Genomic DNA, 57671 nt, shown 5'->3' on the forward strand with positions numbered 1-57671 from the left:
GCACTCGTATCTGCGCATGCTCTACAAGTATCCGCAGACCGCATTTCCTTATGCGCAACTTGTCAGCGAAAACCATCAGCGCGGCGCGTCGCAGCCCGAGTACGAGCTGATGGACACCGGTGTGTTCGACAACGATCGCTACTTCGATGTGTCCGTCGAGTACGCGCAGGCGGCGCCTGAAGACATCCTGATGCGCATCACTGCCGTCAATCGCGGTGCTGATGCCGCGCCGCTGCACATCCTGCCGCAGTTGTGGTTCAGGAATACCTGGAGCTGGCAGGAGCACAGCGTGCGGCCGCGCATTTGGCACGCCGATGAAAACGAGCTATTTGCCGAGCACGCCGAGCTGGGTACTTGCCGGCTCTATGTCGATGGCGAGCCGGAGCTGCTCTTTACCGACAACGACACCAACTTCCGCAAGCTCGATGGCCTTGACGTGTCTGGCTACTTCAAGGACGGCTTTCACGAGCGTGTGATCGGGGGTGCAAAAGATGCCGTGAATCCGGCCCGTACCGGCACAAAGTTTGCAGCCTGGCACCGTTTTACCGTGCCGGCGCAGGGCAGCGTCGAGGTGCGGCTGCGCCTGTGCCGGCAGCCGGTCTCGCTGCCTTTCCGGGATTTCTCCGCCATCCTTGCCGAGCGCAAGGCGGAAGCCGACAGCTTCTATGCACGCATACAGCTCGGCCTGGAGGACGATGATGCGCGCGCCATCCAGCGTCAGGCCTTTGCCGGTCTGATCTGGTCCAAGCAGTTCTACTACTACGATGTGCCGCAATGGCTGAAGGGTGATCCGGCACAACCGCCGCCGCCTTCGAGTCGCCGGCATGGACGCAACTGGGAATGGCAGCACCTCAACAATGCCGACATCATCTCGATGCCGGACAAGTGGGAATATCCCTGGTACGCGGCCTGGGATCTGGCCTTCCACATGCTGCCCTTTGCGCTGATCGATCCGGGCTTTGCCAAGCGCCAGCTCGTGTTGCTGACCCGTGAGTGGTACATGCACCCGAACGGGCAGATACCGGCCTATGAGTGGGCCTTTGGCGATGTCAATCCGCCCGTGCATGCCTGGGCGGCATGGCGGGTGTTCCAGATCGACCGGGTGCAGCGCGGCGGCAGGGGCGACCTGCCATTTCTCGAGCGCGTATTCCACAAGCTGCTGCTCAATTTCACCTGGTGGGTGAACCGCAAGGACACCGATGGCCGTAACGTCTTCCAGGGCGGCTTCCTCGGTCTCGACAACATCGGCGTATTCGACCGCAGCTCGGAACTGCCGACTGGCGGCTTCATCGACCAGTCCGATGGTACGAGCTGGATGGCAATGTACTCGCTGAACATGATGCGCATCGCGCTTGAGCTTGCCCGGCATAACAACGTCTACGAGGATATCGCGACGAAATTCTTCGAGCATTTTCTGAGTATCGCCGAAGCCATGACCAGCATGGGCGAAGGTGAGCTCGGGCTGTGGGATGACGAAGACAAGTTCTTCTATGACGTCCTGCATATGCCTGACGGCAGGATGGAACGCCTCAAGGTCCGCTCGATGGTCGGCCTGATCCCGCTGTTTGCCGTGGAGACCATCGATGCGGACATGCTGGAGAAGCTGCCCGGCTTTGCCCGGCGGCTGGAGTGGTTCCTGAACTACCGTCCTGATCTCGCCGCGCTGGTCTCGCACTGGGATGTGGGCGGCAAGGGCGAGAGACGTCTGCTGTCACTGTTGCGCGGCCAGCGCATGAAACAGCTGCTCCGGCGCATGCTCGATGAGACCGAGTTTCTGTCGGAGTTCGGTGTACGGGCGCTGTCGCGCTTCCACGCGGAACATCCCTACGAGTTCGACGTGAACGGCGACAGACTTGTGGTTGCCTATCAGCCGGCGGAGTCGGATACGGGCTTTTTTGGCGGCAACTCGAACTGGCGCGGGCCGATCTGGTTTCCGGTGAACTTTCTCATCATCGAGTCGCTGCAGAAGTTTCACTATTACTACGGTGACGACTTCAAGGTGGAGTGTCCGACCGGATCGGGCAACTACATGACGATCAAGGAGGTATCAGAGGAACTGACGCGCCGGCTGGCGCGGATTTTTCTCAAGGGTCCGGACGGCAAGCGCCCGGTATATGGCCATGACGCGCGCATGCAGACCGATGCGCATTTTCGCGACCATCTGCAGTTTTACGAATACTTCCACGGCGATACCGGCCGCGGTGTGGGTGCCTCGCACCAGACCGGCTGGACGGCGCTGATTGCCAAGCTCCTGCAGCCCCGTCGCCCGACCGGCTGAATCGCGGCTGAAGCCGCTCCTACGACGCGCCCGGCAGGAGCGGCTTTAGCCGCGAGTCCGCCGCGATCCTAGCCGACGTGGGTCTGCATCTCCTTGAGCAGATCGGCGAGGTCGATGGCAAGTTCCTCATCCTCTTCGTCCAGGCAGATCGCACCGCTTTCGTCGGTCTCGATCAGGGTGATGCCGGGGTTGGCCCGCTCGAGTTCATCCAGCAGGGCCTGCTTTTTCTCATACTCACGCAGCAGTTTGCAGCTCAGCTCAACCAGTTGCTTGTGCTCGAGTGCCTGACGGATGGTGATGCGCAGCTCGGCCGGATTGCACGGCTTGAGCAGGAAACGGTAGACCTCTCCCTCGTTGATCGCGCGGACTGCGGCTTCAAGATCCGCCTGCCCGGACAGGATCATGCGGATCGTATTCGGATACTTCTTGCGTACCTCGGTCAGGAACTGCGATCCGGACATGCCGGGCATGCGTTCATCGGAGACGATGACGTCCACCGGTTCGCGCGCCAGAATGTCAAACGCACCGCCAACGGTTGCTGCCGTGTGGATTTTCCACGGATCACCGTGCAGGGCACGTTTCAGTCCTGCCGTGACGTTTGGCTCATCGTCGAGCAACAGTACGGCGGGTAATCTGGCCGGGCTGTTCATGATCTTCTCTGGTGATGCATTCATTGTGTTCGTTCCTACAGGCAGACGACTACACGCAGCGGTTCAATGATGCCGACGCCCGCCGCGACACTGTGCAGCCGTTCCAGCATGGTGCGGGTCACTTCCTGGCCATTGGGTACCAGACGGATTCCCTTGCTGCTCATCACGTCCTGGTCCAGGACCATTCCCGGCTCCAGCTGGCGCAGTTCGAGCACGCGGGTTACCGCTTTTGCCCGCTCCAGGGGTATGTTTCGCAGGGCTTCCAGTACGCTTTTTGGCAGCTCGTATTCCGGCGCCCGCAGTGCCCCGACGGCTTCCTGCGGTTTGCTGCCGCTGGAGAGCATCTGATCAAGTTCACTGGCGGTACGCAGCAGCAATTTGCTGAGCGAGGTCGCATCCCAGGCGGACAGCTCTGCCGGCATCTTGTCCAGTGCCTGGTGCGCGTCCTGAGCGGCGACGATTTCGGCAACGGCTTCGAGTCTGGGTACGCCGGCCAGCAGCTTGCCGGCAAGTGCAGGATGCGTGGCGTACATCGTCTGTTCATCGGGCGAGAGGGTTTGGCCGGCATAGACCTTGGCCAGCGTGTCGGCCGGCAGCGCGACACAGCCGAGCTGGGACAGCATGCTGGCGAGTTTGAGCTCCCAGGGCATGGGCAGGCCAAGCGCATGGACCAGCGCCTCCGCGTAGCGCTGGATCCGCGCTGCCCGGCTGTAGGCACCGGGGTTTGTCATGCCGAGTATTTCCGTAAGCACGCCTACCGCGCCGCTCAAGGTTTTTTCCAGCAGCTCTTTTTCGGCATGGACCAGTGCGTACTGTCGCAGCGCAGAGTCAACCGCATCGACCAGATGCTCGCCCGAGCAGGGCTTGGTCAGGAAACGGAAGATGTGTCCTTCGTTGACTGCCGCGATGGTCGATTCCATATCTGCCTGGCCGGACAGGATCATCCGTACGGAATCGGGGCTGACAGCCCGCACCCTGGTCAGGAATTGCGAGCCGTTCATCTGTGGCATGCGCATGTCGGAAACGACAACCGCATAGGGGCCGTTGGCGGCGAGCATCTTCAGCCCCTCTTCAGCGCTGGTGGCGGTGTCGATCGCCACGTGCTTGCGCAGCTGACGTCTGAAGCCCTCGAGGACGTTGGGCTCATCGTCGACAAACAGGACCCTGGCTGTCATTCGGCAGCTCCATGGAGATGTGCTGACCATGCCGATTGCCATACCGGCCACCTTTCGCGCATGCCGAACTCCGTGAGGCAACGGGTATCAAGTCCGAGTTCCTTGCAATCGGCGTCCGTTTGCTCCGGAAAATGTACCAGGCGGTCGGCAGCATGCACGATGGCCGGCAGTCCGATTCCCCCGGTTACTGCATCGCCGGCGCGTTCATGGAACGCCACCGACTCAACCACTGCATCGGTGAGTCCCCACAAGCCGAGCAGGTAGGCGCCGATATCCGCGTGCGTGGTCTGCAGGACTTCCCGTTCGGCGTGGATGGCACTATTGTCGCGTGCCGTAGCCAGTACTTCGCCAAACTGCTCGGGCATGGACTGGGCAAGAACCAGCTTGCCGACGTCGTGCAGCATTCCGGCCAGAAAGGCATCGTCGAGTTCCGCCTTGTCGCAGCCCTGCTGGCCGGCGATGATTCGCGCGGCACTGGCCGTCGCCAGACTGTGTTGCCAGAGTTTCTCGATACTGAAGCCAGGTACGTTGATCGGCGGCGATTCCTTGAAGATCCCCTGGGCCAGCACCAGCGTGATCAGCGTGTCCAGGCCCAGGAAAGCCACGGCACGCTCTACCGTGTTGACCGGCTTCGACAGGCCGAAGAAAGCCGAACTCACCAGTTTGAGCAGCGTGGCGGTCATGGCCACGTCTTTGCCGATGACCTTGCCTACATCAGCCAGTGAGGCATTGGGTTTCTGCAGGCTCGCCATGACTTCCCGGTAGACCACCGGCAAGCTGGGCAGGCTGCCGATTTCGCCGACTATTTTCTGCAGATGCTCATCCTGCAGCAATGTGCGCAATGCAAAGGCGCGCTTGATGGTGCGCTTGAGCAGCTCCGGGTCACAGGGTTTGTTGAGGTACTGGTGGGCGTTGCCTACCGTTTTCATGATCGAAGCGGTATCAGAATGCCCGGAGAGAATCAGTCGCACACTGTCCGGCGAGATCTCCTTTACGCGGGCCAGCAGGTCGGCACCATCCATGCCGGGCATGCGCATGTCGGAGACCACGACGTCGAAGGGCTTTTGCGCACTGCGCCACTCAGCCATGACGTCGAGTGCGGCTTCGCCGCTTTCGGCAAATTCCATATCCCATTCGTTGCGCATGCTGCGCAACATGCGACGCATGCCCTCGCGAATATTGGGCTCATCGTCGACAAAAAGTATACGAGTCATGCGTTGCTTCTCCATGGCTGGTCTGCTCATGCGGCCTCGCTGTCGCTGTCGGAGGACGCATCGGCATCCGGCACGGCGAGAGGCAGGCGGATGATGAAGGTGGTGCCTTGGCCGGGTGCGGACTCGACGCTGATGGTGCCACCGTGCTTGTCGACGATGACGTTGTGGGTGATGGCGAGTCCCTGTCCGGTGCCCTTGCCGACCCCCTTGGTGGTGAAGAAGGGATCGAAGATACGGGCGGCCACCTCGGGGGTCATGCCGCAGCCGGTATCGCTGATGGAGATCTCGGCACAGTTGCCGTCCTTGCGGGTGCGGAGGGTGATGGTGCCGCGGCCATTGGCGCCGTCGCCGACCACATCGCCGATGGCGTGTGCGGCATTGACGATCATGTTGAGGATGACCTGGTTGAAGTCACCGGGCATGACCGGGACCTGGGGCAGCTCGGGGTCGAAGTCGGTGACGAGTTCAGCGACATACTTCCACTCGTTGGAGGCAACGGTGGCGGTGCTGGCCATGGCACGGTTGACATCGAGCGGGGTGCGCTCGGTGGCCGGATGGGAGAAGTCCTTCATGGCGCGGACGATGTTGGCAACGCGCGTGACGCCATCGAGCGACTGGCTGATGGCGGTGGGGATCTCGGTGAGCAGGTAGTCGGTGTCGGCCGACTCAAGTGCCTTGCTGAGCTCGGCTGAAGGGATTGCGCCTTCAACGGCGCTCTCGGTGAGCGCCTTGAGTGTCTTGAGCAAGATGCCGACGTCGCCGAACGACTCCTTGAGGAAGCGGATGTTGTCGCCGACGTACTGTGTCGGGGTATTGATCTCGTGGGCGATGCCGGCCGCGAGCTGGCCGACCGCTTCAAGCTTCTGGCCGCGCAGCAGCTGCTGCTCCATCTCCAGCTTCGCGGAGATGTCGCGCTTGACCACGACAAATGCGCTGAGTTTTCCGTCACTGTTCCGGATTGGCGAGACGCTCACGTCTTCAACGAATACCGTGCCCTCATTGTCGCGGCTTGTCAGTACGCCATGCCACTTCAGGCCACCACGTGCCGCAGCCTCCATGGCGTCTATCTGGCCGTCGCTTGCGTCGAATTCACGGAGTGTTTCCGGACGTTTGCCTTTCACTGCAGCCAGTGTGCAGTTGTGGGTACGTTCGTAGGTCGGATTGATATAGATGATCTCTCCGGTCGGCGTCAGGATCTCCATGCATTCCTGAGCTGATTCGACGGCTGCTGCGAGATGCAGCAGGCGTTCTTCAGCCTTCTTGCGCGCGCTGATGTCACGTATGACGGCGCCGAACAGCTGTTCGCCATCTACCGTGAAGGTATCGAGCATCAATTCAACCGGGAAGATTTCCCCGGATTTCCGGCGGGCTCGTACCTCGCGTACCTGCCCCAGCATGTCAGTGTCCTCACCGGTCTGGTACCGCAGATAGTCCTTGACGTGTTTGGCCTGGGAACGCGTCGGCAGCAGCGCACTGACCGAGGTGCCAAGAACCTCGCTGGCCATATAGCCGAAGATCCTTTCCGCAGCCGGGTTGAATCCCACGATGCGTCGCTGGCTGTCGGCGACGATGTGTGCGTCCTGCATGGTTTCAATGATCGCGCGGTGCCGTGCTTCGCTGCTGGCCAGATTCTGGACCAGACCGGAAAATGCGCGAGCCAGTTCACCGATTTCATCCGTATTTTCGACGGGCAGCGTATCCAGTTGCTGTCCATGCTGGTATGCCCTGACCGCAGTGTTCATGCGCAAGAGCGGGCGCACCACCTTTCCGGTGGCGAGAAAGACGATCGGCAGGGTCAGCAGTCCGGCCGCCACAAAAGTGCCGAGTATCTCCAGCCAGCTGGGCTGGATGGCTGCGGCAATCACGGCCTCGGGCGTCGCCAGTGTGATGTGCAGGAACCGTTCGGGCTTCGCGGGTTCCAGTGCTACGTCTGCATTGGCCAGTACCTGCAGTGCGCCATGGTGGTCTGGCGTGAGGATGGTGCTTGCCTTGCTGGCCGAAAGCTCTGGCAGGACAAGCTCCGGAAACCGCTGTCCCATGCTCGCGAGACTTTCCTGGTCGCCGGGGTTGAGCAGGATGGTGCCGTCTCTGCTACTGACATACGGCCTGATTGCCTGTCCGGTCTCGTTGTCCATCGACTGACCGAGGGGGGCGAGGTCCATGTCTACAAAGGCAAGTCCGAACCGTGTCCCGTCACCGGCATAAAGCGGCGTCACGGCGCGGATGAGGGTGCGTCGCGTGGGCCCGGGTGTTGCCGCCTTCTGTTCATTCCAACCATCAGAGAGCCAGGTCTGGTCTTCCGCAAGCATGGTCCCGGCCCTGAACGATGGCGTTGCGCGCAGATCGTGCAGCGCCGTGTCCGGAACGGCGGCGGGATACTCGCCATCGCTGTGTACGCGCATGACCTCACGGCCATCGTTGCCGATGATTCCGATCTGGTGGTAAGTCGTCCTGGCACGCATCAGGGCAACAAGAACCTGTGTCGCGCGGTTGTAGCAGCGGCGCAGATCAACATCTATGGCGGCCGTACACTCGGTACTGGTGAATTCGGTGATGGCCGGCAAGGTGGCTATGAGCAAGGTATCGCGACGCAGGGTATCCAGGTTCCGGGCGAACATCTTTTCTGCCGACTGTGCCTCGCGGCTCAGCAAGGTGCGCTGGGTAGCCAGCAGTCCGAGCTTTGCGCCGTGGTAAACCAGAAGGCCTCCCACCGCGACTGCGTTGAAAGTCAGTACGCTGGCTATGGCCATGGTCTTGAAACGTATGCCAAAGCCCCGCTTGTGCGTTTTCGCGGGCATGTTGATATTTGCGAGGGAGGTGCTCATGCGGCCTCGCTGTCGCTGTCGGAGGACGCATCGGCATCCGGCACGGCGAGAGGCAGGCGGATGATGAAGGTGGTGCCTTGGCCGGGTGCGGACTCGACGCTGATGGTGCCACCGTGCTTGTCGACGATGACGTTGTGGGTGATGGCGAGTCCCTGTCCGGTGCCCTTGCCGACCCCCTTGGTGGTGAAGAAGGGATCGAAGATACGGGCGGCCACCTCGGGGGTCATGCCGCAGCCGGTATCGCTGATGGAGATCTCGGCACAGTTGCCGTCCTTGCGGGTGCGGAGGGTGATGGTGCCGCGGCCATTGGCGCCGTCGCCGACCACATCGCCGATGGCGTGTGCGGCATTGACGATCATGTTGAGGATGACCTGGTTGAAGTCACCGGGCATGACCGGGACCTGGGGCAGCTCGGGGTCGAAGTCGGTGACGAGTTCAGCGACATACTTCCACTCGTTGGAGGCAACGGTGGCGGTGCTGGCCATGGCACGGTTGACATCGAGCGGGGTGCGCTCGGTGGCCGGATGGGAGAAGTCCTTCATGGCGCGGACGATGTTGGCAACGCGCGTGACGCCATCGAGCGACTGGCTGATGGCGGTGGGGATCTCGGTGAGCAGGTAGTCGGTGTCGGCCGACTCAAGTGCCTTGCTGAGCTCGGCTGAAGGGATTGCGCCTTCAACGGCGCTCTCGGTGAGCGCCTTGAGTGTCTTGAGCAAGATGCCGACGTCGCCGAACGACTCCTTGAGGAAGCGGATGTTGTCGCCGACGTACTGTGTCGGGGTATTGATCTCGTGGGCGATGCCGGCCGCGAGCTGGCCGACCGCTTCAAGCTTCTGGCCGCGCAGCAGCTGCTGCTCCATCTCCAGCTTCGCGGAGATGTCGCGCCAGGTGGTGACGTAGTGTGTAAGTTCGCCATCCGGCTTGACCAAGGGGGTTACGAGAAAATCGTCGTGCAGTCGACGTCCGTCGGGCAGCTCACTGATCACGGCCCCGGCCCAGCTTCGTTGGCCTTCCATAAACGAAGCGGAAATCTGTGCCAGTTGGGCGTCACCGCTGATGGTTTTCTGAAAGTATGCGATCGTCTTGCCGATCATTGTGCTGCGCGGCTGTGACAGACGTTTTTCCATTGCCGAGTTGACATACTCGATGAGCCCATTCCTGGCAGTGATGCACACAGCGTCACTGGCATTTTCCACCGCCGCACTGAGCAGCTTCAGCTCCGCCTCTGCAGCCCGTGTTGAAGTCAGGTCATGAACGATGGCGCTGAAGTAAATGCCGCGGCTTGTGCTCACGCCGCTGATCACGACTTCCACCGGAAATGTCCTGCCGTCTTTGTGCAGGCCGGCATCGTCATATTGCCGTGTCACGCCCACCATCCCGCCAGGCTGGTTGATGACAGCGTGCATGGTTTCGATATTGACTGCCGCATGGTGCTTGGGTGCGATCAGCAAGGTGACCGGTTGGCCATAGGCCTCAGCCTGCGTATAGCCGAACAGGCGTTCGGCGGCTGGATTTATGCTAAGGATCAATCCATCGCTGTCAGCAGTGATGTGGGAATCCAGCATGCTGTTGATGATCGCCCGGCTGCGTTCCTCGCTTTCTTCCGTGGCGAGGATTGCGCTGGACAGTCGCGCGTCCACCATGCTGCCGATCCACAGTATGCCCACGATCACGGATACCAGCATCACGATCACCGGCAGGCTGTCGGGGTGCATCAGTGCGGTATAGGTGCCCAGCGACTGCCGCGTGAAGAAATGGGTTTGTCCCATCGCCGAAAAATGATTGCCGACGGTGCTGAAAGTGATCAGGGCCGAGCCGAGCAGCTTGCGCAGCAGTGAATTGGTGCGCGTACCGGCCAGGCCGAAATAGGCGTAAAGACCGACCATCGTGCCCGCATAGCCGATTGCCAGCGGGACAAGCAGCGTACCGATGTCAATCACCAGGGTGGCGTTGAGACCGAGCGACAGCAATACGGCATAGTGCATGCCACTCAGCCCGCAGGAACACAGCAGGGCGGCGAGATGCAGGCGCCACCCGTTGACCGACTGAACGCCAACGAGATCGATCATGAACATGAAAGCGAGGATGCCGGGCAGCGGTGCCGCCAGGACCCGGACGATATCGAGCCGGACCGGAATCGGCATGGTCATGCCGAAGAAGGAACTATAGAGCATGGCGCACACGCCGATGGCCATGGATGCCGCGCCGGCGAGTATCCAGGAATTGCGTGCCTCGGCAGTGCGTGAAGCCGCGACCCGCTCCATGGTCGGTAACAGCGACAGCGCGGCCAGCAGGCCGATGCTGGTGGCCAGCCAGCCGATGGAACCCTCGTAGATCGGGACGGCTTCAATCCCCGGTGCGGTACCAAAGCTGATGATCTCGCTGAAACTCATTGTCTGGCGCATCCCCGCTTGCACTGGCCCATGCCGGCGTCAAGGCAGCGCCAGCCAAAACTCACCGGGATCTCTCCTGGATCGCTTCAAGTATCGGCAACGGCCGGGATTAAGTTATGCGCCAGTTCACAGATCGGTGGACGGGTATCACGCCGGGAATGGCGGATGAGGCACAGGGCCGGAATCAGTCCCGTGATGGACCCGCAGACGAGCCCGGGTGGTGCTATGCGTCAGACGACGTAGTCGTCGAAGTCCTCGATGGCCGCGCGCAGCATGCGGCTTTCACGCGCCTGTTCGATCTTGCGCGCAGCCTCCAGGTGGAAGCCCAGCCGGACGGCAGCGCCGGTGGGACCGCCGTTGAACTCGCCGCCGGCGTCGTCGGCGTCGGTCGCTTCTTCCGGGCTCTCCCAGCTCAATTCGGGTGATTCTGCTTCGCGCTTGCTCATCTTGCAGGGTCCTGTCTCAGGGCTGCGGCCCGGTTCGGGGCGAACAATATTTCAAATCGTATTGAAGTCAAGAGGGGGCGTCATGACGCCCCCCGTTCCGAGTGACGCGCCGGCTTGTTCAGCGCTTGAGGCGCATGGCCACCGGGATGAAGATCGCCAGGGCCAGCAGGCAGCAGGCGATCGCCAGGGTATTGGCTGGCCCGTAACCGGCTCCCGGGGTCAGCATCGACCCGGCGATGACCGGGCCGAGGAAGAAACCGCCGATCTGGGCGGTGGGAATCAGCAGGCTGACGCGACCGGTTGTGTCGCTGAGCGCGATGGTGCCCATGATGTAGGGTCCGTTGAGGTTCCAGAAAATCTGGAATACGGCGGCAGTAAGCATGAACTGCAGGAAGCTCATTTCGCCCTGCAACAGGGCGATCATGACCACCTGTACCAGCAGCGCAACGGTGACCGGAATGATTCGCCCGATACGGTCCGCGAGCCACGAGGCGGTGAGTGCCCCGACGGTGGCCACACCGGTGGAAATTCCCAGCGCGATGCCAACCCGCGGTGCTTCGATACCGGCCGAGGTGCCGATCAGTTTGACAAAGGCCCAGATCGCGCCGAGGCCGGTACACCAGATCAGCATCACGGCCAGCGCAATGAATGCCGGCAGGGCAGAAGCATTTGCGTCGCTGCCGCCGGCATGATGGCCGGTTGCCCCGGTGGGTTGCGGTATCCAGCCAACGGTGAACAGGGCAAGGAAGGCGAGTCCGGCCAGCGGCAACAGCACGCCGCCGACGCCGGCATCTCTCGGCATCGGCAGCAGCAGGAAGCACAGCACGCCCAGCACGACCTGGGCCGCAATCAGGAAGGCAAAGTTGCGATCCTTCTGTGTGGTGCTGCTGACGATGGCGATGGCGAGTGCAAAGGCCGTGCCTTCGCCGAAAAAGCCGACTGCAAATCGCAGCGCCGCCAGCGCAGCTGTCGAGTCCAGATAGCTCGAGACCACGTTGCCGGCAATCACCACGAGGATCGCGACGATGGCCGCGGTACGCCACTTGACGCGCGGCATCCAGAAGGCCGCGGCCACCGGTCCCAGCGCGGTACCCAGGGCTTCGGCGGCAAAGATCTGCCCGGCCACACCCGGCTCGATGCCGAGTCCGGCGACGAGGGCCTCGGTGATGATCGGTCCGGCCATGATGGCCAATACACCGATGCAGCCCAGCAGCAGGGCCGCAACAAGAGCGGTTGGTTTATCGGCTGGCATGTCTCTGTTCTCCCCCAACGCACGGCGGGCGCCGCGCGGCGGCTACTGTAACCCGGCAGACCTGTTCCGGCGACCGCTACGGCTGTGCCAGACGCATCGCCGTCCGTTCCGGCGCCTTGTCAAGAACCGTATCGAGCGCCTGCACGAAGGCCGCAATGATCGGCTCGTTGTACCTGCCCACCGGCACGCCGTTGTAGATCACATGGGTACCATCGACGACATATTCACGGACGTAGGGCACCGTCCAGTCCGGATAATCCACCTGCTCGTAGCGGTCGTAGCCCGGTATGTCCTCGAAGTTGAACATCGCATGCGAGAACAGCGTGTCGGTGTTTTCCGCGAAGAACTCGATGGGGATATTGATGACGTAGTCGAACTTGTCGCGGATGCCGTCCTTGAAGGCCTTGTTGGTGGACAGGTACTTGCCGTCCGGGTTGTTGACCGGGTCCGCAAAATGATCCTGGCCGAGCACGATTTCCCGGCGGCTGAAATCATAGGTATCGAGCAGGGCCTTGAGGTCTTGCAGGGTGGTGTCCCGGTAGGCCGGTGCCAGCTGGATCCACGCTTCATTCGGTACCCGGTCCCAGGCCATGCCGTGTATCGACATGACGACCTTCACCGCAGACCCTCCCGGGAGCTGGTCGAGCCGGTCGCGCAACATGTTCACCCAGGTCTGGCGCAGCACGGGAAAATTGCCGAGCTGGGGCTGGATGATCACCTTGATCGGTTTGTGCCCGTGATCTTCCTGCCACTCATGGATGTAGTGCATGGCGTGGCGGATGCTGCCGTTGAATTCTTCGTGGTGCGAATAGATCGGTGCAGGGGCTGCAAGGATCACCGTGTCCACACCGGCATCGAGCAGCTCATGCATGGCCTGACGGGCCAGCCCGAAATTGTCGGCGGTTACCCAGCGCCACTCGATGGGGCCGTAACGGGCCTGGATCTCCCGCATCGCCGGCTCGACGATCGCACGCATGCCGGCCTCGTGCGGGATCTTGTGTCCCTTGATGCCGATGCCGTGGTAGTAGGTGAGCGCCTTTGTTGCGAGCTTCGCCGACACCGTCGGCATGCCCTCCTGGCGCGTGGTCAGCAGGAAGTAGCCGTGATCGAGATGCAGACGGGGGTTGGGCGGCACCCATTCGATCTCGCCCGCATGCAGTTTGTCGACATAGGGGAGGCCGTCGAGATCGGTGTCGCGGCCCCAGGCATCGACCAGGCGTTCCGGTTTGAACTGCTCGAACTCGTAGGGTCGGGCCGGATCGAGCAGCAGTACGCCGCGGTCGGCGATCCACGGGATGCTGACCGGCCACGGGATGTATTGCCGGGCCTTCTGCGCCAGCAGGAAGTAATCCTCGATCCGGTAGTCCTCCGGCATGATCAGGCTGGAGATGAAGATTCCCGTCCGGCCTTCAGGCACCGTGTCCTGACTGAGGTAGTAGTCGTAGTAGTTCGGCGACACCAGCTGCGCCGGCGTGCGGTTCATGTACTTGTAGCTGGCATAGCCGCCGCCAGCCGTGAGAGCGGCAACGCCGGTCAGCCCGATCAGCAGTTTCTTCAGCAGGCGCATGGATATCCCCCCGGCAGCGCTTGTGCTGATCCTACAGGAACGGCGTGATCCGTGAGCGCCGGCACAAGAATGAAGTGGATGCATATCGGCGTGTCGGTCGCGTCCGGTATTTGCTCAGGCGCGCTCGAATTTCGGCAGCACGTGCTCGGCGACGATCTTCAGGCCGGCCATCGGCTCGTCGAACAGGCGGATCGACAGTTCGGTCAGACCGGCCTTCTCGAAGACGCGGAAACGTTCGATCTGCAGATCGATGTCGCCGAGATCGCCGGCCGAGGAGCAGGCAGCGATCAGGCGGTTGACGATCGATTCCGGTACGTCATCGATCTTGCCGGTACGGGTCCAGAAGGCCTTGGCGAAGTTCTGCCACTTGTCGATGACCAGCTGGCGCTCGTCTGGCGTCACGTAGGGCAGCATGTCGTACTTTGGCGGCAGCAACTCGCCACGGAAGACCAGCTCGCGACGCGCCTCGTACATGGATTTCTCGCGGTCAGCCTTGATATGCCAGGCCCAGAAATTGCCGATGCGGAAATCGGCGGCCGGCGTCTTGCGTGCGGCGAGGCCGGCGCGCAGGTGTTCCATGTGATGGTCGATCTTCTCCGGTGTGACGTCGCTCATCTGCGTGCCGTCGGCGATCTCGCCGGCCAGATGCAGCATCTTTGGTCCGGTCGCGCAGGTGAAGATTCCCGGCCGTGCGGCCTTGGCCCAGCCGTTCTTGAGCGGCCGGCTGAGCTGGAACTCCTGGCCGGCATAGTTCATCACCAGTTTGCCCGAGGTTACGGCAGTGACGATATCCACCGCTTCGCGCACGCTTTGCAGCATGTGGTTGGCTTTCGGGTCCATCTTGCGGCCGATCGCGCCCATCACTGAGCCGCCGCCGCCAATCGCGACCACGGTGCGCCCGTTGCTGATCTCGTTCAGTGTCTGTGTCGCGTTGGCGATCTTCAGCGGGTGCATCTCGTAGGGGCTGACTGCCAGCACGCCGAGGCGGATTTTCTTCGTCGCCAGTGCCGCTGGCACCAGGGCCACGAAGGCGTCCGGGTTCTGGTGATAGTTCGAGTGCCAGAGGGTGCGAAAACCGTGGTTCTCCGCGGCGACCGCCAGTTCGGCGACCTGTGCCGGGCTCAGATCCGGCTCAAGGATGATATCGATCTGCATGACAACGTCCGACCTGGTATTGCGGGGCGTGTAGGGTGCCCGCCGGCAGGCAATAACTCAACCGGTGCCGATTCGTGTTCGGTCAACAGGCGGATGATCCGGACTGATGTTTGGCTATACTGTGGCCAGCACCAATGAACCTTACCCTCTATTCCTCGCAAGGCTCCGGCAACTCCTACAAGGTGGAGCTGCTGCTGCGCCTGATGGGTCAGCCCTATCAGACGCGGCCGGTGGATCTGCGGCGCAATGAGCAGCTGGGCGTCGAGTTCCTGGCACGTAACCGTTTCGGGCAGGTGCCGGTGCTGGTCGATGGCGACATCGTGCTCACCGATTCGCACGCGATCATGCTGTATCTGGCCGGGCAGTACGGCGACCCTGTGCAGCACGACTGGGCGCCGCTTGACCCGCTGTCGCTGGCGCTGGTGATGCGCTGGCTGTCGGTGTCGGCAAATGAAATCCAGAATGGCCTGGCAATACCCCGCGCGGTAAAACTGCTCAACTGGCCCTTCGATTACATGCAGGGTGTCAGGCTCGGTTACCGGACGCTGCGCATCATGGATGACCATCTGGCCGACCGCGAATGGCTGGCCCTGGAACATGCCACCGTTGCCGATATCGCCTGCTATCCATATATCCTGCTGGCCGCAGAAGGCGGCGTGGACACGCGGCCCTTCGGCAATGTGCTGGCCTGGTGCAGGCGCATCGAAGCGCTGCCGCACTTCTGGCCGATGCCGCGCCTGCAGGGTATTCCGGCAGTGCCGCTGGTGCCGCTACCCATTTAAAAGGTGTCAGATTTATTTTTCCGCGCTGGAAAACTGGAAAATAAATCTGACACCTTTTTACCCCTTTTTACCTTTTTATTCGATCGTCGAGCACAGGTCTTCGGTGCGCGGATTGTCGTCCGACGGGCAGACGATATCTTCGCGAGCTACCCACAGCGGTGTACCCGCCACGATCCAGGTATTGACCGACTTGAAGCCCTTGATGCCGGCAATTCCCAGGTCCGGCAGGGGATTGAAGATCAGGTCAAACTTGCCGGCCTGGGTATCTTTCACGCAGCCGCTGAGGTCGTTCATGTATTTGGTCGAGACCTTGTGTTGCGGGAAAAACGCGCGCGCCGTCTGCGTGGCCAGCGGACCGGCGCAGATGCGCAGCCCCTCGCGCGCATAAAGGTCATCGATGCTGTTGATCTCGCTCGCAAGCGCCGAGTTTTCCGGGATATGCAGGTACTGGCTGATGGCGCTCATCGTGCAGGTGAAGCGTCGCGACGTACGCCGGCGCATGCCCTGGGTTTCGCCGCCCGTCGCGTTGAGCTGGCTGATGATATCCGCCCGGCCATCGACCAGCAGTGAGGTCGACGGCAGTGGCCCCGGGGGCATCACCACATTCTCGACCTTCAGGTCGACCTTGTAGTGGTTGCGCAACTCGACCAGCATCGCCTCGAACAGCGCATCGGTGGCCGCCGAGAAGTAGAACGAGGTGTCATTGGGCGTGTCGGTGGTCTTTTGCACGACCTGGCGGATCACGCCACGCTCGAGTATCTCTTTCAGCAGGCCGACCGGCCGGTCCGGAAACGGTGCCACCTCGGGAGAGGGCAGACAGTCCGCCAGCGTGACCATGTAGCTGCTCGCCGCGCCCGGCTTCGAGGGCGGCATCGACTTGTAGATTTCGCGGTCCTTGCCGCTGGCGACGACGCGGATCCAGGCGGCATCGAGGGCATCGACCAGCTGCTGCCGGCCTTTGGCGAGCTGCGGATCAACCACTGGCTGCTGCCTGGCAACCGGTGTGCTGGCGGGCTCGGTCGTGCTGCAACCGCTGATGACAGCGAGACCCAGCAATATCAGTGCGGTGATGCCCTGTTTGTGATCCATGCGTGCCTGCTCCGCTTGATGGGGTGCCGGAGCGGTAATCGCTCCGGCGCCCCTGGTTGTGTGCGAACAAAGCTGCCCGGGCTCAGAGGGCCGGCGCCGGCTTTTGCTCGCGTGCGTAGTGCTCGAGGCTGGAATGGCTCGGGCCGTAGTCTTCGGTCGGCGCGTTCAGCATGTGCGGGCAGTTCTTTTCCGCATATTCGCGCACGTGCTTCGGCAGCTTGTCGGCGGAGTCGAAGCCGACCATGGTCGAGGCGTACATGCAGTGGCCGGGCGTCTGTCCCATCAGCATGAACGGCAGCCACGGGGAGACGCGGTGCCAGGTGCCCTGGTAGGGGACGGCAGTGAGTTTCGGGTTTTCCAGGTCCTTGATCGAGACAAAGTAACGCATCATCTCCGAGACCTGCGCCTTCGGCCCGGCGGACTCGCGCGGCCACTTGTCCGGCTGCAGCGGATTCGGATAGTTGAGGTGCATGTCGGTGGACAGCACCAGCGTCTCGTCGTTGAGCTTCTGCCAGGGGAAGATCAGCGGGATCTTCGGCAGCTTGCTGCGGTCGCCCGGGAAATCCTCCGGCGCGAGGATCAGCGTGTCGCTGATCGTGTAGTTGAACGGGTCGTTGATGGCATGCACGACCTTGACGGTTTCATTGGTGTACGGATTCTTGTACTCCTCGATGATGTCGCCAGGCTGATTGAGCCGGTTGAGATTGGTATAGAAGATGACTTCCTTGTTCAGGCGGCGGATGTTGCCATCGGGCAGCGGTACCAGTCGCGTGGCAAGAAAGGTCTGGAAGCCAAGCAGCGGCTTGAGTGCTTCACCGGGCTTTACGCCAAGGATCACACCGCTGCAGTGGCTGAAGCGTTGCTTCTCGGAATCCAGGTCGCCCTGGATACGGGCCCAGCTGTCCCGGTTCCACCGGGGATTCATGAAATCGATTTTTGTCTCAAACGGAATGACGGCCATGGTCTGGGCTCCTCGGGGAAAATGGACCGGGATGATTTGCTGCAGATTCGCTGTTGTGCGCGGTTTCCGCCAGCAGTCGATGCAGTTTAGCGGAACAGACCGGCGCAGTACGGCGTCCCCGAGTGGCCATTAGCCGGCAGTGACCGGTGTGCGGGCGACGTGCCGGGTTAAGATCCCGCTCCTATGCAGCAGAAGAATCATCAGGTCGTACTCACCCGGCCATTGTCCGGCGTGCCGGTTGCCGACGATTTCCGTGTGCAGGAAGGGCCGGTTCCCGAGCCCGGCCCCGGTGAACTGCTGGTCAGGCACGTTTACCTCTCGCTGGATCCCTATCAACGCTCGGCGATCGCCGGTCGCCACCTGGGCAGCCGGCAACCGCTGGGTGCCGGAGGCATGCCGATGGCCGAGACTGTGGGCCAGGTATTGCGCTCGCGAAACCCCGCCTACCGCGAGGGCGACTATGTGCGGCATTTCGGTGGCTGGCAGGAGTACGCGCTGTCATCAGGCGAGCAGACGGAGGTGCTGGCGAAAAGCCGCGCACCCCTGTCGACCTGGCTCGGCGTCCTCGGCATGCCGGGACTCACGGCCTGGGCAAGCATGGTGGAGCTCGCAGACGTTCAACCCGGTCAGGTGGTACTGGTTTCAGCTGCGCTGGGTCCGGTGGGTTCGATGGTCGGACAGATCGCGATGCAGCGGGGGGCAGTCGCGGTCGGCATCGCCGGGTCTGATGAAAAATGCACCTTTGTACGCGAACTGGGTTTCAGCGCCTGTGTCAATTACCGGTCTGCGGATTTTCCGGGAGCGCTGGCCGCGGTACTGCCTGGCGGTGCTGATATCTACCACGACAATGTCGGTGGCCAGATGCTGGCTGATGCCTTCACGGTGCTGAAGAACTACGGCACGGTGATCCTCTGTGGCCTGATGGAGCGCTACAACGATCCATCCCGCTCAAAGCCGCTGGATCTTGCGCTGCCGATCGTCAGGCGCGCAGTGATGAAGGGTCTTGTGGTCACGGATTTTGAAGACCGTCGCACGCAGTTTGTCGATTTCGTTGCGCCGCGGATCGCGGACGGCCGGATACGTTATCGGGAGGATCGGGCCATCGGTATTGGCGCTACCGGCGTGCACTTTGCGCGCCTCATGCGCGGTGAGAATCTGGGCAAGTCCATCGTCGTGCTGGGCGATGAGGTCACGCAGCCCTGAAACAGGCGATCGGCATCAGACCGCAATTTTTCGCTGCATGAAAAAGGGGCTGCGCATCCCTGCGCAGCCCCGCTTTCGTGTGCCTTTCCGGTCCTAGAAACTGTAGGCCAGGTTGTAGTTGGTGTTTATCGCATAGGTGGTGGCAGTGGCGTTGCCCTGTATGGAGCCGCTGCTCGGGTTGCCATCGTCGCCGCGTGCTTCAAGAATCTGCACGACGTCGCCCGGCAGCGTACCGAACACGATTACATGCCCGCTCATGTTGTAGAGGTTCTGTTCGAAACCGATCAGGCCGCCAAAGGCGTGGGCAGGCTGCTGGTAACTTGCCGCAGTGGCATCGACGGGCCCCTTGAGAAAGCCGGCGCCGCGCAGGTGCTTCCAGATCAGGCGCGACTCGTTGGTATTGTTAGTGCTGTTCCAGTTGCCGGCGATGACGCCGTTGCCGTTGCCGTTGTCCGCAGCGCTCCAGGTGCCGGGAAAGCGGCTCGAGGCCGAGGGGTCGTCACCCGGCAGCACGCCGTAGCGGTCCTGATAGGCGAGGATGGCCGCGGTAATGCCCTTGTAGTCGTTCTCGACCTTGCTCACCTTGGCGTTGGTGATCATCTCCTGCCCTTTCAGCACACCGCCGATCAGCAAGCCGATAATGACGAGAACGATTGCGATCTCCACCAGGGTAAAACCCCGCTGACGGGAATGCCTGACCATAGTCGACTCCTGGATATGCAACGAAGCCCGCGGCTCCGGGGTTAATTCACGAATTCCGGGTTGATTGTGCGCGACCGCTTCCGGTCGTTCTGTCAAACGGGTCACAGTTTCACTTAATTGCCGCGACCTCAGGGCAACCTGCCGGCGCTGACCATCTGGCCATACAGGGTGCCGGGTGCGATCCACGTCACAAGATCGTCAAAACTGCTGCCTGTTGCGGTGCTCATGGTATGGCTGACGAATACCTCGTCGCTGGCGACAGGGTAGCTGCGGCCGGATGGCCCGCCGCCGAGAGTTGCGCCGACATTTTCCTGTTCGTCGGCAGAACCTGGCGTTGCAAAGTCCTTGCCCAGCGACAGCAGCACCGCCGGAGCAGTTGCCGTGATGATCGCACCGCTTGCGCAGGCGGTCGCGGACGATCCGGCTGCGGTGCTGCAGACATCCAGACTGGGTGCGAGATTCGCCAGTGTGACGTTGCGCATCTCGCCAGGCCGGACAAAGTCCCAGTTGCCGTCGCTGTCAGCATCGCTGTTGCTGACGGAGTAGCGGATCGGATCGCCCCATGCATCGAGCAGCAATTGATCGGCGTTTCGTGAGCCTGGCAGCCCCAGCGTCGCGGCCGGTACAAATCCATGCTGGCGCGTGCAACCGTTTGCCGTAGCTGATGCCTGTCCGTTGCTGGCCGGTGTGGCCGGACAGGGCAGGGCATCGTGAGCGAGCGCATAGCCTATCAGTGCCTCGCGGATATCTTCGAGCTGCTTCCTCGTGGTATCGATACGTTGCTGATCCATGCGTGCACTGAGCGGCATGATCAGTCCGCCGAGCAGCAATCCCACGATCAGCAGCACGATGGACAGTTCGAGCAAGCTGAAGCCCCGTTGCGGAGATGAGAGGGAAGCCTTGCAATGTGTGGGGTTCAGCATGAGGTGACACTCAGGGTGGCGTCGATACAGAACAGGATGTCGTTGAAGCTGCTGTTGACGGCGCCGGACTGGTAGTTGCCGTTGCCGGCGACATTCGGGTGGTTGCTCGCGTTGCGACCTTCCAGATAGTTGCTGATATCGCTGCGTGTGTCGGCATTCATCGGCGGCTCATCGCGAATCTGGTCAAGTGCCGCAAGCCGGCTGCCGGAAAACATCACGATGGCCGCATACGCGCCCGTACCGTTCACACGGAGGCAGGTCGTGCAGCTCGTGACCGGTGTGGCGTTTGGCTGGAAGTCCATCGCGACGGCGTAGAACAGGTGGTCTTTCCAGTGCTGCCAGAGCGCAGCCATCGTGGGCGTCCATTCGGGAACGGTGGCGGTATTGCAGGCGCTGAGGACACCGGTTGAACCATTGCCCGTGCGGCTGTTGGAATCGTTGACGATGTTGGCTACGCGGCCGCTCAGTTCTCCGACCGGCGTGTCGTTGTACTGCGGTGCGCTCCGGTATTCGGCCAGATCCACCGGTGCGGGCCAGGGCAGTCTGGGGTCGGCCGCGCCGCCCGGATTGCGCTTGCCGTAGTCGGCAATGCATCGGGCTGCCGCGCTGGTCAGCGCGGTGAGCTGCGCGGTCACGTCGGCGCGGCGCATGAGGCGATCCTCGATTTCGCCGCGCGTGATGAAGATCATCTGGTCGTTGACCGCAGTACCGCCCGGATCGGCAGCAATGAAATCGTCGATGGCATCGGCAGCATTGCTCACAGTGCTGTTGTTGATGCCGGAGGCGGCATCATTGTCGAGATAACGTGACGCAACGTAACTGCCACCGCATTGCTCGACGCCGCTGGCGATTGTGGCGCGGGTCTGTCCGGTGATCGGCGGCCCCGGCGCGATGATGACCGCAACCGGCCGCTCACCTGCGGTAACCCCGGCAATCAGTGTGCTGCCATCAGCGGCAAGCACGCGGAACTGGCCACTGGAGTCCGTGTTCAGCAGCTCGGGTTCATTCGCAGCGGCGGCTTTCCATGTGCCAGATACCGCATACCAGAGACATTCGCTGCCTTTGCCGCGACCGGGGTCGATGCCAATCGTCCGCCACGGAAAGCGGCCCAGCATGTTGCGATAGCGGGCGCCGCAGTTTGTTTCGTGGGCTTCACCTTCGGCGGTGCTGCCGGTGGCATCGATATCCGGACAGGGCAGAAAGCCGTATTTTCCGGGGTGAGTTGCATCGTGTGTGACGACGTAGCCGAGCAGGGCTTCCTTGGCATCGGCGAGGGCGGCAGCGTTTTTCGCGGTGCGCGAGGCTGAAGCCAGCTGGCCACTGATGTTGCGCGAAAAAAGCACGACGGCGCCCAGTACCAGCAACAGCAGCATGAGCAGCAGGGCGGCACCCTGTTGCCGGTCACGTGCAGGAATGGCGGCGATGCTGCGCACGGGCGTGCGTCAGGGGGTCCAGCTCTGGCCCGGTTTGAGCCTCACGCTGCGGCCGTCGGCAGTGTCCAGCAGCGTTACCGTATTCTGCGTGTCAGGCCCACGACGGACCTGCACCGGTGAGTCCTTGCTGGATGCGGCGCGGCCGTTTATCCAGACCATCGGCGGCCCGTCACTGCGTTTCAGTATGCCGTTCAGCACCACCCGGCCGCCAATCGGCGCACTGGCCGCTGCATCAGGATTGCCAGGATGAATCGACGGCCGCGCGGCATCCAGCGCACGTCGCTCTTCGTCGGTCATGAACAGGCGGCCCAGGCCGGGCGACATCTGCTGATCGAGTGCAACAGCCGGCTGGCTGCCAGCGAGCATGTTGCAGGCCACCAGGCCGAGCGCTGACAGGACTGGCAACAGCGTGCGGTGGCGTGCGGAAATACAGGGGTAGCTGCTGCTCATCATCACTCTCCGTGGTTGACAGCCGCGAGGCTGGTGCCGGACGGGATCGAAAACCAGACCAGCTCGCAGCTGCCGCTGAGATTGGCTTGATCGCTTTCCGGCGGAGCGTTGCGCTCCAGGCGCTCGATATTGCAGGAACGTACGTGGAACAGGCCCGGTGCGTCCCCGAGTTTGTCCAGCAGTCTCAGCAGATCCGCTTCATGGACGAGGCCGAGCTGCAGGTCCATCGGGGTGTCGAATACCGGGGCGCTGATGCCAGCCACGAGATACGGCGCTGCAAAAACTTCCTGCGGCCCGGTCGTGTAACGCAGGTAGGGCAAGCCAAGTGTCGCGGCGCTGTTGCGGAGTGCCTGCACCCACTGCAGCCGCTGGTCGGGGCCAACGATGCCGTTCCCGGTCAGCTGGCGATAAATGGCTGAAAACTGCTCGCGCGCCTCGCGCCGGCTGATCAGTTCCCTGCGCTCCTGCTCGATGCTGGCCAGTTCCTGACGTTCCGCCTCCAGCGTGTTGTCCAGGCGCGTGCGATATACCGTGGTGGTGCCCCACAGCGCCGCTCCGGCCAGCAGGCAGAGTGCCGGCAGCAGCATGCCCTCACGCAGAAATCTCCAGTCAGGGTCAGGCCTTGTCATTGCCGGTCCTCATGACGATATCGATGGCGAAAGTGGCTTCCCCGGCCTTGTCCTCACGGGAAACCTCACCGCTCAGCGTTGAGGTGGGCCGGATGTCCAGCGGCTGTTGCCGGGCGTTTACCGAGGTCACCCGCGGGTCTGCGCGCAGGCTGTTCATGAAGCTTTCAACTTCGGCAAAGGCCAGAGGGTAACTGCGGTCGAAGGGCTCGATACGTCCGCGCACCGTGATGCGGATCCGGCCCACAGCCGGCATGCCGGTGCCTGCATCGTCTCCGGATTCTGTCTCCGCGTCTGTTGGTGCTTCGCTGCCCTCGTCCGGGGCAGGATTGAAGGCCGCGAGCGGCGACCAGCCTATGGCGTCGATCTGCAGTCGGGGCTGCCGATCTACCGCGCGGCTGACCAGTTCGAAGATCTCCCGCGGCTCGGTACGGTTGGCTACGAGCGCCTGCCAGGCGCTGACGACCTCGCGCATCTGCAGCGGATCCATACCGCTGTAAGCCTGATATTCGGAGTGGGTCTGCACGCCCGCAGTCACGGTGTCGAGCGAGTTGCTGACCTCGCGTGTTTCCATCCTGGTATCGAGGAGCGACAGGCCATTCCAGGTGCCGGCGAGGAGTGCCGTGGTGCCGAGCACCAGACAAGCCGCCTGCGCGTATTTCCGGACCTGCCCCAGATGGAAATATTGTCGTCCACCGGTGGGCAGGTAATTTGCGGCAGGCGCGTGGCGGCGCAGGGTTTCAATGAACAGCAGATCGGCCTGGCCGGGACGCAGCTCTGCCCCGATGCCGAGCTCGGCCGTTACGCTGTCCAGGCTTGCCGGATGCAGATGAAAGCCTTCGTGCCCGCCGCCAGCTGCAGCTGCATTTTTTTGCGCCGCTGCCGGTTCACCGAGCAGAAACACATCGAGGGGGTTGGTTGCGCTGACGATGAAGCTGGGGTCGAAGTAGCGCACGCTTTCATCGAGCTGGCGCAGCAGGTGGAGCATGTCACCCGGACGCGCCGACAGCGACTTTCGCAGCAGGCGGCTGCTGATCAGCTTGCGGTCGCGGAAAAAGGCCAGACGCAGGCGTCCTTCCTGATCGCGCGTGACCAGCAATGCAGCGGCTGTGCAGCCGGCGGTCTTTGTTTGCAGCTTTTCGAGGACGGTCAGACTCAGCAGGGCCGGGCTGCAGATCCCGGCGACCGGCAGCTTCGCAGCGGTCAGCTGTTCGATAAGCGTGCGGAGATGGTCCGGTTTGGTCAGCGCGCTGAACAGGACATCCTGCCCCTGTGTGCTGTCGGTCGCTCGGCCCTGCACCGTTGCCGTGCTGAACTCGGTGCGTGGAAAAGCGCGCGCGAGTTTGCGTTCGAGCATGGCTTTCCGGTCGCGTCGGCCAAGCCTGGCAATCCGGTCCCGGCTGTACACCTCCTCGAGTACGTCGGCGATGATGTAGATGGTTCCGCCATTCTGGCGCAGGAAGGCGAGCAGCCTGGAAGGCTCTCCGGAAACCGGTGAGTAGCTGGCAACCGGCATGTAGCTGTCACCATGCCAGGTGTACAGCACACCGCTGTCGATGCCGAGATGAATGACGTGTTGTACGCGCATGTCAGATGGTCCCGAGTTTGCCGATGGTGTCGTAGATGGGACCAAGCACCGAGAGCATCACCCAGCCAAGGATGAGTCCGAGGATGACGGTCATGGCCGGTTCGATGAGTGTCTGCAGGCGGTTAACTGCCTCGTTGACTTCGCGGTTATAGAAGTAGGTGACGTTTTCCAGCGCTTCATCGAGTTTGCCGATGTCTTCGCCCATCTTCACCATGCGCAGGACGAGTGGTGGAAAGAGCCCGGCCTGGCCGATCGATCCGCTCAGCGAGTTGCCTTCATCGACATAGGCCGAGACCTCGTCAATCGCTTCGGCGATAACGACATTTCCTGCCAGTTCACGCGAGGTCTTCAGTGCATCGACGATGGTGATGCCGGACGCATACATGATCTGGAAGTAGGTGACGAAGCGGCTCATGATGATCTTGCTGAGGATGGGTCCGAAGACCCACACCTGCAGTTTCAGCCGGTCGAAGGCCCGCCGTGATCCGGCGTCGTGTCTGACCAGCCAGTTCCCCATGATCCCCAGCACGACCGGACCGCCAAGCAGCAGGTACCAGAACTCGACAACTACATCGGAGGTCGCGATCAACGCTCTGGTGTGCAGGGGCATGTCCTGGCCCATGGTTTTCAGGAATGCACCCATTTGCGGCACGACATAGAGCATCAGGAAGAACACCACGGCAAACACCACGGTGCCGACAAAGGCCGGGTAGAGCATGAGCTTTTTTGTCTGTGCGATCAGCTCATCCTGCCATTTCAATGTCTCCGTCATCCGTGCCAGGACCTGGGACAGTTCACCGGAGCGTTCACCGGCACGCACCAGGGCGACAAAAACGTGGTCAAAGGTGGCGGGATAATCGCCCAGCGCTTCAGACAGGCTCTTTCCGCCTTCGACAGCCAGTGATATCGAGGCGAGTACGTTTCGAAACGAGGGGTTGGCTGTGCTGTCGCGCAGGTCGCGCAGTGCCTCGAGTATCGGCAGGCCGGCGCGATGGGCCTGCTCGAGATGGAAGCAGAAATTGATGAGTTCTCGCCGGTCGACTTTCTTGCCGGCGGCGCCGATCTGGCGTCTGCTGAGTGGGCGGCAGGTGACCAGCTGCAGCCCGATCTGCAACAGGCGCGAGTCGAGCTCTGTTTCGCTGTTTGCCGCCAGCTCACCATGCAAGATGCGGCCGCTGGCATCGACGGCGCGATAGTTGAAGGCAGTCACCGTGTCGCTCCGAGTGCGCGCTCGGTCAGGTCGATGACGCGCGCAATTTCGTCGAGGCTCGTGTCGCCGCTCAGCACACGGCGGATGCCGTCGTCGGCCAGGGGCCGGAAGCCGCTGGCCACCGCAATGGCGCGCAGTTCACCCAGCGACTTGTTGCCTGCCAGTGCTTCGTCCAGTTCAGCGTCGAAGCGCACGATTTCCATGATGGACATGCGGCCGCGGTAACCGACCTGATTGCAGTGGCTGCAGCCCTTGCTGCGATAGATGGTCAGCTCGGCGGCCGCGTCAATTCCCATCAGCCGCCGTTCGATATCGCTGGCTTCGTAAGCCTCCTTGCACTCGGGGCACAATCGCCGGACCAGCCGTTGCGCGACGATGCCGATGATGTTGCCAGCCAGCACGCCAGGCTTCAGGCCGATGTCCAGCAGGCGTGGAATTGCCCCGAGCGCGGAGTTCGTATGCAGAGTGGAATACACCTGATGCCCGGTCATGGCGGCGCGAAAGGCCATTTCTGCCGTCGCTTCGTCGCGGATTTCACCGACCAGAATGATGTCCGGATCCTGGCGCATCAGGGAACGGATGCCGGTGGCAAAGTCGAGCTTCACCGCGTCGGCCAGGGAAGTCTGGCGAATCATCGGGAAGGGATATTCGACAGGGTCTTCGAGCGTCATGATGTTGACGGATTCGTCGTTGCGGTAGCCCAGAATCGAATACAGCGTGGTGGTCTTGCCGCTGCCGGTCGGGCCGGTGACCAGGATCACGCCTTCCGGCCGCGCCAGCAGCATCTTCAGCAGTGTCAGCTGATCCTCCGGCAGGCCAAGTCCGTCCAGCGGCACGATGCCCGCGCGCCGGTCGAGAATGCGCAGCACGATGTTTTCACCGTGGATGGTCGGCTGGGTAGCGACGCGGAAGTCCACCGTGCGGCCGCCGATCGTCAATGCGATGTGGCCGTCCTGGGGCGCGCGCGTTTCGGTGATATCCATGCCGGCCATGACCTTGATGCGCACCACGATGGCGGCGAGGAATTTCCGGTGCACTGTCGAGACCTGGTGCAGCACACCGTCTACGCGATAGCGCACGCGGACAAAGCCGTCCTCGGGCTCGATATGCACATCCGATGCGCGCCGCCTGACGGCGTCGCCGAGCAGCGCATCGATCAGGCGCACCATCGGCTGCGTGAGGTTGTCCGCACCGCGCGCAACAGCGCCCCGGTCCGTTGCGGGGGAATCGATTTCCTGCAGGATCGCTGCCAGCGACAGCTCCTTGTCGTAGATGTTCTCGATTGCGCCCTGGATCTCTGCTTCGCTGGCCAGCAGTGTCCGGATCTCGATCTGTCCGCCGAGCATTGCCGATACCTGGTCGCGTGCGACCACGTCGAAGGTATCTGCCATGGCCATGGTCAGGACACGGGTCACCGGGTTGAATGCAACAGGCAGCACGCGAAAGCGTCGCGCAACGTCCTCGGGCAACAGCGCGACTGCCGCGGCATCCGGCACGACCTTCGAAAGATCGATGCTTTCGACGCGGAGCATTTCTGCGAGCATGTCGCGTACGACGGACTCGGGGACGAGCCCCAGCCTGGCGATGACCTTGCCTATGCGTTCGTTCGACTGTTTCTGTTCGGTGAGCGCGACACGCAGCTGGTCGCGGGTGATCAGCCCTTTCTCGACCAGGAATTCGCCAAGCTGCTTGCGTGGACCGCGGCGCTCACCGGCCTGTGTTTCGGCCGGCGCACTACGGGAACCGGGCTTGCTGTTGGGGGATGTCATGACGACGTGGCCTATCGGGCTGCCGCGCGCAGGCTGTCCAGCCGCTGCCGGGCCGCCGCAGCGTCAAACAACGCACTGCCGTTTGCGAGAGCCAGGGCGCGTTCGTAGTAGGCAGCAGCAGCCGTTCCCTGACCAAGCTGGTCCAGGCTCACCGCCAGGTTATAGGCATAGTCGGCATTGACCGGTTCGTTGCGCACAGCCTCAAAGAAGGCCTGCTGGGCCTCCGGCCAGCGCCCGGCGCTGACATACTGCAGTCCGAGTGCGAAGTGCAGCTGGGCGGCGCCTGGCTGCTCGCGCAGCATGTTCTTCAGCCGGGTTTCATTGCCCGTATCGCCGTTGGCTGATGCGCCCGCTGGCAAGGTCGAGAGGGCGGCAACAGCGGCTGAATTCTTCGGATCAGCTTCGAGCACTGATTTGTAAAGTGACTGGGCTTCCTGCTCACGGTCACTACGCAAGGCGATCGCCGCCAGTCCAAGCAGCGCATCCACATTGTGCGCGTCAGCCGCCTGCACTTCGCGATAAAGGCTCTCGGCCTGCGCATAGTCGGCAGCCTGAAAAGCACTCCACGCTTCGCTGAGTTTTGGAAACAGCGGATTCTCCGTGGTGCCCCGCGAGATCTTGATCTGCGTTGTGGTTTCCGGCGTTTCTACAGCTGGCGTGTCATACCAGTCGGTGTCCTTGCCGACCATAGCAGCCGGCGGAGCGGTCGGCGGGTCGGCCACTTCCTTGCGCAGCGGGCGTACCACGGGCTGCGGTGTTGCCACTTCGCTGACTTGCTGTTGCGCCGGCCTTGCCTGAAGCGCTTCTGGCGGGATGACCACCGACTGATCGTCCCCGCGGTTTGCCGTGTATTGCAGGAGTATGGAAATGGCCGTCGTTACGGTCAGCAGGATCAGTACCAGGCTGCCGATCAGCAGTGAAGTGTTGCGGCGGACGCGTTGCCTGCGCTGGTTGACCGCAAACGACTGGGACGCATCGGCTGCATTGTCCTGCGGATCACCGGGCACACCGCCAAAGGTGTCTGCTACCGTCCCGGCATCGTGATGTTGTTCAGCGGCCTGCGACGCCTGCTGCTGGCCGATGGTGAGTTCGGGCATGCTGTCATCTGCATCGCTCGCCACCAGCGCTTCTGCAGTGCCGCGATTATCCACGGCAAGATGCAGCTCAACGGTCTGCATATGACTCTCGGCTGATCTCTGCGCGACGATGGTCTCGTCAGCTGCAGGCTGTGCCGGCTTTTTCTGCAGGATGTCGAGCAGGGAGCTCATGGCGTCGCCCCCGGCTTCCCGGTAGTGCTGAGGGGTGCAGCGGCACTCGCCAGTGCTGGCTGACCGGCCCCGGCACCGCGAATCACGGTGGGACGCAGGAACAGCACCAGTTCGCTTTTCTTGACTGCATCGTCGCGATAGCTGAACAGGTCGCCGACACCAGGCAGACGTGACAGCAATGGCACGCCATCACGCTTCTTTTGACTGGTGTCCTGCATCAGCCCGCCGATGACAACGGTCTGTCCGTCGGCCACCTCCAGCAATGATTCGATCTCGCTGACATGTATCTCCGGCACGAGGTTGTCGAAATCCTGACCGAACTCGCTGAGGCGGGGAGCAGGGTCGACGACGTAACCGAGGATGCGCGTGATGGTCGGCCGCACATTCATGCTCACGTTGCCGTTGTCGCTGATCTGCGGCGTCACGCTCATGATGAAGCCGACCGGAACGGTCTTGATTTCACTTGTAATGGTCGATCGTTCCGGACCATTGTCAGATGCTTCGACGATGTCCTGTGAAAGGCTGAAGTAGACGCGCTCATCGACCACCTTGAGCATGGCGGTCTGGTTATTGAGGGCCATGATGCGCGGCGTGGACAGGACCTTCGTGTCGCCGAACTGCGACAGCATCTTCACAGCGGCCGAGAAGCCACTGCCGTCAGCATCGAAATTGGCGTACTTCATGGTGTAGACAGGTGCAGTGGAAAGATTGCCGCCGGTCAGTGTGTTGATGAATGAAATGCCGTCCTGGCCGAGTCCGCCGTTTGCAGAGACCCGCGACCAGTCGACACCAGCCTGGTAGCTGTCGTTGAGTTCGACTTCCACGACCGTCACTTCGATCAGGACCTGGCGTTTTGAGCTGACCGTTACCTGATCGATAAAGGCCTGGACCTTCTGCTGCTGCACACTGTTGGCGTGGACGCTGATGACACCGGCGATCGAATTGACTGCCACCGGGTCAGGGCCAGCTGCCGCGTCGCTACCGGTTGCCTGACCCGTGACGATCTGGCGCAGGTTGTTGCCGAGAACCTGCCAGTAGCTGTTATCGGAGGTGCTCTTGACCGTGGTTCGCGAAATATTCTGGTCATCGCTGTTCGTGCCGCCGCTGCTCTGCGAATCCTCACGGACGCTGCCACCGGTAGAGGCGACCTGGGTAGCAACAGTGACTTCACCTTCGCTGCCGCGCGCCAGGTTCACGTAGTCCACCCGGTAGTTCCGCCAGTACGGTGCGTCCGGCATGACAACGAGCGTGCCGTTTTCGATGTTGTGACGGATGCTGACCTGCCGGCTGATGCGTTCGAGTATCTGTGGCAGCGTCTGGTTGACGGCGTTGAGCGTGACATTGCCTTCGATGTTGCCCGAGATGTCCACATTGATCGCCGCATCGCGGGCCAGTGCGAACAACACTTCGCGTACGGGTACGTCAGTCACCACCAGCGTGTAGGTTTCCTGGACTGGCTGCGCGACCGGTGCCGGTGGCGTGGGCAGCCGGGTGACCGGTGCGGGAATGATCCTGTTCCCTTCGACCGATTTCAGATGTTCCGGTGCCGGGTCAAACGGCTGCACGGTGCCGCAGCCCGCAACGAGTGCGGCAACACCGATGCTCAGGAATGCGCCACGGCGCCAAATGTTCTGTGTCATGACCAATCGTCTCCGCGGATCAGCAACCGTTTCCCGCCGTGCGTTGCCACCGTCCGGGTAAATCTCCCGCACAGGGCAAAGGCACGGTATCCCCTTAAGTTAAGGCCGGGTCAGGATCCGTTTTTTATGTCTGATGCGGCGTGCGCCAGCTCACAGTTGCCGGCTGGCGTGGTCGGGAAACGTGAACGGAGTCACGTGCAGGCAACGCGCACGGGGTACAGGACGTACCCCGTGCCGCAATGGACAGGTATCAGGGCTGGCCGAAGTGGTAGTTGACGCCGAGGCTGACGGCCCAGAAGTCGCCGTCGTCGAGGTCGAACCAGTCGCCCTCAAGGCGCAGGCTGACCTTGCTGGACACGGCGATTTGTGTGCCGGCACCGAAGGTGAGTCCGTCGGCACCGCGGCTCCTGGAGCTGGTTTCGGTGTCGATATTCTGGTTCAGGTTGTAGAAACCTGCCTTGCCGTACAGCTGGAGGTCCTCCGTGGTGAAGGGGAGGTAGCCGATGGCATAGATGGTCGTTCCGTCAAGGTCTACATCCACCTTGCCGCCAGGATTGGCCGGGTCTGTGTCTTCGCTGAAATTGCCGGATTCGAGCCATGAGCCCTCGATGCCGAAGTACTTGTTGAAACGGTACTGAACGCTCAGTTTGGCGCCGACGGCTTCGTCGTCAAAAACGCTGCCATCGATCTCATAGCTCGTGAGCATGCCGGAAATGCCGACCAGCCAGCCCGGATCGGCCGGGCCGGCCTGGGCAGACAGCGAACACAGGCCAAGCAGTGCAATTCCCGCTGTGCGTTTCATGAACAATGCTCCTTATTGACCAGCCTGCGTGGAAAACTCCAGGCTCACGCGGCGATTCAAGGCGCGGCCTTCTTCGGTCCCGTTGTCTGCAATCGGGTCCGCTTCACCAAAGCCGGCGGCCGTGAGCTGCGTTGCAGGTATGCCTCTTTCGATCAGATAGTCACGCACCGCTTCAGCCCGCTGTTGCGAGAGCGTGAGGTTGTAGTCATCGGCACCATGGCTGTCGGTGTGTCCACGTACCTCAACATTGAAGTTCGGGCGCCTGGTCAGGGTGGTGGCTACCGAGTCCAGGATCGTCAGGCTGTCAGGTGTGAGCTTCGCCGAGTCGAAATCAAAGGTAACACCACGCAGGATGAGCTGTTCCTCGCAACCGCGGGCATCAACCTTTGCGCCGGCCGGCGTATCCGGACACTCGTCGATATCATCTTTGACGCCATCGCCGTCGCTGTCCTTGACGACCGGAGCGGCAGCGACAGCTGCCGGCGGAGCCACGACGGCGACAGGTGCCGCGACGGCAACAGGTGCTGCTGCTTCAGGCGCACGTCCGAAACGATACTCGGCACCGAGGTTGATGGCCCACAGGTCGCCGTCGTCGATATCAAACCACTCACCCTCTGCGCGGAAGGCGAACTGCTTGCTGATATTGACGATCAGGCCGGCGCCGAGCAGCAGTCCATCCGGTGAATTGCTGGCGGTGACGATGTTGTTGCGTTCGAGTTCCTGGTCGAAGTTGTAGTAACCGGCTTTTGCATAGACGTCGACCTCATCGCTGTTGATCGGTGCGTAGAGGAGTACTGACCCGCTGTATCCATCCAGGCGCACATCAACCGAAGCAGCCGGCAACGGCGGCGCTTCGGAGAAGTCGCCGAAGCTGTGATAGGCGGCCTCGAGGCCAAACCACTTGTTGATGCGGTAGCCGCCGTAGAGTTTGAATCCGACGGTGCTGTCGTCGACCGAGTTGTCGTCAAATTTGTAATCGGCAAAAGTTGCGGCGACGCCTGCGTTCCAGACGCTGTATTCGTTGGCGTCCAGCAGTGACGTGCCGGCCATCAGCGGTGTGCTGGCCAGGCCCAGGGCAAGAGGTATCAGGAAACGCTTCATCACGCAGGCTCCTAAGCAGTGTTCTTGATTAATGTGAGGCTAACAGGCGGGAGACACTTGCGCCGGGCAACCCGGTGTTCACATTGTGGTCTCCGGCCAGTATACGGCCGGTCAAACAGGCGTCAACATGCGCCTGGCTACTATACTGGCGACCTCTGCACAGATGCATCAGTCCTGATGACACAACAATCGCAGTCCGATCCGGAGCGTTTTGATCCAGTCGCGGGATTTTTTCTTGCCCAGGCAGACCGGCCGGCCAATCTTGAATCCATCATTGCGGCTGAACTGACGCCGCTGCAACGGGCCCTGCTGGTGATCGATGGCACGGTTACCACTTTTCTGGAGGCATGGGCGCTGGAGCCGGTGGCGGTGACCTGCCTGTGGCAGCGTCCGCAGAAGCTCGCTGTCGCTGATGGCTGGCTTGATCTGCCGGCTGGCGCGACGGTCACCGAGCGGGCCGTATTGCTGAGCGGGGCGCGCAGTCGCGGCTTTTTCGCCTATGCCGAGTCGAGGATCAATGCGGATGGGCTGCCGGTGACGATGCGCGGGGCGCTGGAGGCGGGCGTTGCCGGACTGGGCCAGATCCTGCTTGCCAGCGGACTCGACAGCCGACGCGAAGGACTCTGGTACGGTCGCGAACAGATGAAGTCGCTGCCGGAGCAGGTAGCCGCCGTGACCGACGGTGATTTCCTGACGCGCAGCTACCGGGTGACTGCACGGGGTCGGCCGCTGATGATGATTACCGAGCGCTTTGCCTGGCGGCCGATCGCGGTTCCGGTGCCGGCGCTCGGCGCCAGGCTGCCATCCGACTGAATACGATTTGTTACGCAGGGGACTGTTAAAGATGTACAAGCGCACGCCGGTTTTCATTGCCTTGTTCCTGCACCTCGCTGCAGCCGGAGCCGAAGGCTGGGCGTACTACGGTGGCGACGAGGGTGGAAGCCGCTACTCGGCACTTGCGCAGATCAACCGGGACAATGTCGGCAAACTGGAACTGGTCTGGCAATACCGGACCGGTGCCGTAACCGCCAACCCGGCGTTGAAATCCATGATCGACTTCCAGGCCACACCGACGCTGCTGCCAGCGGCGGCCGGCGGGCATCTGCTGGTCTGTGATCCATTCGGCAAGGTGATCGCACTCGATCCGGCCAGTGGCGCAGAACGCTGGGCCATGGATCCGAAGGTCGACAAGACGCCGTACGCCGGCCGCTTCAAGTGCAGGGGTGTCGCGTACTGGGCGGATACTGCAGCGCCGGTGGACGCCGCCTGTGCCCACCGCCTGTTTCTTGCCACGGCTGACAAGCGCCTGATCGCCATGGATGCCCGGGACGGCAAGCTGTGCAGCAGTTTCGGCGTACAGGGACAGGTGAATGTGGATGTACTGATCAGATCCCTGGTGCCCGCCGATGGCACGCAGCTCACCCAGCTCGTCTCGCCGCCGACTGTGGTGCGGGATGTGGTGGCCGTGTCTTCGTTCTCCAACAAGTTCAAGACTTCGTCGTCAGTGAATGGCGCCATACGCGGCTTCGATGCGCGTACCGGTGCGCTGCTCTGGAGTTTCGATCCGCTGGTGCGCGATGCGTCCACCGGGCTGACGCCGACGCCACAGCAGGTCGGTGGTGCGAACACCTGGGTACCGATGTCGGCGGACAGTCCGCGCGATCTCCTGTTCGTGCCGACGGCATCTCCTGCGCCCAACTACTGGGGCGTGCACCGGCCGGGCAATAACGAGTACGCGAATTCGATCATCGCCTTGCGTGGATCGACCGGCGAGGTGGTCTGGCACTTTCAGACCCTGCACCATGATGTCTGGGACCGCGATGCCGGTTCAACGCCGATCCTCACCTCAATAGACCGCGACGGCCGCAAGATTCCGGCCGTCATCCAGCTGGTCAAGACCGGCATGGTGTTTGCGTTCAATCGCGAGACCGGTGAGCCGCTGTTCCCGATCGAGGAGCGACCGGTGCCGACTGACACCGATATCGAGGGCGAGCAACTGTCGCCGACCCAGCCCTTTCCGGTCAGGCCGCCGGTGCTGGTGCGCAATACCATCTCGCCCGATGATGCCTGGGGCTTTACGATCTTCGACAGGAACGCCTGTCGCAGGAAGATCGAGTCGATGCGCCATGGCAGTCAGTACGAGCCGATCATGAGCACCGGTACGGTCCTCTATCCGCAACCCGGTGGTGGGCCCAACTGGGGTGGCGGGGCATACGATCCGCAGCGCAACCTGCTGATCACGCCGGTGTCGCAGATTCCCTACTACGTGAAGCTGATCCCCAGGGCAGAGGTTGATCCCGGGTATGCACGGCGGCCGGAGGCCGGTGCACCGATGCAGGGTCCGGGTTATCTCGGTGACACACCTTACGGTGTCAAGCAGGGTCCGTTGATGTCGCCATCCTTTACCCCGTGTACGGCACCACCGTGGAACATGCTGGTGGCCATCGATATGGTCAGCGGCGAGATCCGCTGGAAGATCCCCTTTGGCCGGCTCGACAAGCTGATGCCGTTTCCGATCCCGCTGAATCTCGGCGGACCCTCGGCCGGTGGCCCCATCGTAACCGGAAGCGGACTGGTCTTCATCGGCGCCACTTCCGATAACCGCGTGCATGCCTACGATATAGAGACCGGCGAGGAGCTGTGGGAAATGCGGGCACCGACCTCGGCGATGGCCACGCCGATGACCTATGAGGTCGATGGCCGGCAGTACGTGGTGTTCGCAGCCGGCGGGCACTCCTGGTATGACGCCAAGGGTGTCGATGATTATGTGCTCGCCTACGCGCTGCCCGTGAAGTAGCTTCCGTTTCCGGCGCATGCCGCGACGTTGTGAGAACTGGTGCATGGCCGCGACCGGCAACCAGCGGCTACTCTCCGGCCTATGTTGGACTGGACCCTCATCAGCCTCGGCCTGCTGGCAGCGCTTGCCACCAGCCTGGTGCTGGCCATTGCCGTCAAGGTCTGGCAGGCGGGCCGTCGCTCAGGCGGTACGGTCGATACCCTCCATCACAGGATTCGCGGCCTCGAAGCCGATCTCCGCGTTGCGCAGCGCACTGCGGATGACGCTGTCAATGAACGTCAGGCGCTTGCCGGACAACTCGAGAGCATGACCGTTGAGCTGGCTGCTCTGCGGGACGAGACAGCGCGTCAACAGGACCTGGTGCGCAAGCTCACAGCCGAAATGCAGCACGAATGCCGGAAGACTGCGGAGCTGCGCAAGGAACTTGCCGATCGTGCCGAAGAAATGGTGCGTACCCATGTACAGCTGCGTGATGTGAAGACCGAGCTGGACGTGTCGCAGGTCGGGTCGGATGTCGTCATCGACCAGATCGAACGACTCACCCGCGAGCGCGACGATCTGAATACCATGGTGGAAGCCCTGCGGCGCGAGCTCGACATGAAGTCCCGGGATCCGGAGCGTTCCGGACTGCGGCGTGATCAGCTGGTTGACCACTGATGGCCTACCTCGGTCTTATCGGTATCGGTCTGCTGTTCGGCCTGGTGCTGAGCGGAATTGCCATCGCCTTCATCATCATGCGGTCGGGCGAGGGGCCTCTCAAGGAAAGCCTGTTTGGCAACGATTCACGTGCGCCGGCATTTCCTGGTACAAACAAGCCGCCTGAAGTTGCTCCGGAAACCGACAAGAAGATACAGACATTGCTCGAAGAACTGCGTGTTACGCAGCGGCTCGTCGACCAGGGCCGGGTCGAGCGCGAGCAGTTCCTGAACGCCGCGAAGGCCGGCAAGGCCGAGATCGATGCGCTGCGCGGGCGGGTCACAGAGCGCGAAGCGCAGATCGAAGCCCTGCAGTCTGAACTCAAGGCAGCGGCAGTCCGCCAGGAAGCGCTGCTTGCCGATCTCGATGTACGTACCGAAGAGCTGTCGCGTATCAGCCTGGAACTTCGCGATGCGCGTACTGAACTCGAAGTCGTGGAGTCCGGCACCACGCTGACCACCACCCAGATGGTTGATCTCCAGCGCGAACGCGACGAGCTGGCCCGCCTCCTCGACCAATACCAGTCTGCTGGCCGCGACCGCCAGCGGGCCTGAATCTCCGCCTATACTGCTCCGGGGAGCGGTACTCGCGGAGAATCATCATGCGTCTGGGTCTGGTGGCCGGCTATTCACCGGCAGCGTTGAGCGTCCCGATGGACGAGATCCTTGAAGCCGAGCGGCTGGGTTACGACTCGGTCTGGACTTCCGAAGCCTATGGCAGCGATGCTGTTTCAGTGGCGAGCTGGATCCTGGCGCGCACCACGCGCATCCGTGTCGGTACCGCGATCATGCAGATGCCGGCACGCACGCCGACCTGTACCGCGATGACGGCGATGACCCTGAACGCCCTGTCCGGCGGACGCTTCCTGCTTGGCCTCGGGCCTTCCGGTCCGCGCGTGGTCGAAGGCTGGTATGGTGTGCCCTACGGCCGGCCGATGACCCGTACCCGCGAATACATCGACATCGTCCGCCAGATTGCCAGCCGTCGCGCCCCGCTGCGTCACGATGGCTATCACTACCAGATTCCTTATAAAGGTACCGGTGCCACCGGGCTCGGCCGGCCGATGCAGAGCATCCTGCACGCCGACGGGCAGCTGCGCATCTACACGGCGGCGGTCACGCCGACGGGACTTGCCACCGCCGCCGAGATTGCCGACGGCGTGTTCCCGATCTGGATGGACCCGGAACGCTTCGATCTCATCGGCCCGCATCTGGCAGCAGGTTTTGCCAAAGGCAGCGAGGAATCGGGACGGAAACGCACACTGGCTGATTTCGATGTCGCACCCTTCGTGCCCGTCGCACTGGGTGACGACCTCGATGCCTGCCGGGCGCCGGTTCGTTCACATCTCGCTCTATATATAGGCGGCATGGGCCCGCGCCAGAAAAATTTCTATACGGACTATGTACGGCGCATGGGCTATACAGACGAAGCGGAGCAGATCCAGACGCTGTATCTGGCCGGCCGCAAGGATGAAGCCGCGGCGGCGGTGCCCGACCGTCTGGTCGATGCCATCGCACTGGTCGGGCCGGCGGCGCGCATCCGTGAACGCCTCGCCGTCTGGAAAGCGGCCGGTGCGCGCGGCGAGATCGGTTCGATGCTGCTGGCGCGTGCATCCGTCGACGCGCTGCGTCTGGTTGCTGAGGAGCTGCTCTGAGTGCTGCCGTGAGCAGCAGGCCGCCAGACAATAGGACAGGGAGTCGCTAACCGTGCAGATCGATGTGATCCTCGATGCGCGTGCCAGGGCGCAGGAACTGGCCGAGCTCGGCCAGCTCGCCGAAAACTGTGGCATCAACGGCGTGTGGGTATCGAGTCTGCTCGATTCACGCGATCCCTTCGCCAACATGGCGCTGCTCGCGCAGGCCACTTCGCGTATCCGCCTCGGTCCCATCGCGGTGAATCCCTTTGATACACATCCGGTGAAGATCGCTTCGGCGCTGCTGACCTTGAATGAAATGGCTGCCGGTCGTGCGCGCATTGTCATCGGCGGCGGTGGCGAGGCGCTGCAGGCGCTGGATATTCAGGCCGCGCGCCGTGTGCGCGCGGTGCGCGAGTGCGTAGAGATCATCCGTGCTGCCGCCAGTGGTGAGCGCATCAGCTACGCCGGCGAACTGTTTCGCGTTCGCAATCTGCAGCTGCGCTGGCTGGAGTCCGTGGCGCCGGCCATCCATGTCGGCGCAAGCCAGCAGCAGATGCTGCGCATGGCCGCACGCTGTGCCGACGGCATCATGATGAGCGACATGCCGCCGGGTCCGGCATCACAGGCCATCGCCACACTCGATGCGGCGCTGGCAGAAATTGGCCGCCAGCGACCCGCATTTGCCACCAATGTCTTCACTGCCTGGCATGTGTACCGGGATCTCCAGCAGGCGCGGCAGGAAGCGCGCCGCTGGCTGCTGTTGCGGGGCATCTTCCGCCCCTGGCTGCTGGCTGGATTTCTCGATCCGGCGGATGTCGATCTCGTCATGGCCAGCGAGGCGGCTTTTGCCCGGGCCTTCGCGACCGGCAGTCACCAGGTCGACGGTGTACCGGACCGGCTGCTCGACAAACTGGTCGACAAGCTCACGGTTTCCGGTTCACCCGACGATCTGGAGCCCGTGATCGGCAAATTGCGCAAGCTGCGCGATGCGGGGCTCGGCAGCGTCGCGCTGCGCCTGTATGCAGACCCGGCCGCTTCGATCCGCCTGATCGGGGAGCGGGTGGTGCCGGAGCTCGGCTGAACATTCCGCCGTTTCATCCTGAAACACCGATATGGCGGCATACTTGCCCGATGCGCTTCCTGCTTTTTCTCAGCTGTCTCGTTTTCTCGCTGACCGCCAGCGCCCGGGACAGCGATGCCGTTCTCCGCGGCAAAGTTATGCGCGTTACGGATGGTGATACCGCTCAGCTGAAGCTCCAGAGCGGGGCGATCACCGTCCGCTTTTACGGTATCGACGCGCCGGAGAAGAATCAGCCTTACGGGATGGAAGCCGCATCGGCGCTGCGGCAATTGATCGGCGGCAAGGTGGTCGACCTGATACCGGTAGAGCAGGACAAATACGACCGTCTGGTCGCTGTCGTCATGCTGGGCGAGCGCAACGTCAATCTGGAGATGGTTGCGAGGGGCAACGCCTGGGCCTTCCGCCAGTATCTCGGCGAGTTCAGGGACGACCCGCTTTACTGTGAGTGGGAGGCGAAGGCCCGCGACCAGCAGCTGGGGTTGTGGCGATCAACCGGCAGGAAACGGCATGCGCCCTGGGAGTGGCGTCACCGGGATAGCGGTGGCCCATACACCGACTACGAGGGCAGCACGATGGCAGATTGTGTGGCCGCAATCCGCGCTGCACCGGCAAGCGCGCCGGTGCCTGCAGGCCGGAAGTCCGGTGACTGCCTGATCAAGGGCAACATCGGCTCCGGCGGGAAACGCATTTATCATGTGCCCGGCAGCGCATCCTATGCGAACACCAGGATCGACGAGTCGAAGGGCGAACGCTGGTTCTGCTCCGAGGCGGAGGCACGGGCGGCGGGCTTTCGGGCACCGCGGAATTGATCCGGCAGACTGAAATGGCGCAACGGCAGCAAGAATGATTGCCGGCAGTCGAAGTTTTTTCCTCGGCTTTCGCGATCTGCCCAGGACTCATTCGACCTCGGCAGGGTCAGGCTGGCACAGGAAGGTACATGGCGTGGTCAGTTCCGGTTCTCGCCGGGCTATTCGAAATGGGATGGGCTATCGGATTGAGGTATACGGGGGCTTTACCCGCTGAGTATCACCGGTAATCGGCAGCTCCAGACTTCTGACTGATCGAGAATTCGAGGGATTATCCAGGGAGCGCAGAGAATGAATGACAGTGATATGCCGTCCATGGGTCGGCGCCATTTTGTCCGGGGTGTCGGTGCCGCTTTGTCATTGGCTCCGTTAATTGGCCGGAGCAATTCGGCTGACGGGTTGCCGGCCGGTATCGTTGACGTCGGCGCACATGAGAACCCGAAGCGAAATGATGCTTTTCTGAAAGCCTGCCGCGGTGAAAAAGTCGATTACACGCCCATCTGGATGATGCGCCAGGCGGGCCGATACCTGCCCCAGTACCAGAAGCTGCTGGCCAATAGCGATTTCCTGACCAGCGTGCGCACGCCGGAGATTGCCGCCGAACTCACGATTCAGCCAGTCGACGCTCTGGGTGTTGATGCGGCGATCTTCTATTCGGATATCACCACCGCAGTCGTGCCCATGGGCATGCAGCTGAGTTATTCAGACAAGACCGGGCCGGTCTTCGGGAACCCGGTTCGCAGCAAGGCCGACGCGGATCGGCTGATCGTGCCGGAGGACCCGGCCGATGGCTTGGGATTTGTCTACGAAGCCCAGAAAATCTGTGCCCGTGCGCTGGCCAACCGGGTGCCGCTGATTGGTTTTGCGGCTGCACCCTTCACCATGTCAGCTTATATGGTCGAAGGCGGTTCAAGTACGGCCTTCTCGCTTTTCCGCCGTTTTGTTTTTGAAGAGCCCGCAGGCTATGCCATCCTGATGGACAAGGTTGCACAGCACACGGCCGGATACCTGAAGGCCCAGGCTGCTGCCGGAGCCGACGCCCTGATGCTGTTCGATTCCAATGCGGGGCTCTTCGGGCCTCAGGACTACGAAAGCGTGAATCTGCCCTACGTCAAAAGGATCATTGCCGCACTGAAACCGACCGGGGTTCCGATTATTTACTTTGGCCTCGGCGCACACGGCTCACTGGATATGATCAAAGACTGCGGCGCGGATGTCATCGGCATCGACTATGGCATGCGACTCGACAACGCAGTGGCACAACTTGGACCCAATGTTTCGGTGCAGGGCAATATCGAGCCACACGTACTCTACCAGTCACCCGAGGAAATCCGCCGTCGGGTCGCCGAGACGCTCAATGCTGGCAAGGCCGCGCGGGGTCATGTGTTTAACCTGGGGCACGGCGTCCCGCGCTACTCACCTGTGGATCATGTCAAAGCCATGGTCGACAGCGTGCACGAACTGAGTCAGGCGAGGATGGCCTGAAGTTGCAGTCGGCCCGTAATGTGGCACAACCGATATGCGTATTGACCTCATACTGGAATCAAGCGAGTCCCCGGAACGGATTGCAGAGCTGAGCAAGCTGGCCGAAGACAACGGACTGGGTGGGGTCTGGGTCTCGAACACGCTGAGTGGTCGGGATCCTTTTCTGGGTTTTCTGGCTGCGGCTCAGGCGACCGACCGCATCCATATGGGACCTATTGCAGTTTCACCTTACGAACTGCATCCGCTGAAAATGGCAACATCGCTGCTGTCGCTGAATGAGGCATCCAACGGTCGTGCCCGGATCGTGGTCGGTGGCGGTGGCGTGATTGCGACGAGGGCCATGAATCTGCGGCCCGAGCGTCGGGTACGGGGTGTTCGCGAATGCATCGAGATCATCAAGCAGGCGGCAACAGGCCTGGAGATGCAATATGAAGGAGAGTTGTTCACCGCCAAAGGCTGCAAGGCAGCCTGGGTAACGAAGGCACCGCCCGTCATCTATGCTGCTGCCAACAAGCCACAGATGCTGCGCATGGCTGCTCGCTGTGCTGACGGCGTGATGCTGACCGACAAGATAGTGGAGCAGATTGGCGGCGTGCGGGAAATCATCGATCCGGCGCTGAAGAGAGCCGGCCGGGATCTAGCCGCATTTCAGCTCAGCAACTTCTGGGCGTGGCACGTCAAGAAGACACGGGCTGAAGCGGAAACCGAGGCACGCGTGAACCTGACGGTGCGCGATGTGCTGTCACGTGAAAAGAATTCACACTTCATGAGTGAGGCAGACATGCGCCTTGTCGAAAAGATGCGTCCTTCGTTCCTGGCAGCCTTGCGGAAGCGGTCCCCTGTCTACGAGGGAGTCCCGGAACGAATCATCAGGTCCCTTGTTGATAACGTCACGTCATGTGCAGGCATCGATGAATTGGACAAGGAAATCGCGCGTTTGCAGGCATTCGAGTCAGCCGGGTTGACCGGGATTGCCTTGCGTATCTACGAAAAGCCCGAGGAGGCGATTCGACTGCTCGGGAAAAGAGTCGTTCCGGTCTTTGCCTAGCGCACTGCTCAATACATTGGCTCCCGCCGTAGAGTCACCTTAAGATCGCTAAGATAACGGTGGTGGTCGGGTAGAGGGAGGAACACGTCATGGCAAATGACACGAGACGAGCGACGCGGCCTTTCCCTGCATGGGCAGGACTGGTGGCGCTGCTGGTGGTGTCGGCTGCCATGGCGGGTGATCGCGATGACTGGCAGCACTATGGCGGTGGGCCCGGCGGGTCGCATTATTCCTCGCTAGCGCAGATCAATCGCGACAACGTCGGCTCGCTCGCCCTGGCCTGGAGCTACCGCACTGGCGACATCGAGCGGCATCCGGAACACCGGCCGCTCGCCGCACTGAACGTGACGCCCATCCTGCTGCCGAAGGCGGCGGGCGAGTCGCTGGTGTTCTGCTCGGCGATGAATCGCGTGATCGCGCTGGATCCGGCGAGCGGCAAGGAGCGCTGGGTCCACGATCCGCAGATCCGCATCGGGCCCGTCGGCAGCAAGTTCCTGTGCCGGGGTGTGGCCTATTGGGAGGACAGCGATGCAGTTGCTGGTGCCAGCTGCAGGCACCGCATCTTCACCGCGACCAATGACTTGCGACTGATCGGTATCGATGCGCTGAGCGGCAAGCCCTGCGGGGACTTCGGCACCGCCGGGGTGGTGGACGTGCAGCCGGATATCCACGACGACGCCCCGGATCTCAAGGAAGGCGATGTGCAGTTCTCGGCGCCGCCGGTGACCATCGCTGATCTCGTCGTGATCGGGTCTTCCGACAACAGCAAGTTCTGGCGCGCCGACAGCCCGCGGGGCGAGGTGCGGGCCTACGACGCGCGTACGGGTGCGTTGCGCTGGAAGTTCGACCCGATTCCGCACGAGGCGGAAAATGCTGAAGCCCTGGGCTGGACCCGTGAGGGACTGGAGCACACGGGCGGCGCGAACGTCTGGAGCATGATGTCGTCTGACCCGGCGCGCGGGCTGCTTTTCCTGCCCACCGCGACGGCCGCGCCAAACAACTTCGGCGGCAATCGGCCCGGCGACAACCGTTATGCCAACTCGGTTGTGGCACTGCGCGCAGCCGACGGCACTGTCGTCTGGCACTTCCAGATCGTGCACCACGATGTCTGGGACCTCGACCTTCCGGCGCAGCCGATCCTCGTCGACCTGAAGCGCAACGGGAAACTGCTGCCGGTGGTCATCCAGCTGACCAAGCAGGGGCTGATCTTCGTCTTGAACCGGGAAACGGGCGAGCCGGTGTTTCCGGTGGAGGAGCGGCCGGTGCCGACTGACGGCGTGCCTGGTGAGGTGCTCTCGCCGACACAGCCGTTTCCGGTTCGTCCTGCACCGCTCGGCGTAGCGAGGTATACGCCGGAGCAGGCCTGGGGCTTCACGCTGTTCGATCGCTCGGCCTGTCGCAGGAAGCTCGCGTCCTTCGGTCGTTCAGGACTCTATGAACCACCGGGCTTCGAAGGCACGCTGATGGCCTCATCGGCCAACAACTGGGGCGGTGCGGCTTTCGATCCCGAGCGTTCACTGCTCGTGTTGCCGGTCTCGCAGGTCCCCATCTACACGCGGCTCAAGCGCACGGCCGACGTGACGCCCGAAGAACTCGATCAGCCACGGATGGGGCCGATCGGGCCGCCGACGGCGATGGCGGGTACACCTTATTCGTTTCAGTTCGCGCCGGTGCTCTCGCCGCTGTTCTCGCCCTGCACCCCGCCGCCCTGGGGCGAGTTGATGGCGCTGGATCTGTCCGGCGATACCGGCACGAAGTGGCGCTTCACGCTCGGTACGCTCGAAAAGCTGATGCCTGTGCCGATACCATTGCCCTTCGGTACGCCGCTGGCCGGTGGCCCGACTGTCACCGCCGGTGGACTGGTCTTCATCGGCGCGAGTGCGGACGAGAAGTTCCGCGCCTTCGACATCGACAGCGGCAAGAAACTCTGGGAGGTGAGCACGCCGGCGTCGGCGATGGCGACACCGATGACCTACTCGGTGGGCGGCCGTCAGTTCGTGGTGGTGGCGGCCGGTGGACACATCGTGGCCGGCTTCCGCAACGTCTCGGATTACCTCGTGGCCTATGCGCTGCCCTGAGAGGTAGCCGCCACTCAGTCCACCGGCTTTCTGCGCAGCGACTTCGTTGCGCCGCGCTGCTTCTTGCCTTCGAGTCGTCGCAGCTTGGCGCCTTTGCTTGGCCGGGTTGCGATGCGCCTGCGTTGTACCACGGTGACCGTGTTGACCAGTTCGTTGAGCCGGTCCAGTGCGTCGTCGCGGTTCATCTCCTGGGTGCGATGACGCTGTGCCTTGAGCACGATGATGCCGTCCTGCGTGATGCGCTGGTCGCGCAGTGCGAGCAGCCTTTCCTGTATCCCGGGCGGCAGCGACGAGGCGCGGATGTCGAAGCGCAGGTGGATGGCGCTCGCCACCTTGTTGACGTTCTGGCCGCCGGCGCCCTGCGCGCGGACTGCGGTGAGTTCGACCTCCTCGACTGGCACGCTGATGCGTGTGCGGCTGGCGGAGGGGTCCGGCATCGTCGCTCAGGCCGGGTTCTGCAGCAGGTTCTGCATGGCCGCGATGAACCCGGCGGTATTGCGCTCGGTCACGGGGCAGCTCTGCAGTTCATCCCAGTCGATACCGGCGGTTGCCTGCTCGAGTACCAGGCGGCCTTCCTTGCCGTTCCACACCAGGCGTTGCTTCGCGTCGTCGCGGCGGAAACGGATCAGCCAGCTGCCGTAGGCGCCCGCAGCGGCCACATAGTCCTGCACGCTGCAGCCGGCATCGGCGCAGGCGCTGGTGACCGCATCGGCAAATTCTTCGGTCGTTGCCGGGTATTCGATGGTGGGCAGCGCCGCCGGGCGGCGGCCGATCCACATGACTTCATGTTCTGCCACGGTTTGCAATCCTCAGGAAAAGACGAACGCCGACCAGCCTGGCCGATGAGTGGATGTTACCTGTCACAAGCCCCGGGCTGAAGCCATCGGCATCAGGCCTCGATCTGCTACGCTCGATGTCACAAGGGGCGTGGAGAGGGGATTCATATGCGGCGGGTTCAACGCTTGTTGCTCATCCTGGCCGGATGTTTCTGCGCGGGACTGGCGATGGCAGCACCCGTAGCCGGTGCACAGGACGGCGTGACCACACGGGAATTGCTGCACTTCCTGCACATCTTCCTGTTCGTTTTCTGGCTGGGCCCCGATGTGGCCACCTGGATCTGGAGCCGCAAGGCAGTAGACGCTGGCACACCACCGGAAATGCAGGCGGTGTCGCGGCAGATGATGGTGCGGGTGGAGATGATCTCGCGCGCCTCGATGAGCCTGATGCTGACGGTCGGCGGCCTGCTCTCGCATTACATCGGCATGGAGCACCCGTGGTGGCAGATGGCCGGCATCGTACTGCTGGGACCTGTCTGGCTGCTGCTCACACTCGTCGGGTTTTTCCGCGACGGCACGGCCTTCGGGACGACGGCAGTGCGTCTGGAAACAGCACTCCGCTGGGTAGTGATCGCGGCGGTACCGCTGTCGGTGATCTGGTCGACGCTGAGCGGGCGCCTCGATGTCGCACCCTATGTCGGTGCCAAACTGCTGCTGTTTGCCGCAGTCCTGCTGTGCTGGCAGCTGCTGCGCACCGGCGTACCGCGCAGCCGCCTGTATCCGGCGACAGTCTGGGTGGGCCTGCTGGCTGCGGCGCTGCTGGGGGTTATGAAGCCCGGTGTGCCGCAGGCCGATGGCTTGCAGGTCGGCCAAAAAGAAGCCCCGCACATGGCGGGGCTCCCGAGCCTCCAGGTCCAGGCTGATTAACTTGCGATCCGTCGCCGCAGACCCAGCAAGCCCACCATCCCTGAACCAAACAGCCAGGCGGCTGCCGGCACGGGAACCACGGTGTGCGAATAGGTCCAGTTGCCGAAGTTGCTTTCGACACCATAGAGAACCGAGTTGGTTCCATTCGAGCCTGGACCAGCCACGACAACCGGCCCCGGGTAACAGCTGCCGGCGGAATTCGCCAGGCTGAACGTGCCTGACGTGGACGGCACCGAATTCGCGGTGATCTGGAAGCCGGTGATCAGCGTACCGGCACAGGCGGTCCAGCTCGGCGCATTGTTGGTCAGTACGGAGCCGAGGTTGATGGTCGCACCGTTGTTCCAGCTGTAGGTGAGCGCTGTCAGTGCACTTACGGGGATGGCGCTGAAGTTGCTGGCATCCGTGATACCCGGGCTCGAGAAGGTCATGCTTCCGCTGCCGCCTGAACCGCCACTCGGCGTCCAGCTATAGACCACCGTCATGGCCGAGGCCGGCAGCGCGAGGCAAAGCGTGAGCGCGGCTGCAGAAATCCGCGCAGTCAGAATGGAACCGGTCGTCATTGGTCTTCTCCCCCAGGCGCGGTGTTGTGCACCGCAGCTATCGTTGTATGGCATTGAGGATGATCTTCCTGAAACCGTCTGCGCCCGTCGTCACCCGCCCGGATGATTTTCCGGAACCGTTTATGAAAGCTGTTTTACAGAACGCTTCTATCGGGTGACCAGATCCACCAGCGCGTCCGGGTCAAGCGGCAGCGAGGTGTCCACCTGCACCGCGTGTGCGTTCTCGTCCGCGGTCAGCGGTTCCCAGGTGTCGAGCTGGTGTTCGAGGACGGCAAGGTCCGCATCGGACGCGCCCCGCGCCCGACTCACGATGCGCTCGCGCAGCAGGGCAGGCGGCGCGGTAGCCTCGATGATTGTGCAACTGATATTGCGCGCCGCGGCCATCGCCCGGAACGGCGCCCGCTGCGAGACATCGAGAAAGGCCGCATCGACGATGACCAAAAAACCGGCGTCGAGCACCTGGCCCGCCAGGTCCAGCAACCTCGCATAGGTCCGGCGACTTCCCGCGGAGTCGTAGATGCCCTGGCCCACCGCCGCGCGTGCGTCGGCCTCGGGCGGCACGCCGGCCAGCCGCTTGCGCTCGACGTCGGAGCGAATGCGGATGGCGCCATGCTTCTCGACCAGAACGCCGGACAGCGTTGTCTTGCCGGATGCGGAAACGCCGCGAGTCAGGATCAGCCGGGGGCGTCCGGACCGCGCGTAGCATTGCGCCAGTGCCAGATAGCGGCGGGCTTCCGCCTCGGCCAGGGTCTTCTCGTGATCATCGATGCCGGCCTGACGCGCCCGGATGCCATCAACCTTCGCCCGGACCAGCGCCCGGTACACCAGGTAAAAGGGCAGGACGGCCAGCCCGGCGTAGTCGCCCGTGCGTTCGAGGTACAGGTTGAGAAAACGCGCGGCGAGCGCCGGCTGCTGACGCGCCTCAAGGTCCATCACGAGAAAGGCCACTTCGTTCAGTACGTCAATCCAGCGCAGGTCCGGGTTGAATTCGAGGCAGTCGAACACCAGCGGGCCGTCGTTGACCCAGGCCAGGTTGCGCAGGTGCAGGTCGCCATGGCATTCGCGCACGAAGCCATCGCGCTTGCGCTGCTGGAAAATTTCCCGCAATCGCGCGAATGTCCTGATGGTCCACTGCTCCAGTTCGGCGATGCCTTGCGCTGAAATTGCATCCGGCAGTCCTCGGCGCAATTCGGGGAAGTTCTCCATCGCGGGTGCGATGATCTGCTCCGGCCCGCCGTACTTCACGCTGGCCCCGGCAATGGACACCCGCTGGTGGAAATCAGCGATGAGCCTCGCGAAGGCATCCAGGTGATGGCCTTTGAGTTCCCCGTGGTCGAGCAGCCGGTCGAGTTGCGCCGACGGCGGGAACTGCCGCATCTGTACCGCGTACTCGATCGCGGCACCGTCACCGCCGAGGTGCGGTGCGTCGGGGCTTCCCGTCACTGGTATCACGCCGAGATAGAACGCCGGCGCGAGGCGCCGGTTGAGACGGACTTCCTCTGTGCAGTAGTGATGCCGTTTGGCCAGTGTGGAGAAATCCAGGAAGCCGAGATCGACGGGCTTCTTGATCTTGTAAGCGTAGGTGCCGGTGAGGATGACCCATGAGATATGGGTTTCGATCAGTTCGAGGGAGCCGACGGGGTGGCCGCAGGCCCCGGGCTTCAGCAAGCCGGCGACAAGTGCTGAGGACGCTGCTGTTTCGCCTGCCTGATGGCGCGGGCTGACACCGGTCTGGTCCAAGATCTGCTCCCGGCTGTGTCTTCGGTTCCGGTCGTCCGGTCATGGCCGCCTCGGCAGATTGCCCTGGGGCCGCACCGGCCAGTCTACGCCGTGCACTGCGCAGAAACGTCAGGCAAAAAAATGCCCCGGACTGGCCGGGGCACTATTGCATCCGATGATGCCTGTTCAGGTCGCAGCCGACAGTTGCCTCAGCAGAGGCCCGTCAGAGCGCAGAACCGGTTATATCAGGACGCCCGCAGGTTGGCAGCTGCTGGCTTGCCACGCTCGTTGGTGATGTCGAAAGAGATGCTCTGACCTTCGTTCAGGGTCGCCATGCCGGCGGCCTGCACTGCAGTCACATGAACGAACACGTCCTTCGAGCCGTCGGACGGCTGGATGAACCCGAAGCCCTTTTGGGCGTTAAACCACTTGACAGTTCCGGTAGCCATTAACGTAAGTATTCCTTATGGCGTTAAAAAAAACAGGACACTTGGGAATAACGCCGACCCCGCGTGACCTTTAACAATTATGGAGTTTGAGGGAAGCACTCGTCTTGAAATCCCGGACGGGATATTTAGTCGAAGGCTGGCCAAAAACGCCATTTGCGTGAGTCACGGTATGCGATCTCACAGGGCGGGTCAATACTCCGGTCGATTCTGCTGTGTGACAATCCGGATCCGGTCCCCGTTTGGGGTCCCGGTTGGCAGGCAGGGAGCAGAGCTGTGAATGATGGGCTGCGCCTTGAGGCGCTGGAATTCAAGTGTGCGTATCTGGAGCGGGCGATACAGGAATTGAGTGACGTGCTTTACCAGCAGTCGCAGCGGCTGGACGAGGCGGTGCTGCGCAACCAGCAACTCAAGCAGCAACTCGAGCTGATCGAGAGCCGGGTCGGCGAGCCGGCAGCTGAGGCGGAGATCCCTCCCCATTACTGATCCGGAGTTCATTGCGCCGCCAAAGGAACGGGCCACGACCCGCCTGTATGTCGTGCCGGTCTGGCTGCGGGTTCTGGCTGGTCTGCTGGCTTTGGCGGCCCTGTTTGCGGCGGTATCGCTGGTCAGCAGTGCCCGCGCGCACGGTGTCGCCGATTTGCCGGCCCTGCTGATGAGCGGTGCACAGGTCATCTTCGATGTCTGCATGGGCGGGTTGTTCGCGTACGTCGCCGTGACGGGCCTCGCGCCCACCCACCTGATGCGCAGTGCCGGCGATTCGTGGACGGGCGGCGTGCCGCGCTTCCGGCTTGAGCCGGATATGCAGCGTTATCTGCAGCAGATGAATGCCGGGCAGCCGCAGATCATCGAATGCTGGATCCTCGGTCGCGTTGTAAAGCGCCGTCGCGGTGACCAGTTCCCTGCGCAATGGTGGCTGCTGGTTTTTGGACCGGCTGCACTGGCAGAGAAGCTGCGCACCGACTGGAATATGCGTCGACGCGATGTGCGCCTGTTTGTGGTCGATGCCGACACGGACTCGGTCAGTGCTGCCTGGGGGCGACCGTATGACGGTGTCCTCGCTGACTGGTGCTGGGAATTCATCACGGACGAAGTTGCGCGCTTTGTTCCGCCGGCTGATGCCGGCGAGCAGAAGCAGCTTGTCGATGACGGGGATGCGCAGCGCGACGCCGCTCAGTTTGCCGAGCGCTTGTGGAGCAGGAACCCGTAGGCGCGCCTTCAGGCGCTCCAGAGAGTCTGTGGGACCGCAAGCCGCTGCCGAGGCCGCTATACTCGCCCGCCCCAAGCTGTGGATCCGTGACCCGTGTTGTTCAAGAACCTGATTCTCTACCGCCTGCCTGAAAACTGGTCCGTGCCGGCCGCAGAACTCGAAGAAGCCCTTGGGCGCCGGCCGCTGCAGCCCTGCAGTGGTTTCGACATGCAGACCCGCGGCTTCGTGGCCACAGGCTACGAAGAGCGGCTGCTCCATACGCAGGGCAGGCATCATCTGCTCGCGCTCGGTGTCGACCGCAAGTTGCTGCCAGCCTCGGTCATCAACCAGCAGGCCAAAGAACGGGCAGTGGAGCTTGCCGCACAACAGGGCTATCCCGTGGGTCGTCGCCAGATGCGCGAACTCAAGGCCCGGGTTACAGACGAGTTGCGCTCGCGGGCGCTCACCAGTCGTCGCACGACGCATGCCTGGCTCAACCTGCCGCAGCGCTGGCTGGCGGTGAATACCAGCAGCGCGCCACGCGCCGAGGAGCTGGTGGAAACGCTGCGCGAGACGCTCGGCAGCTTCGCCGTACAGCCGGTCGCCAGCCTGAACTCACCGGCCGGCGCGATGGCCACCTGGCTGACGCAGGGGCGGGTGCCGGGACGCTTCAGCATCGACCAGGATCTGGAGTTGCAGGCTGTCGATGGTGGCGGCGCAACCATCCGTTACGTGAATCATCCGCTCGACAGTGCCGAGATCCGCGGCCATCTCGGCGCCGGCAAGACGCCGACCCGGCTCGGACTGGTGTGGAACGAACGCATCGCTTTCATGCTGCAGCAGAACCTGTACATCAAGCGTGTCCGGTTCCTGGACGTCTACAAGGATGACAACGCGCAGGGCGAGAATCCGCAGGAACAATTCGATATCGACTTTGCCCTGATGACCGGTGAGCTGTCGCAGCTGCTGGAAGAGTTGCTGGCCGGACTCGGTGGCGAAGAAACCGCACCGGTCCGTCAGGCCGCCTGAAAAATCCGCGTCTGACCGCTATTTTGTCAGTGACCGGCGCGATATTCCTTTGCGCTGCGGAACTGCAGCGCTTCAAGCGGTGTAGCCTGATACGACTGCGCGATGCGTTCGGCCGGCGGTGTGCCATACAGTGTCGTGCGCTGTACCGGGCGACGGCCGATGCTTTCGATCAGCGCATCCATGCGCTCCGGTGACAATTCCTGCCCGAAGGCTGCACCTGCTGCACGAGAGATGCTTTCGTTCATCAGTGTGCCGCCCAGGTCGTTGGCACCGGCGTTGAGGATGCGCGCCGCACCTTCTTCGCCGAGTTTTGCCCAGCTCACCTGGATGTTGTGCAGCACCGGACCGAGCACGAGCCGGGCGATGCCATGCATCAGCATGGTTTCACGCCAGGTCGGGCCGGGGCGCGCCAGGCCGCGACGGTAAACCGGCGCTTCCATATGCACGAAGGGCAGCGGCACGAATTCGGTGAAACCACCGGTTTCGACCTGCAGGTCGCGCAGGCCGAGCAGGTGTCGCGCCCAGTGTCGTGTCGTTTCGAGGTGGCCGAACATGATCGTGGAAGTCGTGCGCAGGCCGAGTGCGTGCGCTGTGCGCATCACACCAAACCAGGCGGCGGTATTCACCTTGTCCGGGCAGATATAGCGTCGCACCTCGTCGTCTAGAATCTCGGCGGCCGTGCCGGGCAGCGTGCCGAGGCCGGCCGCCTTGAGCTGCCGTAAAAAGGTGTCGAGCGGAATCCCCAGCGTCTTGGCACCCTGCGTGACTTCGAGCGGCGAGAAAGCATGCACGTGTATGTCTGGTGCGGCCTCCTTTACGGCATGCAGCACGTCGAGGTAGGTCTGCCCGGTGAAGGCCGGATGGATGCCACCCTGCAGGCATACTTCCGTTGCACCGCGTTGCCAGGCTTCTTCAGTGCGTCGCGCGACCTCGCTCATGTCGAGTACATAGGGTGCGCCGCGCAGGTCTTCGTGGGTCTTGCCCTTGGAGAAGGCGCAGAAGCTGCACTTGTAGGTACAGAGGTTGGTGTAGTTGATGTTGCGGTTGACCACGTAGCTGATCGTGTCGCCGCAGCTTTCCGCGCGGGCCTCGTCGGCGAGCTGCAGCAGATGCTCGCAGTCGGACCCGCGCAGTGAAAACAGATGCGTGACCTCGTCTTCGCTGAGGCGCTCGCCCTGGCGTGCGCGCTCCATCAGCTGCACTGCCGGCGAGTCCGGTCGCCGGAGGGTGGTACCCGATGCAGCAACTGGCGGTGGCGCCAGTCCCGCGCCGGGTGACCAGTCATCGGTACGGGCGAGGCCGCTTGCATCGGCGTGTTTCAGGACGCTGGCGACAAGTCCCGGGTGCAGCCACTCCTTGCGCTGTTCAATGTAGTGCGGATAGATCGTGAGCCGCGGCACGAGCGTCTTGCCGGTCGCACGGGTCTGCTCCGCAAGGCTGTCCAGATGTGGCCAGGGGGATTCAGGGTTCACGTGATCCGGCGTGACCGGCGAAACGCCACCCCAGTCGTTGCAGCCGGCCGCGATGATCGCAGCGAGCCGGCCAGCGTTGAGGTTGGGTGGTGTCTGCAGGCTCATTGCAGCACCGAAGACATGCCGTGCCATGGCGATGGTCCACAGCAGTTCCTCAACGGGCGGTGCCGGCGCCTTTGCCATCTTCGTGCCCGGCTTCGGCACGAAGTTCTGCAGGATCAGTTCCTGCAGATGACCGTGCTCGGCATGCAGGTCGCGCAGTGCGAGCAGGCTCAGCAGGCGCTCCTCGCGTGTTTCACCGATGCCGATCAGCAGGCCAGAGGTGAGCGGTACGCGAGCCTGGCCCGCAGCGCGTATCGACAGCAGCCGGACGGTGGGCGCCTTGTCCGGAGAGCCGAAGTGCGGTCCGCCACGCTGCGTGAGGCGCGATGCCGCCGATTCCAGCATGATGCCCATCGACGGAGCCACTTCGCGCAGGCTGCGGAATTCCTCGTATGACATTACGCCGGCATTCAGGTGCGGCAGCAGCCCGGTTTCCCGGCGTACCAGTTCCGCCATCGCCCGCAGATAGTCGAGCGTGGACGCAAACCCCAGCGTGGCGAGGGCCTCGCGGGCTGCGCGATAACGCAGTTCCGGTTTGTCGCCGAGCGTGAAGAGCGCTTCATGACAGCCCGCGGCCTGTCCGGCACGGGCGATGGCAAGTACCTCTTCCGCTGTCAGGTAGACGTTCGTCAGTCGCCGCGGCGTTTTGGCGTAGGTGCAGTAGTGACAGACATCGCGGCACAGTTCTGTCAGCGGGATGAAGACCTTCCGCGAGCAGGTGACGATATCGCCGTGCCCCGCATCGCGCAGCGCAGCTGCTGACGCCATCAGTTCAGGCAGCGGTGACTCGCCGAGCTTCAGCAGCTCCGGCAGTTCGGGATGCGCAGCGGCCGGTGTTTTCAAGAATCTGTCGCCCTTTGTTGTCGTCTGAGGCGGTCGCGGATGCCGCTGGACTTCAGCCAGGCCAGCGTGGCACAGGCAATGCGCTGTTCCAGCAGCCAGTGAACATCATCCGGCGTGTCGATGTCACGTGCAAATCCGGCCAGTTCAGTATGCCGTGCCGGTATCCCCCTGGCGCGGGCGGCTTCCAGATGCCGCTTTGCGCTATCGGGTCCATACAGAAAGGGAATGGCCGTTGGCGGACTGAGCAACAGCGCATTGGTGCCGCCGTCCCGGGCGGCGGGGCACAGGCTGATGCCTTCCGTGTGACTTTCCAGCAGCCGGGTGACATCAGCGGCAGAGAGCGTGGGCAGGTCGGCGGGCAGCACCAGCAGATGACGCACGCCCTTTGCGGCCAGTCCGGCAGCAGCATCGCCGAGTGCCTTCCGGTAGTCATCGCCGGGCGGTTCGGGCAGCAGCTGTGCGCCACTGCCCGCGCTGAGCGCAGCGAGCTGCGGCTCGTTGCCGAGCAGGCTGATGCCGCTGATCAGGGGTGTGGCACCGAGGGCGCGCAGCACATCGAGCAGCATCTGCGCGGCAAGCTTTGCGCATTCCTCGCGGGTGAGCAAGCCATCAAGCCGCGTCTTGGCACGGGCGAAAGGCTTGACCGGTACCAGTGCCCAGGCGCCCGTCATGATTCAGAGTGTGGCCGCAAAGCCGAGCGCGAAGCTGGCAAGTTTCAGCCGGTCGTCCAGCGTGTGCATGACGGTCTGTGTCGCGGCCACCGCGATGCCGGCATCGATGATCGCTGCTGCTTCGCCGGCGTCGGTCTGGTCGAGGATGAAGCCGCCGAGCAGGTCGCGATAGTGATGCGCCACCGCCTGCGCCGAGGGCCGGAGGCCGAGTTCCGTCATGATCTTCGCGGTCGGCCCCTTCAGTGCCTGGCCACCGACGATCGGTGACACGGCGACGACCGGCGCGTGTGCCGAGCGTACCGCGGCGCGGATTGACGGAATGGCGAGTATCGGGTCGATGCTGAGCCAGGGGTTTGAGGGGGCGATGAAGATCGCTGCAAGATCGGGATCTGTCAGCGTTGCGGCGAGCGCGGCAGCGGGCGGGGCCGCGCTGGCACCCTGATAATGAATCGCTTTCACGCGTGGTTCGGCACGCTGGCGCACGAAGTAGTCCTGGAAGCCAAGGGTGGCGGGGCCGGCGTTGGTTTCGCAGTCGAGCACGGTGCGCACCGGCAGGTCGGACATCGGCAGGATCCGGGTTCTGACGCCGAGCTGCGCACACAGGTGTTGTGTGACATCGCTCAGGCTCCGGCCGGCAGCCAGCAGCCGCGTGCGTTCCAGGTGCGTGGCGAGGTCGCGGTCGCCGAGCCGGAACCAGGTCTCCGCGCCGAGCGCCTCGAGTCCTTCCATGCACGACCAGCTTTCATCGCGGAGGCCCCAGCCGGTGGTCTCGTTGACGACACCGGCTAGCGTGTACATCAGCGTGTCCAGATCCGGCGAAATCGCGAGACCGAGATGGCTGAAGTCGTCGCCGGTGTTGGCGATGATGGTCAGCTGATCCGCATCGAGCGTGCGCACCAGTCCAAGTGCCAGCTTGGCACCGCCGACGCCGCCGGCAAGCAGTACATAACGGGACTTTGCGCTCACCGGAACAGGTCTTCGTCGGCAGGCCGCAGTGCGTCGCGCGCGGTTTGTCCCGATTCGGTACAGGCTCCCGCGCCGCGGACCAGAACCAGCGGTGTGCCTTCGGCCGCTTCGCCCATCACCAGCACGGCCGTCGCCGCGATGCTGTCGGCCACTGCCACTTCGCTCACCTGCAGCGTTCTGCCGAACATGTCGGGCTGGCCGCGCAGATCGTTGAGCGCCTTGATGCCGGCGCAGCCGATCGCGATACCCACGGTGCCGAGCCGCCAGGCGCGGCCGATGCTGTCGGTGATGATCAGTCCGAGCGCGACGCCGAATTCCTTCTGCAGTGCTGCGCGCAGACCTGCCGCCGAAGCGTCGGGATCTTCGGGCAGCAACAGCGCGGTCTCGTCGCTGTCTTCGAGGTTGGACCGGTCGATGCCGGCGTTGGCCAGCACGACGCCGGTGCGGTGTTCGACGATGATCACCCCGGGCGAGACGCGGATCACCGAGCGCGATTCGCGCAGGATCAGCTCGACGACGCGCGGATCCTTGTTGGCGCGTGAGGCGATGTCCTCCGCTTCGGCCGAAGGCCTTACCGTATCGAGCCGCACGCTGCGGCCCTCGGCCTTGGACACGATCTTCTGTGCGACGGCGATGAGGTCGCCGGCCAGCGGCTTTACGCCGCCTGCGCGCAGTGCGGCACTGATCAGCGCGGCCAGATCGTCACCGGGCTGTACCAGCGGTACGCCCGGAATGCGCATGAAGCTGAGCCCGTTCACGGACGCTCAGCTGGCGTCGTCAGCGATGCCGGTAATGCGTATGCCCGTATGCAGTCCGCCATAGCGCTTGTTCATGAAGATCAGCACCGACGTGAGCGCTTCGGCCGCCGCCGCATTCTCCAGTGAACCCGCATGCCAGGCGCGCAGCCCGGCAGCCCTGGCGAGGCCCACCACGACTTCGCGGGCCTCCGCCTTGTTGCCGGTGACCAGCACGTCGCAATCAAGAGCGTCATCGCTCTGCATCGAGTCAGCCGAGACATTATGAAAGGCTGCGACGACAGTCGTTTGTTCGCCGACCAGTTGCTGGGCGATGAGCGCGGCGCAGCCTTCAGGCGGCAGCTGCACGCGGGCGACCCGGGGTGGAACCAGCGGTACCGTGGTATCGACGAGTATCTTGCCCGGCAGCGCAGCGCGGATTTCTCCCAGCGTCGGTCGCTGGTGGCTGAAAGGTACGGTGAGGACAACCACGTTGCCCTCGCGGGCAGCTTCGAGATTGGACAGGCCGCGGACATTGGCACCGGGAAAGGCCTTGCGCAGCTCGCCAGCCGCCGCTTCGGCCTTGACCGCATCCCGCGAACCGATGATCACCGGAATGCCGGCCTGGGCCCAGCGACGGGCCAGCCCGCCGCCCAGCGCGCCGGTGCCGCCCACGATGGTGATTACGCCGAAGCGGCTGTCATTGACCATTGACTTGAACTCGTTGCTGCAACCCGGGGGCAGGCATGGTACCGAGCCGCTGCAGAGGGCACAAATGGCGGCTGGCATGGTCGCGGCTGGCAGGGCAAAATGGCGCCCTCAGGCTGCCCGGCCACCGGTCCCAGGCTCGCTGCGTATAACTGAAACCGAACATCCGCGGGCAAACCGGCCGCGACTACAAATAAAGAGAGCTATGGAGATCTTCAAGGAGTTTATCTTCGAGGCGGCGCACCGCCTGCCCAACGTGCCTGCCGGCCACAAGTGCAGCCGGCTGCACGGCCATTCGTGGCGCGGGGCGATCTATGTCGAGGGGCCGGTCGATCCGCATGCCGGCTGGGTGATGGACTTCGGTGAAATCAAGCAGAAGTTTTCGCCCGTCTACGACATCCTCGACCATCATTATCTGAACGATGTGCCGGGTCTTGAGAATCCGACCAGCGAGGTGGTCGCACGCTGGATCTGGCAGCAACTGAAACCGGTACTGCCCCTGTTGTCGAAGGTCATCGTGCATGAGACCTGTACGAGCGGTGCGATCTATCGGGGTGAGGACTGCGAGGCCGGTGGCTGACGAGACGCTGATGCGCGCGGCGCTCGCGCTGGCGCGTCGCGGGCTGCTTGCCGGTGAAGCGCCGGTCGGTGCCTGCATCGCGCAGGACGGGCGGGTGATTGCCAGCGCGCACAGCGCCGTGGCCGGTGGTCCCGACGCAAGCGCGCATGCCGAGATTCTCGCCATCCGTGCCGCGTGCCGCAGTCTGCGCAGCGCGGCGCTTGCCGGCTGCGAGTTGTATGTCAGCGTTGAACCCTGTGCCATGTGTCTTGCCGCCTGTCACTACGCCGGGATTGACCAGGTGTTTTTTGCTGCCAGTTTGCAGGACATGCAGGCGGTCACCGGCCACGAACTGGGTGCGCCGGTACCTCTGTCGATCCGGTTGCACGGCGGTGTGCTCGGTGATGAAGCGCGCGCCATGCTGGCCGAGTGGGCAGCACAGCGGCAGGTGCGGGTGTAGCTGTGGCCGCTGTCTACGACGCCTTCGCCCGCGACTATCAGCGCAGCAAGGCCTCACCGCTGCGCGCGGCCATCGAAAGCTGGACCATCGATCGCCTGCTCGGTGATATCCGGGGATCCGCGATCTTCGATGCAGGCTGCGGCGACGGCTTTCATGCCCGGCGACTGATGGCAAGGGGCGCAGGCCGCATAGCCGGCGTGGACGTTTCGGCGGCGATGATCCGGCTCGCACGCGAGGAGGAGAGCCGGGAGCCGCTGGGCATCCTGTACCAGTGCTGTGCGGTCGAGGACTTGCCGGAGCTGCCCTGTGCCGGTTACGGAGCAAGCGGTTTCGACATCGTGCTGGCTGCCTATCTGCTGCACTACGCGCCATCGGTCGAGG

At 62.9% G+C, this 57671-nt stretch carries 53 protein-coding genes (1 of these 53 running past the window's edge); 20 read left to right on the forward strand and 33 right to left on the reverse strand.

Annotated elements, in window-relative coordinates; translation table 11 throughout:
- Positions 1–2278 (forward strand): glucosidase (locus H6979_12430; GenBank protein MCP5140650.1); only part of this gene is annotated, 2278 nt, incomplete at its 5' end.
- 68 nt (positions 2279–2346) lie between these two features.
- On the opposite strand, the gene H6979_12435 is transcribed toward H6979_12430, so the two are convergent.
- The 9 genes from H6979_12435 to H6979_12475 form a co-directional block, all read right to left on the reverse strand.
- Positions 2347–2952 (reverse strand): response regulator, encoded by a 606-nt coding sequence (locus H6979_12435; protein ID MCP5140651.1) that lies wholly within the window; start codon positions 2950–2952, stop codon positions 2347–2349.
- Between the two features lie 11 nt (positions 2953–2963).
- Positions 2964–4103 (reverse strand): response regulator, encoded by a 1140-nt coding sequence (locus H6979_12440; GenBank protein MCP5140652.1) that lies wholly within the window; start codon positions 4101–4103, stop codon positions 2964–2966.
- Complete coding sequence (locus tag H6979_12445) at positions 4100–5317, reverse strand: HDOD domain-containing protein (GenBank protein ID MCP5140653.1); 1218 nt, start codon at positions 5315–5317, stop codon at positions 4100–4102. Before H6979_12445 ends, H6979_12440 begins: the two co-directional genes overlap by 4 nt.
- Positions 5318–5343: 26 nt before the next feature.
- Positions 5344–8142, reverse strand: a complete 2799-nt coding sequence (locus tag H6979_12450; protein ID MCP5140654.1) for a PAS domain S-box protein — start codon at positions 8140–8142, stop codon at positions 5344–5346.
- Positions 8139–10535, reverse strand: coding sequence for a PAS domain S-box protein (locus H6979_12455; protein ID MCP5140655.1), 2397 nt, complete (start codon positions 10533–10535; stop codon positions 8139–8141). The genes H6979_12450 and H6979_12455 overlap by 4 nt, the downstream gene beginning before the upstream one ends.
- Before the next feature lie 230 nt (positions 10536–10765).
- Entirely contained in the window at positions 10766–10981 is a 216-nt protein-coding gene (locus tag H6979_12460) for a hypothetical protein (GenBank protein ID MCP5140656.1), read from the reverse strand.
- Positions 10982–11099: 118 nt separating this feature from the next.
- Positions 11100–12233, reverse strand: coding sequence for a hypothetical protein (locus H6979_12465; GenBank protein MCP5140657.1), 1134 nt, complete (start codon positions 12231–12233; stop codon positions 11100–11102).
- A gap of 76 nt (positions 12234–12309) precedes the next feature.
- Positions 12310–13800, reverse strand: a complete 1491-nt coding sequence (locus tag H6979_12470) for a hypothetical protein (protein ID MCP5140658.1) — start codon at positions 13798–13800, stop codon at positions 12310–12312.
- Between the two features lie 114 nt (positions 13801–13914).
- Positions 13915–14955 (reverse strand): LLM class flavin-dependent oxidoreductase, encoded by a 1041-nt coding sequence (locus H6979_12475; GenBank protein MCP5140659.1) that lies wholly within the window; start codon positions 14953–14955, stop codon positions 13915–13917.
- A 134-nt stretch (positions 14956–15089) separates the two neighbouring features.
- Between H6979_12475 and H6979_12480 the strand changes: the two genes are divergently transcribed.
- Positions 15090–15737, forward strand: coding sequence for a glutathione S-transferase (locus tag H6979_12480; GenBank protein ID MCP5140660.1), 648 nt, complete (start codon positions 15090–15092; stop codon positions 15735–15737).
- Positions 15738–15812: 75 nt separating this feature from the next.
- Here the strand turns inward: H6979_12480 and H6979_12485 are convergent, their stop codons facing one another.
- Positions 15813–16826 (reverse strand): hypothetical protein, encoded by a 1014-nt coding sequence (locus tag H6979_12485; GenBank protein ID MCP5140661.1) that lies wholly within the window; start codon positions 16824–16826, stop codon positions 15813–15815.
- 82 nt (positions 16827–16908) lie between these two features.
- The gene (locus tag H6979_12490; protein MCP5140662.1) at positions 16909–17787 is read right to left on the reverse strand and encodes a DUF1838 family protein; all 879 of its coding nucleotides are present in this window, start codon (positions 17785–17787) and stop codon (positions 16909–16911) included.
- Positions 17788–17970: 183 nt separating this feature from the next.
- Between H6979_12490 and H6979_12495 the strand changes: the two genes are divergently transcribed.
- Positions 17971–18990: an NADP-dependent oxidoreductase gene (locus H6979_12495; GenBank protein ID MCP5140663.1), complete on the forward strand. Its 1020-nt coding sequence runs from the start codon at positions 17971–17973 to the stop codon at positions 18988–18990.
- 93 nt (positions 18991–19083) lie between these two features.
- Here the strand turns inward: H6979_12495 and H6979_12500 are convergent, their stop codons facing one another.
- The 12 genes from H6979_12500 to H6979_12555 form a co-directional block, all read right to left on the reverse strand.
- Positions 19084–19692, reverse strand: a complete 609-nt coding sequence (locus H6979_12500; GenBank protein ID MCP5140664.1) for a prepilin-type N-terminal cleavage/methylation domain-containing protein — start codon at positions 19690–19692, stop codon at positions 19084–19086.
- Between the two features lie 128 nt (positions 19693–19820).
- Complete coding sequence (locus H6979_12505) at positions 19821–20558, reverse strand: hypothetical protein (protein MCP5140665.1); 738 nt, start codon at positions 20556–20558, stop codon at positions 19821–19823.
- Between the two features lie 50 nt (positions 20559–20608).
- On the reverse strand, positions 20609–22048 hold the full coding sequence (locus tag H6979_12510) for a hypothetical protein (protein ID MCP5140666.1): 1440 nt from the start codon (positions 22046–22048) through the stop codon (positions 20609–20611).
- A gap of 9 nt (positions 22049–22057) precedes the next feature.
- Positions 22058–22498, reverse strand: coding sequence for a hypothetical protein (locus tag H6979_12515; GenBank protein MCP5140667.1), 441 nt, complete (start codon positions 22496–22498; stop codon positions 22058–22060).
- 2 nt (positions 22499–22500) lie between these two features.
- Positions 22501–23127 carry a hypothetical protein gene (locus tag H6979_12520; GenBank protein MCP5140668.1) on the reverse strand — a complete coding sequence of 209 codons (627 nt, stop codon included), beginning with the start codon at positions 23125–23127 and terminating at the stop codon, positions 22501–22503.
- The gene (locus tag H6979_12525) at positions 23114–24712 is read right to left on the reverse strand and encodes a hypothetical protein (protein ID MCP5140669.1); all 1599 of its coding nucleotides are present in this window, start codon (positions 24710–24712) and stop codon (positions 23114–23116) included. The genes H6979_12520 and H6979_12525 overlap by 14 nt, the downstream gene beginning before the upstream one ends.
- A gap of 1 nt (position 24713) precedes the next feature.
- Entirely contained in the window at positions 24714–25922 is a 1209-nt protein-coding gene (locus tag H6979_12530; GenBank protein ID MCP5140670.1) for a type II secretion system F family protein, read from the reverse strand.
- Positions 25919–27691 (reverse strand): type II/IV secretion system protein, encoded by a 1773-nt coding sequence (locus H6979_12535; GenBank protein MCP5140671.1) that lies wholly within the window; start codon positions 27689–27691, stop codon positions 25919–25921. Before H6979_12535 ends, H6979_12530 begins: the two co-directional genes overlap by 4 nt.
- A gap of 11 nt (positions 27692–27702) precedes the next feature.
- On the reverse strand, positions 27703–28959 hold the full coding sequence (locus H6979_12540; protein ID MCP5140672.1) for a tetratricopeptide repeat protein: 1257 nt from the start codon (positions 28957–28959) through the stop codon (positions 27703–27705).
- Complete coding sequence (gene mshL / locus H6979_12545; GenBank protein MCP5140673.1) at positions 28956–30599, reverse strand: pilus (MSHA type) biogenesis protein MshL; 1644 nt, start codon at positions 30597–30599, stop codon at positions 28956–28958. The genes H6979_12540 and mshL overlap by 4 nt, the downstream gene beginning before the upstream one ends.
- A gap of 250 nt (positions 30600–30849) precedes the next feature.
- Positions 30850–31401, reverse strand: coding sequence for a porin family protein (locus H6979_12550; protein MCP5140674.1), 552 nt, complete (start codon positions 31399–31401; stop codon positions 30850–30852).
- Positions 31402–31413: 12 nt separating this feature from the next.
- Positions 31414–32502 (reverse strand): OmpA family protein, encoded by a 1089-nt coding sequence (locus tag H6979_12555; protein ID MCP5140675.1) that lies wholly within the window; start codon positions 32500–32502, stop codon positions 31414–31416.
- Between the two features lie 177 nt (positions 32503–32679).
- Here H6979_12555 and H6979_12560 point away from each other — a divergent pair, with 177 nt between their 5' ends.
- The 10 genes from H6979_12560 (at position 32680) to H6979_12605 (ending at position 44129) form a co-directional block, all read left to right on the forward strand.
- Entirely contained in the window at positions 32680–33315 is a 636-nt protein-coding gene (locus H6979_12560; GenBank protein ID MCP5140676.1) for a DUF98 domain-containing protein, read from the forward strand.
- Positions 33316–33346: 31 nt separating this feature from the next.
- On the forward strand, positions 33347–35299 hold the full coding sequence (locus H6979_12565; protein MCP5140677.1) for a pyrroloquinoline quinone-dependent dehydrogenase: 1953 nt from the start codon (positions 33347–33349) through the stop codon (positions 35297–35299).
- An 81-nt stretch (positions 35300–35380) separates the two neighbouring features.
- Positions 35381–35956 (forward strand): hypothetical protein, encoded by a 576-nt coding sequence (locus tag H6979_12570; protein MCP5140678.1) that lies wholly within the window; start codon positions 35381–35383, stop codon positions 35954–35956.
- Positions 35956–36549: a hypothetical protein gene (locus tag H6979_12575; protein ID MCP5140679.1), complete on the forward strand. Its 594-nt coding sequence runs from the start codon at positions 35956–35958 to the stop codon at positions 36547–36549. Before H6979_12570 ends, H6979_12575 begins: the two co-directional genes overlap by 1 nt.
- Positions 36550–36596: 47 nt before the next feature.
- Complete coding sequence (locus H6979_12580; protein ID MCP5140680.1) at positions 36597–37649, forward strand: LLM class F420-dependent oxidoreductase; 1053 nt, start codon at positions 36597–36599, stop codon at positions 37647–37649.
- Positions 37650–37701: 52 nt separating this feature from the next.
- Positions 37702–38712: an LLM class flavin-dependent oxidoreductase gene (locus H6979_12585; GenBank protein MCP5140681.1), complete on the forward strand. Its 1011-nt coding sequence runs from the start codon at positions 37702–37704 to the stop codon at positions 38710–38712.
- Between the two features lie 50 nt (positions 38713–38762).
- Entirely contained in the window at positions 38763–39521 is a 759-nt protein-coding gene (locus tag H6979_12590; GenBank protein MCP5140682.1) for a thermonuclease family protein, read from the forward strand.
- A gap of 312 nt (positions 39522–39833) precedes the next feature.
- Complete coding sequence (hemE, locus tag H6979_12595; protein MCP5140683.1) at positions 39834–41003, forward strand: uroporphyrinogen decarboxylase; 1170 nt, start codon at positions 39834–39836, stop codon at positions 41001–41003.
- Positions 41004–41037: 34 nt separating this feature from the next.
- Positions 41038–42051, forward strand: a complete 1014-nt coding sequence (locus H6979_12600; protein ID MCP5140684.1) for an LLM class flavin-dependent oxidoreductase — start codon at positions 41038–41040, stop codon at positions 42049–42051.
- 89 nt (positions 42052–42140) lie between these two features.
- On the forward strand, positions 42141–44129 hold the full coding sequence (locus H6979_12605; GenBank protein ID MCP5140685.1) for a pyrroloquinoline quinone-dependent dehydrogenase: 1989 nt from the start codon (positions 42141–42143) through the stop codon (positions 44127–44129).
- A gap of 14 nt (positions 44130–44143) precedes the next feature.
- Here the strand turns inward: H6979_12605 and arfB are convergent, their stop codons facing one another.
- Together arfB and H6979_12615 are read right to left on the reverse strand one after the other, a co-directional pair.
- Complete coding sequence (gene arfB / locus H6979_12610; GenBank protein ID MCP5140686.1) at positions 44144–44566, reverse strand: aminoacyl-tRNA hydrolase; 423 nt, start codon at positions 44564–44566, stop codon at positions 44144–44146.
- A 6-nt stretch (positions 44567–44572) separates the two neighbouring features.
- Positions 44573–44926 carry a hypothetical protein gene (locus H6979_12615; GenBank protein ID MCP5140687.1) on the reverse strand — a complete coding sequence of 118 codons (354 nt, stop codon included), beginning with the start codon at positions 44924–44926 and terminating at the stop codon, positions 44573–44575.
- Between the two features lie 207 nt (positions 44927–45133).
- Between H6979_12615 and H6979_12620 the strand changes: the two genes are divergently transcribed.
- Entirely contained in the window at positions 45134–45832 is a 699-nt protein-coding gene (locus H6979_12620; GenBank protein ID MCP5140688.1) for a hypothetical protein, read from the forward strand.
- On the opposite strand, the gene H6979_12625 is transcribed toward H6979_12620, so the two are convergent.
- The 3 genes from H6979_12625 to H6979_12635 all read right to left on the reverse strand — a co-directional run bounded on the left by H6979_12625 (position 45829) and on the right by H6979_12635 (position 48560).
- On the reverse strand, positions 45829–46392 hold the full coding sequence (locus H6979_12625; GenBank protein ID MCP5140689.1) for a hypothetical protein: 564 nt from the start codon (positions 46390–46392) through the stop codon (positions 45829–45831). The two genes, H6979_12620 and H6979_12625, sit on opposite strands and share 4 nt — an antisense overlap.
- Positions 46393–46539: 147 nt before the next feature.
- Positions 46540–48132 carry an AAA family ATPase gene (locus tag H6979_12630; protein ID MCP5140690.1) on the reverse strand — a complete coding sequence of 531 codons (1593 nt, stop codon included), beginning with the start codon at positions 48130–48132 and terminating at the stop codon, positions 46540–46542.
- Between the two features lie 224 nt (positions 48133–48356).
- Positions 48357–48560, reverse strand: a complete 204-nt coding sequence (locus tag H6979_12635) for a cold-shock protein (protein ID MCP5140691.1) — start codon at positions 48558–48560, stop codon at positions 48357–48359.
- 285 nt (positions 48561–48845) lie between these two features.
- On the opposite strand from H6979_12635, the gene H6979_12640 reads away from it, so the two are divergent.
- From H6979_12640 to H6979_12650, 3 genes are all read left to right on the forward strand, one after another.
- On the forward strand, positions 48846–49043 hold the full coding sequence (locus tag H6979_12640) for a SlyX family protein (protein ID MCP5140692.1): 198 nt from the start codon (positions 48846–48848) through the stop codon (positions 49041–49043).
- Between the two features lie 52 nt (positions 49044–49095).
- Positions 49096–49767: a hypothetical protein gene (locus H6979_12645; GenBank protein MCP5140693.1), complete on the forward strand. Its 672-nt coding sequence runs from the start codon at positions 49096–49098 to the stop codon at positions 49765–49767.
- A 93-nt stretch (positions 49768–49860) separates the two neighbouring features.
- Positions 49861–50775: a recombination-associated protein RdgC gene (locus tag H6979_12650; protein ID MCP5140694.1), complete on the forward strand. Its 915-nt coding sequence runs from the start codon at positions 49861–49863 to the stop codon at positions 50773–50775.
- Between the two features lie 26 nt (positions 50776–50801).
- On the opposite strand, the gene cofH is transcribed toward H6979_12650, so the two are convergent.
- The 5 genes from cofH to npdG all read right to left on the reverse strand — a co-directional run bounded on the left by cofH (position 50802) and on the right by npdG (position 56274).
- Positions 50802–53117, reverse strand: a complete 2316-nt coding sequence (cofH, locus tag H6979_12655) for a 5-amino-6-(D-ribitylamino)uracil--L-tyrosine 4-hydroxyphenyl transferase CofH (GenBank protein ID MCP5140695.1) — start codon at positions 53115–53117, stop codon at positions 50802–50804.
- A gap of 71 nt (positions 53118–53188) precedes the next feature.
- Positions 53189–53863 carry a 2-phospho-L-lactate guanylyltransferase gene (gene cofC / locus H6979_12660; GenBank protein MCP5140696.1) on the reverse strand — a complete coding sequence of 225 codons (675 nt, stop codon included), beginning with the start codon at positions 53861–53863 and terminating at the stop codon, positions 53189–53191.
- Between the two features lie 3 nt (positions 53864–53866).
- Positions 53867–54829, reverse strand: coding sequence for a 2-phospho-L-lactate transferase (locus H6979_12665; GenBank protein MCP5140697.1), 963 nt, complete (start codon positions 54827–54829; stop codon positions 53867–53869).
- On the reverse strand, positions 54826–55569 hold the full coding sequence (cofE, locus tag H6979_12670; GenBank protein ID MCP5140698.1) for a coenzyme F420-0:L-glutamate ligase: 744 nt from the start codon (positions 55567–55569) through the stop codon (positions 54826–54828). Before cofE ends, H6979_12665 begins: the two co-directional genes overlap by 4 nt.
- Before the next feature lie 24 nt (positions 55570–55593).
- Positions 55594–56274, reverse strand: coding sequence for an NADPH-dependent F420 reductase (gene npdG / locus H6979_12675; protein MCP5140699.1), 681 nt, complete (start codon positions 56272–56274; stop codon positions 55594–55596).
- A gap of 202 nt (positions 56275–56476) precedes the next feature.
- Between npdG and queD the strand changes: the two genes are divergently transcribed.
- The 3 genes in view from queD to H6979_12690 are tightly spaced (at most 2 nt apart) and all read left to right on the forward strand, a layout consistent with a single transcriptional unit that may run on beyond the window.
- Positions 56477–56851: a 6-carboxytetrahydropterin synthase QueD gene (gene queD, locus H6979_12680; protein MCP5140700.1), complete on the forward strand. Its 375-nt coding sequence runs from the start codon at positions 56477–56479 to the stop codon at positions 56849–56851.
- Positions 56844–57290, forward strand: coding sequence for a nucleoside deaminase (locus H6979_12685; protein ID MCP5140701.1), 447 nt, complete (start codon positions 56844–56846; stop codon positions 57288–57290). The genes queD and H6979_12685 overlap by 8 nt, the downstream gene beginning before the upstream one ends.
- 2 nt (positions 57291–57292) lie before the next feature.
- Positions 57293–57671: the start of a class I SAM-dependent methyltransferase gene (locus H6979_12690; protein ID MCP5140702.1), read on the forward strand. The gene runs 389 nt beyond the window's last position; only the first 379 of its 768 coding nucleotides appear in the window; its start codon is at positions 57293–57295; its stop codon lies off the right edge, out of view.

The sequence above is a fragment of the Chromatiales bacterium genome, from assembly GCA_024234935.1.
GTDB lineage: Bacteria > Pseudomonadota > Gammaproteobacteria > Steroidobacterales.

Coding starts and splice junctions, on each gene's coding strand:
- cofH (MCP5140695.1), bottom strand. CDS start 53,117: ATGGCGTCAGCAGCTGCGCTGCGCGATGCGGGGCACGGCGATATCGTC.
- H6979_12575 (MCP5140679.1), top strand. CDS start 35,956: ATGGCCTACCTCGGTCTTATCGGTATCGGTCTGCTGTTCGGCCTGGTG.
- H6979_12440 (MCP5140652.1), bottom strand. CDS start 4,103: ATGACAGCCAGGGTCCTGTTTGTCGACGATGAGCCCAACGTCCTCGAG.
- H6979_12635 (MCP5140691.1), bottom strand. CDS start 48,560: ATGGCTACCGGAACTGTCAAGTGGTTTAACGCCCAAAAGGGCTTCGGG.
- H6979_12550 (MCP5140674.1), bottom strand. CDS start 31,401: ATGAAACGCACAGCGGGAATTGCACTGCTTGGCCTGTGTTCGCTGTCT.
- queD (MCP5140700.1), top strand. CDS start 56,477: ATGGAGATCTTCAAGGAGTTTATCTTCGAGGCGGCGCACCGCCTGCCC.
- H6979_12580 (MCP5140680.1), top strand. CDS start 36,597: ATGCGTCTGGGTCTGGTGGCCGGCTATTCACCGGCAGCGTTGAGCGTC.
- mshL (MCP5140673.1), bottom strand. CDS start 30,599: ATGACACAGAACATTTGGCGCCGTGGCGCATTCCTGAGCATCGGTGTT.
- H6979_12600 (MCP5140684.1), top strand. CDS start 41,038: ATGCGTATTGACCTCATACTGGAATCAAGCGAGTCCCCGGAACGGATT.
- arfB (MCP5140686.1), bottom strand. CDS start 44,566: ATGCCGGACCCCTCCGCCAGCCGCACACGCATCAGCGTGCCAGTCGAG.
- H6979_12565 (MCP5140677.1), top strand. CDS start 33,347: ATGTACAAGCGCACGCCGGTTTTCATTGCCTTGTTCCTGCACCTCGCT.
- H6979_12460 (MCP5140656.1), bottom strand. CDS start 10,981: ATGAGCAAGCGCGAAGCAGAATCACCCGAATTGAGCTGGGAGAGCCCG.
- H6979_12475 (MCP5140659.1), bottom strand. CDS start 14,955: ATGCAGATCGATATCATCCTTGAGCCGGATCTGAGCCCGGCACAGGTC.
- H6979_12560 (MCP5140676.1), top strand. CDS start 32,680: ATGACACAACAATCGCAGTCCGATCCGGAGCGTTTTGATCCAGTCGCG.
- cofE (MCP5140698.1), bottom strand. CDS start 55,569: ATGCGCATTCCGGGCGTACCGCTGGTACAGCCCGGTGACGATCTGGCC.
- H6979_12495 (MCP5140663.1), top strand. CDS start 17,971: ATGCAGCAGAAGAATCATCAGGTCGTACTCACCCGGCCATTGTCCGGC.
- H6979_12470 (MCP5140658.1), bottom strand. CDS start 13,800: ATGCGCCTGCTGAAGAAACTGCTGATCGGGCTGACCGGCGTTGCCGCT.
- H6979_12490 (MCP5140662.1), bottom strand. CDS start 17,787: ATGGCCGTCATTCCGTTTGAGACAAAAATCGATTTCATGAATCCCCGG.
- H6979_12450 (MCP5140654.1), bottom strand. CDS start 8,142: ATGAGCACCTCCCTCGCAAATATCAACATGCCCGCGAAAACGCACAAG.
- H6979_12485 (MCP5140661.1), bottom strand. CDS start 16,826: ATGGATCACAAACAGGGCATCACCGCACTGATATTGCTGGGTCTCGCT.
- H6979_12525 (MCP5140669.1), bottom strand. CDS start 24,712: ATGCGCGTACAACACGTCATTCATCTCGGCATCGACAGCGGTGTGCTG.
- H6979_12605 (MCP5140685.1), top strand. CDS start 42,141: ATGGCAAATGACACGAGACGAGCGACGCGGCCTTTCCCTGCATGGGCA.
- H6979_12520 (MCP5140668.1), bottom strand. CDS start 23,127: ATGACAAGGCCTGACCCTGACTGGAGATTTCTGCGTGAGGGCATGCTG.
- H6979_12515 (MCP5140667.1), bottom strand. CDS start 22,498: ATGAGCAGCAGCTACCCCTGTATTTCCGCACGCCACCGCACGCTGTTG.
- H6979_12570 (MCP5140678.1), top strand. CDS start 35,381: ATGTTGGACTGGACCCTCATCAGCCTCGGCCTGCTGGCAGCGCTTGCC.
- H6979_12465 (MCP5140657.1), bottom strand. CDS start 12,233: ATGCCAGCCGATAAACCAACCGCTCTTGTTGCGGCCCTGCTGCTGGGC.
- H6979_12535 (MCP5140671.1), bottom strand. CDS start 27,691: ATGACATCCCCCAACAGCAAGCCCGGTTCCCGTAGTGCGCCGGCCGAA.
- H6979_12590 (MCP5140682.1), top strand. CDS start 38,763: ATGCGCTTCCTGCTTTTTCTCAGCTGTCTCGTTTTCTCGCTGACCGCC.
- cofC (MCP5140696.1), bottom strand. CDS start 53,863: ATGACGGGCGCCTGGGCACTGGTACCGGTCAAGCCTTTCGCCCGTGCC.
- hemE (MCP5140683.1), top strand. CDS start 39,834: ATGGGTCGGCGCCATTTTGTCCGGGGTGTCGGTGCCGCTTTGTCATTG.
- H6979_12435 (MCP5140651.1), bottom strand. CDS start 2,952: ATGAATGCATCACCAGAGAAGATCATGAACAGCCCGGCCAGATTACCC.
- H6979_12500 (MCP5140664.1), bottom strand. CDS start 19,692: ATGGTCAGGCATTCCCGTCAGCGGGGTTTTACCCTGGTGGAGATCGCA.
- npdG (MCP5140699.1), bottom strand. CDS start 56,274: ATGGTCAATGACAGCCGCTTCGGCGTAATCACCATCGTGGGCGGCACC.
- H6979_12555 (MCP5140675.1), bottom strand. CDS start 32,502: ATGAAGCGTTTCCTGATACCTCTTGCCCTGGGCCTGGCCAGCACACCG.
- H6979_12620 (MCP5140688.1), top strand. CDS start 45,134: ATGGCAGCACCCGTAGCCGGTGCACAGGACGGCGTGACCACACGGGAA.
- H6979_12625 (MCP5140689.1), bottom strand. CDS start 46,392: ATGACGACCGGTTCCATTCTGACTGCGCGGATTTCTGCAGCCGCGCTC.
- H6979_12540 (MCP5140672.1), bottom strand. CDS start 28,959: ATGAGCTCCCTGCTCGACATCCTGCAGAAAAAGCCGGCACAGCCTGCA.
- H6979_12445 (MCP5140653.1), bottom strand. CDS start 5,317: ATGACTCGTATACTTTTTGTCGACGATGAGCCCAATATTCGCGAGGGC.
- H6979_12455 (MCP5140655.1), bottom strand. CDS start 10,535: ATGAGTTTCAGCGAGATCATCAGCTTTGGTACCGCACCGGGGATTGAA.
- H6979_12480 (MCP5140660.1), top strand. CDS start 15,090: ATGAACCTTACCCTCTATTCCTCGCAAGGCTCCGGCAACTCCTACAAG.